The organism is Paenibacillus praedii (genome assembly GCF_049725345.1).
In the GTDB taxonomy this organism is placed as follows: Bacteria; Bacillota; Bacilli; order Paenibacillales; family Paenibacillaceae; genus Pristimantibacillus.
Genome location: NZ_JBMWAM010000008.1, coordinates 1 through 57,671, shown reverse-complemented (window position 1 = coordinate 57,671; position 57,671 = coordinate 1). Strand labels below are relative to the sequence as shown.

Genomic DNA, 57,671 nt, shown 5'->3' with positions numbered 1-57,671 from the left:
CCCATTCAGTACGTAACGAATCGCCGTATCGCAACCGCTAAGCAGCTGCTGGCGGATACGGAGCTGTCAGTGTCGGCCGTTGCTAAGAAGGTAGGGCTGCAAAATCACTATTTATCGCGACTCTTCAAACGATATACAGGCGTAACCCCAGTTCAGTATCGCAGATTCACAAAAGTTGGTGTGGCTCGGATGAAGGATTTTGCCGCATTGAGCGAGGAGGAGAACAGGCAGTGAAAGAGCAAGCGGAGAGGGTAGAGCAGTCATTGGCTCCGCCGGATGTTAAGTTGTTTTTCAGTACGGAGCTGTTAGCGTGGTATCGGCTTATTAAGCGTGATTTGCCATGGCGCATAAATCAGGATCCCTACCGCGTGTGGGTGTCGGAAATCATGCTTCAGCAGACTAGAGTCGATACGGTTATCCCTTATTACAACAGCTTTATGAGCAAGTTTCCCACGGTGCAGGCGCTCGCGAATGCGCCCGAGACCGAGGTACTGAAGAGCTGGGAGGGTCTTGGCTATTATTCGCGGGCCCGTAATTTACAAGCGGGAGCGAGAGAGGTAGTCGAGCGGTATGGGGGAATAATTCCGGATGACAAAACATCTGTCGCCGGGCTCAAAGGAGTCGGTCCCTATACAACTGGCGCGATTATGAGCATTGCCTTTAACAGACCGGAGCCTGCGGTAGATGGGAATGTGATGCGCGTGCTCTCGCGCTATTTTGGATTGGAGGAAGATATTGCCAAGTCTTCTGCGAGAGTCGGTATTGAGAAGCTTGCGGCATCCCTTATTCCGGAAGGAGCGGCCGGGGACTTCAATCAGGCGCTTATGGAGCTAGGCGCACTTGTCTGCACGCCAAAATCTCCAGGCTGTCTGCCTTGCCCGGTGATGGAGCATTGTACCGCAAGGCTTGAAGGAAGAGAGCATGAGCTCCCGATCAAGACGAAGGCGAAGCCGCCGCGTACGGAGCACAGAGCGGCTGTTATCGTAACTGGAAACGGTGACCATTCAGGCAAGGTTCTCGTCAGACAGCGACCAGATACAGGACTGCTTGCGCAAATGTGGGAGCTGCCGCATCTGCTGCTTCCCGCAGACAAGACAGGCTGGCTGCACGATCAGGCGGCTAAAGAGAATGGCGAGCTCGCTGGAATGATCGGGCAGATGCTGGCGGAGGAGACGGGGCTGCTGGTCCGACCCCGCAGCTGGTTCATGGATGCGGATCATATTTTTAGTCATATTCACTGGAAAATGCGGTTTTACTTAGCCGACTTAGGTGAGGAGCCGGGCTGGCAAGCGGAAGCGGCAGCAGCCTCTGGAGCAGGTCATAGCCTAATGGCAGCAGAGGCTGCTTCTGCGTATGCCATATCGAGCGAGGCTGAGGGCCTTTATCGCTGGATCGGCAAAGAGGATATGGCCGCTTTGCCGTTTCCAAATTTATTTTTGCGGATATTAAAGCAGTATTGGGACCAGACGAACGTTTAGATTGGGGGAAACGAATATGAGCGAGATGCTGAAGCTGTTGATGGAGCACAAGATCGTTGCAATATTAAGGGGAATTGAAGACCGGCATGCGGATGCAGCAGCTCAGGCCCTCATTGACGGCGGCATTCGTATGATGGAGATTACGATGAACACAGCTGGCGCGGCGGTAATGATCGATCGGTGGCGCAGCAGGTTTAACGGCAAGGCGGCGATAGGTGCTGGAACGGTGACCGATGTTACGCTTGCGGAGCAGGCGGTTGCGGCTGGCGCACAGTTTCTTATCTCACCGAATTTGGATGAGGAGGTAATCGCATACGGTCGTGAACGAGGCTTGTCCGTATGGCCTGGCGTAATGACGCCTACGGAAATCGTGAAGGCATGGAAGGCTGGCGCAGACGCGGTTAAAATTTTCCCGATGGGCACGCTCGGCACCTCTTATCTGCGTGAGATTCGCGGACCGCTGAATGAGATACCGATGATCGCAACCGGCGGCGTCGATCTGCACAATATTGCTGAATATTTTCAGTCAGGAGCAAATGCGGTTGGCATGGGCGGCAAGCTGGTGAACCTGGAATGGGTTCGCGAAGGCAAGCTGGAGCTCGTCACAGAAAGAGCCAAGCAGTTCACGGCAGCCGTGGAGGCGTTGTAGAGGCGAGGGGAGGAGTGGCTTATGAGCTTAGTGGTCAGGCTAGTGATTATCATCGTCTTCATCATTGTCGTATTATTGGTTTTGGCATGGAAAATCGGCGCGCGCAGTCAGAAGCCGCGTTACATCCCGAATGCGTCTAAGCCTGATGTTGAGACGTTGTGGGAAGAGATTTCGTTCGAAAACAATGGTTCCCGGATGAAGGGATGGCTGCTTCAGCCAATCCAAGGCACTGAAGTGAAGGATGGCTTGCTCCCGCTAGTAGTCGTAGCACATGGATGGGGCTCCAATCGGACAAGAGTGCTCCGCTATACGCACCCTCTGTATAAGGCTGGATTTGCAGTGTTCGTGCACGATGCTCGGAGTCATGGGGACAGCGATGCGATCCAAGCTCCCTCGGCGTTTATGTTTCGCGATGATGTAAGGTCCGCCGTAGAGACGGCACGCCGCCTTCCTGGCATTGATCCGAACCGGATCGCGGTGCTGGGGCATTCGCTTGGAGGCTTCGGCACTCTGCTTGCTCTCGACAAAGGGCTGAAGGTTAACTCCGTCATTACGGATTCGATGCCAGTCCGCTTTGAGACGATGCTGCAGGCGGAACTGAAACGGAAGAAAATACCTTCCTTCCCGCTGGCTTATCTTATTCCGTCAATCTGGCTGATTCGCTCAGGGTATTCGCGGGCGGAGTACCGCGCGGCTAACATTTCTGATGTTCTGAAGAAGCATGCAGGGCAAGATAAGCGCGAGCGAACGCCGGTGCTAATGATTCATTCCGGCGGTGATGACTTTATAAGCGCTGACGATTTAAGGCAGCTGGAGAGACAGCTGCCTGAAGGTGCAGTTGATACGCTGTTCGTCTCTACGCACGGCCACAGCTCCTCTGAGCAGGATCCGGCATTCTGGGAGCGGGCACTGCCATTTCTCCAAAAAACGCTGCTTCTTCCATAATGACAAAAAAAGGGCCTGCGGCATATTGCCGCAGGCTTTCAAGAGAGAATATATAATAAAGGGGGGTCATGGGTTTAGTATACAAACCTAAGATGAAGCCAAGCTGAGTGTAATATTACAGTTTCATTACATAATGATTTTAATTAACGGGCGCTAAATTCATAGAAATAAAAAAGCTTCTAAAATTATTATTGAAACGTTTCCAAAGTGTTGCTATAATCAATTTATTGAAATGAAACGTTTCCAAATTTTTTTTAATTCAAAAATGAAACGTTTCCAAAACCGGGATAGGATTTTTGGAGGTCTTATATGTCTAGCATAAAAAAGGTAGCTGATTTAGCTGGTGTAGCGGTGGGGACAGTTTCACGGGTGATTAACAATCATCCTGCCGTCCGGGAAGAAACGCGCGAGAAGGTTTTGGCCGCGATCCAGAATTTAGAATATGTTCCGAACGAAGTGGCAAGAAATTTCAAAATGCAGAAATCAAAAATGGTGGCTTTATTAATTCCAACGATTTGGCACCCTTTTTTCTCGGAGCTGACTTATTATATCGAGGATGAGCTGGATCGGAATGATTATAAATTAATCCTTTGTAACAGCAAGGGTAAACCTGAGAAGGAGCTGTATTATTATGATATGTTAAATCAAAACAAGGTTGCGGGCATCATAGGGATAACGTACAACGATATTAAACACAGGATCATGAAGGAAATACCGATGATTTCCATAGACCGACATTTCAGAGAGGAAGTCGCTTGTGTAACCTCTGATAACTATACGGGTGGCCGTATGGCGCTAAGTCAATTAATTTTAGCAGGTGCCAAGAAACCAGCGTTCTTGGGTTATAACACTAATAACGCATTGTCCATTCACAGTGAAGTGGATTTAAGGAAACAAGGTTTTATCGATGAAGCGAGGGAGCGGGGAGTTTCTTATACGATTTTTGAAATACCCGACAATGACGATCATTTGGATTCACATTTAAAAATGCTTTTCACTTCGGAAGATCTTAAATTATTAGATGGTGTCTTTGTGAATGGGGACTTACTTGCAGCCCAATTTATCAAGCAGGCCCGCGCGCATCAAATTCGTGTTCCAGAAGATGTTAAGGTCGTGGGCTATGACGGGATTCAGCATAATGAATGCTTTCATCCTTTTTTATCTACCATCAGGCAACCGGTTGAAGAAATGGCAAGAACTTCGGTGCAGCTTCTTATTCGTGGGATCGAGGGTGAGGATATTCAGCAGCAAACCTATCGTCTTCCCGTTGAATTCAGAAAGGGTGATACAACTTAGCAGGTTAGTCTATAGAAAACGTTTTATATTACGATTTCTATAACATTTAATGAATACGCTTTAATTACTAAATATGGGTCTGGGAGGGTTTTCCTATCGTGGAAGCTAACCTCAAGAATGAGAATGTAGACGTAAAGCGCGGTCAGTTCCTGTTAAACCCTGCATTAAAGGTAAGGAAGAGTCCTGATGTAAAGCATTATTGGATTATGTTAATTCCGGCTTTAATCTGGTTGATTATGTTCCAAATCGTCCCGATGTTTGGAATTGTTATTGCATTCCAGGATTTTAATCCAGGTCAAGGGTTTCTGAAATCAGAATTTATTGGTCTGGAAAATTTTCAATACATGCTGCAACTAAGCGATGTACGCACTGTCTTATGGAATACAATTGTGATTGCTTTTGGAAAAATTATTGGCAATTTGTTCGTGCCGCTTGTGTTCGCTTTACTGCTTAATGAGCTAAGACAAAAATATTTTGTGAAAACAATCCAGACAAGTGTATATTTGCCACACTTCTTGTCTTGGGTTATTATTTCCGGCATTGTTCTTCAAATTTTCGGATTAAATGGTCCGGTTAATCATCTACTGGAATTTTTGGGATTTAAGTCTATCTTATTTTTCCAACAAGCAGATTTATTCAGAGGGTTCCTGATCGGATCGGATGTTTGGAAGAACTTCGGCTTTAATTCCATCATTTATTTGGCTGCATTAACCGGCATTGACCAGACGCTCTATGAAGCGGCGGATATCGATGGAGCGGGGCGTTGGAAAAAGTTGTGGCACGTGACCTTGCCTGGAATTCGCACCACCATCGCCTTATTGGCTATTTTATCGCTTGGCGGTATTTTGGACGCGGGCTTCGATCAGGTGTTCAATCTTTATAATCCACTAGTATACAGCACGGGAGATATCATCGATACCTATGTTTATCGAGCCGGTTTACAGGAACTGGATTTCAGCTTCGGTACAGCGGTGGGGTTATTAAAGTCGGTCGTCAGCTTTATTCTCATCACTATAGGTTACTGGTTGGCCAAGAAGCTCGTGGGCTACCGAATTTTCTGAGATTGGAGGAATTCATATGGTTGAACATCGATCATGGGGATCAAGAGTTTTTGATGTATGCAATTTAGTCATTCTGATCATCTTGACATTGCTGTGTTTGCTGCCGCTCTGGTACTGCTTAATGATTGCGTTAAGTGAAAAAGCTGCCGTGCAAGCCGGAATTGTAACCGTATATCCGATCGGCTTTAACTTACTTTCGTTTCAGGCAATTTTGTCAGATATTAAATTTTTTGGGGCCCTTTGGGTGTCGATAGAGCGAGTTATCCTGGGAGCCGCATTTACCATGCTGGTACTAGTGCTAGCTGCTTATCCATTATCAAAGACAGGCAAGCAATTGCCGGGACGTAATTTCCTAATGTGGGTTTTCGTCTTCTGTATGTTATTTAACGGCGGCTTGATTCCTTGGTATATCACCTTAACGAATTACAACCTGCTGGACAGCGTATGGGGCTTGGTTTTAAGCGGTGGAGTACCCATCTTCAATTTGATTCTGATTACGAACTTCGTTAAAAATTTGCCGGAGGAACTTGAAGAGGCGGCGAAAATGGATGGAGCGAGTCCGTGGCGATACATGTTCAGCATATTGCTTCCGCTGTTAAAGCCCGTACTAGCAACCGTTCTGTTGTTCACGATCGTAGGGCATTGGAATGATTTCTTCCAGGGGATGGTACTATCCACACGGGAGGAGAATTATCCATTACAAACCTATATCCAACAGATGGTAGTTTCGACAAACCTGCAAAATCTAGCAACCATGTCTGTTGAACAGCTAAATAGTATGTCCAAATTAAATAATGAATCGTTGAATGCAGCCAAAATTTTCATCGCAATGATTCCTGTGCTGCTTGTATATCCATTCTTGCAGAGGTATTTCGTAAAAGGGATTACTCTTGGATCTGTAAAGGGCTAACCTGCTTTCTAAGGTCGTGGTTTGGTGGTTGAGGAGAATATCCTTACACATATATTTTATTAATAGGGGGAGTAGTACATGATGAAGCCAAGCATGAAAAAAGTCACTTACGCAGCCTTGTCGATGGTTCTGGTTGTCGTACTGGCGGGGTGCAGTGGAAAAGGCGGGAATGACCTGCCTTCTAATGAAAGTACGCCTGCAACCACTCCAGTGGTGAATGCGGAACCATTGGGTAAACAATCCGAACTGACGACTATTACAAGAGGGGTCCCACTTGATCCGAACCAGAAATACCCTGAGGGTCAATCATTGGAAGACAATGCGTACACAAGAATGCTAAAGGAAAAGTTTAACATTGAAGTAAAAAATGAATTTTCTGCATCTAATGCAGGTACGGATTATCGTCAGAAGGTAGATCTTGCTATTGCAAGCGGTAAAATTCCAGATTACTTAACTGGCCTCACGTATTCACAATACAAAAAGATTGTAAAATCAGGCTATGCCATGGACATCTCCGACGTTTGGGATAAATATGCAAGCCCAGCCACGAAGGAAGTTTATAACTCTAACAAGGACCTATTCGATAGTTTAGTTAAAGAGGATGGAAAAATGTTTGGCATTCCTTCCTCGAACCCATTACCGGATTTCCTATCCGTCTTATGGATTCGTCAAGACTGGCTGGATAGATTAGAATTGAAAGCGCCTACAAATGTAGAAGAGCTTGAAGCCATCGCAAAAGCTTTTATTGAAAAAGATCCAGATGGCAACGGTGCGGCGGATACCGTTGGTCTTGTTGGTCCTAATAAAGACGGAAAGCTTTATCAGGATATGACTAACACGAACTTTGGCCTTCATTTTGACCCTATCTTTGCATCTTATAATGCCTTCCCTGGAATTTGGGTGAAGGATAGCGAGGGTAAAGCCGTCTATGGCTCCACGTTACCCGAAACAAAGGAAGCTCTTCAAAAATTGGCTGATATGTATAAAGAAGGTCTAATTTCGCCGGGGATGTTAACGACCAAAACAGAAGAGTTGATCGCAAACAACAAGGCAGGTCTGTTTGTCGGACCTTGGTGGAACCCATTTGCTGATATCGGAAATAGCTGGAAAAACGATAACAACGCAAACTGGCAACCATACCTTCTGCCATCCGGCTCCGACGGAATCTATCTGGCTAAAGGCGGAAACGCAGCGCAAACCTATACTGTAATCAGCAAAGACAGTAAAAATCCTGAAGCTGTCATTAAAATGCTCAACATATTCAAAGCGGGTCTTAAAAACTATGTAGATGAAAAAGACCAAACGATTCTGGGAGATGGGGCATTTCCGATGTACCAAACCTTCTCTCTTGCAGATGGTCCTTCCATGGTTCTACAAGAAGTAAACAACTATTTCGAAGGCAAGAAGACGGCTGATGAGGTGCACACTTACTTCAATAACTATGATGCCTATCAAAACCAAGCATTTGATAAGATCATTGCTTCCAAAACACAGCCTTTCGACAATACAAATATTTCAGGCTGGGATTTCGCCGGGGATAAAGCGAATGAATTTGGTTGGGTTTGGTCCTTTGGTGTTGGCTTGAAGCCATATGTGGAAGGCAAATTTAAATTCGTAAACACCTTGACTTACGAACAAACCAAAACCATGGAAAAACGTTGGGCTAACCTGAGTACGCTTGAGTACGCAACTTTCTCCAAAATCATCGTAGGCCAAGAGCCGATCAGCTCCTTCGATACATTCGTAAAAAAATGGAACGATGAAGGCGGTTCCCAAATCACGGAAGAAATTCAAAGCTCGTTAAATTAATAAAAGCAAACAATGAGTTCTGCCAAAAACAGAACTCATTGTTTATTCCTAGCCTGTAATACAGTACGTGTGGAATCACGGATAAGGAGGAGAGAGAAATGTCAACTGAGATTCAAATGGAGAAGTACCGCCCCAAGTTTCATTTTACCCCTCCGGCGAACTGGATGAATGACCCGAATGGTCTAGTTTATTTTGATGGAGAATATCATCTTTTCTACCAGTACTACCCATATGGAACCACATGGGGGCCAATGCATTGGGGACATGCAGTAAGTAGAGACCTCTTGAATTGGGAGCATCTCCCCATTGCGCTTGCTCCAGATGAGCAGGGCATGATTTTTTCGGGCAGCGCTGTGGTGGATTGGAACGATACGACAGGTTTTTTTAATGGGAAGCCTGGACTTGTAGCTATATTTACGCATCATGCTCATCAAGCAGAGTCAACATCGAAGGAATGTCAAAGTATTGCCTATAGTAAAGATTCGGGAAGAACGTGGATCAAATATAAGGGAAATCCCGTTCTAACCTCGGCCCAATATAACGATTATCGGGATCCGAAGGTGTTCTGGCATAAGGAAACGAAGCAATGGATTATGATTCTGGCCTGCGGTCAGACGGTTTGCCTCTATCATTCCTCGAACTTAAAGGATTGGAGCTTCGGCAGTGAGTTTGGCGAAGGAATCGGTTCCCATGATGGCGTATGGGAATGTCCGGATTTGTTTGCGCTGCCCTTGGATGGGGAGGGAACGAAGCTTACATGGGTCATGTTTGTTAGCATTGCAAACGAGTCTGGGATTAAGGAAGGCTCCAGAACGCAATATTTTACCGGACAATTCGATGGGCGTGTCTTCGTGCCGGATCATGCTTCTCGGACGATTCGCTGGCTCGATCATGGAAGAGATAACTACGCAGGCGTGAGTTGGTCGGATATCCCAGAGGAAGATGGACGCCGCATTTATATTGGGTGGATGAGTAATTGGAAATATGCGAATGTAACTCCGACCGAAGGCTGGAGAAGCGCAATGACGATTCCAAGAGAGCTAACATTGGAATCCAGGAATGGCGATATCGCATTGATTCAACGTCCTGTGAGGGAATTAGACGCGTTTAAAGTTCTACTTATAGAGGTAGATGGCAACGCTTTGAGTGAGCTCCATTCGTTATGTAAGGATCTTCAATTAGAAACCTACGAAATTGTAGCCGAATTCGAGCTTAAGAAAGATGTGGAATCCTTCGGTTTTAAAATAAGAACCTCTGAACAGGAAGAAACGGTCGTCGGCTACTCCGTGAAAGACGGGGCCATATTCGTAGACCGGAGTCGTTCAGGAGTCATTGATTTTCATGAAGACTTTTCAGGCAGGCATCAAGCGACCTTACAGCCGGATCATCAGCGTGTGAAGCTTCATCTTTTGATAGACCGGTCATCCGTAGAGGTTTTTTCAGACGATGGTCGTACAGTGATCACAGAATTGATCTATCCATCCCCAAGCGCATTGGGATTATCCTTTTATTGTCACGGTGAGATCGAACTCGCCTACAAAGTAAAAATATATAAACTGTTTTAGCTGTGTAGCCCTATAAAGGTACTTGTGATTAATTTGTTCAAGGGTGGATTCCCTTTGCTGGAATACACATGGAAGCTATTCACCGATTTGTATTAAAAAGTTAACAACGAAGAGAGACCTTTACCTTGAAAGGTCTCTCTTCGTTTGTTTAGGTTCCTGCATTCAGAATATTCTTGTCAAGGATGAATGGTTCCCAAGCTTTTATATTCCGTGAGAGTCATCTGATATTGCTGTTATTCTTTGCATGATCTAGTTCTTGATATAAGCTGAAGTAACCAATGCCTTCTCCTTTTCGTTCCTCAGGAATTAGGCCTAATGAAATGGCGTTTGTTGAAGTTGTCGCGATCGCGAAGCTGCCTCAACAAGGCTATACTGTGAGTAGAGGTGATCCAAATGAAGCTTATCCAAGAACAGCTGAATACCCCTTATTTTATAACCCTGTTCAAAAAGAAAACCGGGCTTACGCCTAAACAATATCGCAGGCGAAATCGGGATCAACCGACTGAGGAGGTGCTGCATAGTGAAAGCAAAAAATAACTCGGTGATATATTGGACGTTATTGGTGCATAATGATTGGCGCCTGTACATGGCTGCAACGTCAACGGGACTTTGTTACGTAGGCTCTCAGAATAAGTCTTTCCAGCAACTATTCGACTGGGCGTCGAAACGTTTTCCAGGAAACGTGTTGGTTCAGGATGATCAACTTTTGCAGCCGTATGCGGACGAACTGCTTGAATATTTGCACGGGAAACGTAGAGCCTTTACAATCCCCCTGGATTTTCGAGGAACAGCGTTTCAGCTTGCCGTATGGAATGCGCTCTGCGAGATTCCGTATGGACAAACGAAGTCCTATTCGGACATTGCGAGTCATATCCGGAAGCCGGCTGCCGTGAGGGCAGTTGGAGCGGCAATCGGCGCAAACCCCGTTCTTATAACGGTACCGTGCCATCGCGTGATCGGCAAAAATGGCACATTAACAGGTTACCGCGGCGGTCTGGAGATGAAAACGCAGCTCTTGCAGCTGGAGCGGCAAGAATCGTCTCTTGGAGCAAGGATGTGAAATCATATGAATACAGAACTTTTCGATAAGTACTGAAAGGCGCTAATACGTGTTTCCCGAAGAGCAGGTATATGTGAGCAAGCAGGGGGTCACTCCTTAAAGGCCAGCGGCATGAAACAGCTTTATGGCACATATATTCAAACGATAAACGAGTCAGGATGGATCCCGTTCAGCCCAGTAAACTTTCGTTAAATGTTTGGAGCAGGTTGAAAAACGTTTATAATGGTACTAGGTGGTACTACGTGCTGCGCTTCAAAATGTACAGGAGGTCTTTATGAATAGAGTCGTTTCAAAGCTGCTGCTGATGACCGTCATCATTATTGCTGCTCTCAGTATGGATTTGAAGCTGGACCTGTTTCCCGCCGCAGTGGAAGCGGAGGAGGAGGTCGAAGTGACAAGCGCGAATCCGCTTGAGCAGCTAGAGCTGGATATTGCCGGGCAATTTCGCATTCGTTCTGAAAGGTTCTCTGTCTCCTATACAGGAGACAAGCAGGAGCTGTCGGACAAAATGACGGATGTTATCCGGGCTGCGCTGAGACATGATGACTATTCCGCCTATATTCTTGAATCCTATATTTATACCATTCGAAGCTGGGGCAATAAATCGACGATATCGATCGAGGCTAGATACCGCGAGACAAAGGAGCAAACCGCTGTCGTGGATCGCGAGGTAGCGGCGGATCTTGCGAAATTGATTGAACCGGGGATGAATGATCACGAGAAGGTTAAAGTGATCCATGATTGGATCGTGACCCATGTGGAATATGACCAGACGTTATCCCATTACACCGCTTATGAAGCGATCACATTAGGGGAAGCGGTATGTCAGGGTTATTCGCTATTAGGCTATAAAATGCTGCAGAAAGCGGGCATCGAGGTGCTCATTGCCGAAGGAACGGTGAACACGGGAGAGCACGCGTGGAATATGGTGAAGCTGGACGGAAAATGGTACCATCTTGATCTGACCTGGGATGATCCGATCAGCGCCTCCGCATCTGTCCGGGAACAGCCCGCGCAGGCAGTAAAATCAAATGATGGCGCTATACGCTATAACTATTATCTCAAGACGGATGAGGAGCTGCGCAAGGATCATGGGTGGACGAGAACCTATCCTGCGGCAGATACGAAATACGCGGATACGATCCGCCAGCTGGAGCAGCAGGGTGCGGCGGCGGATCGTGAGCGGTTCAGCAAGCTGAAGCTGGCGCTTGGCCTGCACTGGCTTGAGCAGGAGTATACCGTATCCAGTCCAGAGCAGCTGCGCCATATCATTCAATCTGCGCTTAATTCCAGGACTGCTAGCTTAGAGTTTAGATATGAGATGGGCGATAAGTTCCCTGAGGCATTGAAGGCTGCGTTCCAGGACGTGAATGTAGCAGTTGGCTACAAAGCAAGTTACGAGCCATTTGGCGGCGATGCTTCGCTGCTGGTTCGAATCCAGCTGGAATATGGTTGACAGAGTGTGTAAATGCAAATAGTGAGGAAAACTTACTCGCCATGAGGCTGGCTGCCTCCATGGGGAATGGGTTTCCCTCACTATTTTTTCGTGCAGTCTTTATAGCAGAATTAGTCAGCCTTAGGAGACTTCATTCTCGCTCTTGCGGGAGGCGGTCATCTGCTGCCACACCGAACCGGCGGCTTCCTCGCCGCGTTCAATTCTTTCCAGCGCCATCTTTGCTTGGAGCTGAATTTCGAACTCGCTGTCGTTTTCGGCTTCACGAAGCGCCTCGACGGCGGACTCGTCACCGGCTTCGTAGAGGAAGCGGGCCGCGCGCCAGCGGACAAGCTTGTTTTTGTCGCGCAGCGACGCAATCATGGGGCTGACAGCGGCAGGATCGCCGAGGTCAGAGAGCGTATCCCCAGCCGTCCGCCGTACAGAGGTCGAGGAATCGTGCAGAGCGGTGAACAAATACGGCAATACTTCCGGCGAGCGAAGATCGCCTAAATAAACGACCGCAAGCCGTCTAATTGAAGTGTTCTCGTCTTTAATCGCCGCAGCAAGCAGCCTGATGCCTTCAAGGGATGGAACATAACGCTCCAATGCGGCGTAACGCGTCTGCCAATCCTCGGAAGCAAATTGCTCCTCAGCCTCCTCAAGCGATAATGGAGCTGGTCTTAGAGCAGGCTGAGCGACTGTCTCGCCCCCATCATTTCCTTGCTCAATCGCGGCCTGCACCAGTGCATTAAGCCGCTCCTTCGTATAAGAGGCCTCCAGCTCTCGCACAATTTCTGCTGCAATTTCTTCAGGCTCGCCATACCGGACGCCGAATTCCTCCAGCTTGCGCTCGCGTATCATGCCAGCGCCGGCAGCCTCCTTCACCGCTTCGCCGAATTGCGGCGGAAGCGCGGACCTCGCCTCGGTATCTCCCATGCGTACTCGGACCTGCATAGGAATTCCGCGATACATTTGCACCAGTACCAGCGCTTCACCAAAGCTCGCAGCGGGTCCCTTATCTCCTTCCGCCTGATCGCCTTCCGTATGATCCTTCTGCAGAATTTGCCCGGCTTCAGCCAGAATATCAGCCCAGTCCGCTCCCGGCATCCGGTCAAGCGCAATAAAGTCAGCGGTTCGAAATAGACTTCGGACGCCTTTGATGTGCAAGAGCTGCTGCAGCAGCTCAGGCGCGTCATTGCCCTCGCTAGCCTTAAAAGTAAGTCTGCGGCCGCGCGGTAGCATTTCATCAACATTAAGCTTCATGGAATTAGGACTCGGCGTCGGTTCAATCGATAGTAATTTCATGAGGAACCCTCCTTCAATATAGGAATACGAAAAGACATCATCTTGCAGCAGAGCGGAACATTAACTGCTTCACAAGCGTAATCTTATGTGTAAGTTATCTATAGCTAAGTTTACCTGATTTTCTCCCGCTATGCTAACGGCGCGACAGTATGGCCTATCCGCGTTGCCGAAAATAATAGATTTGCAAATAGGACCTTGAGCTTGGTATCTTAGTAAAATAAGGGCTGATAGCGAGGGAGGAACGAACAGTTGAGGCCAAAACGATTTGGAAACATAGATCCGATTAAGCAGCATACATCTCTAAAGCAATTCAACAGATGGCGGCAGGAGAGAATTCGAAGACTGAGAATGAAGGATTATTCATTCACTGTTCCGAGCGCTCAGCCTGACATTGATTATTTGGAAAACAACCGAAAATGGCCTACCGTTACTTGGATCGGACATTCTACATTTCTCATACAGCTGGGCGGACTAAATGTGATAACCGATCCTGTCTGGTCAAGTCAGATGGCCTTTCATAAAAGGCTTTCTCCGCCAGGGCTTCCGATCGAGGATGTACCTCCGATTGATGTCGTTCTCATTTCACATTCCCATTATGATCATTTGAATATAAATTCGATTCGCAGACTCATTGGTACAAGGCAGATGCTTGTGCCTGCAGGTCTCGGCTCCAAGCTGCGGAAGAAGGGCTTCTTCCGGATAAAGGAGCTGCATTGGTGGGAATCGGTTAACATTAACGGAGTCAAGTTCACCTTTGTTCCTGCACAGCACTCGACGAGGCGGAATCCATGGGATACGAACAGCTCACATTGGGGTGGCTGGGTGGTTGAGCAATCGAGCTCCCGCAGCGGCAAGCTGGTCGGGCATACCGGCGGCAAAATCAAGCTGCAAGGAAATGAACCGGTGTTAATCGAATCGGAATCATGGGTAACTTCGAGGCAGCAGCCGGCACCGGCTGAGCCTGACCCGTTGGAGGAGAATGCAACCGAACAACCTTACGTCTCCGAATCGCCTACGATTTATTTTGCAGGGGACAGCGGATACTTTCAGGGCTTCAAGGAAATTGGCCGGCGCTTCCCCATTGATGTCGCGCTTCTTCCGATTGGAGCCTATAAGCCGGAATGGTTCATGGGACCGCAGCACATTACGCCTGAGCAGGCGCTTCAAGCGTTCGAAGACACACGGGCCAAATGGTTCGTGCCGATGCACTACGGCACATTCAAGCTGGCCGATGACACGCCTCAAGAAGCGCTGGAGCGGTTGGAGGCGGACCGAACGAAGCGGGGAGTCGAGGCTGAGCGTGTCGTTGTGCTCCCGCTGGGCCAAACTTGGCGATTGTCTGGGAAATGACAAACGAGGACAAGAGAGCGCCAAAAACGCACAATGACGGCAGGGTGCCACAAACGGTATACTGGGCTAGACAAATGACCAATTAGCTAGCTAACCGTTAAGGGGGAAGTGCAAAATGAGTCAGACTAATATACGTCTTGGCATTATAGGAGCAGGTGCGATCGGCAATGTGCACATGGAGACCTTCAATAAAGTAGAAGGCATCGATGTGGCTGCTGTTGCCGATGTATTCCTGCCGCTTGCCGAGCAGCGCGCACAGGAGCATGGAATTGAGACTGTTCATGCGAATCCGCAGGCGCTGCTCGATGATCCGACCATCGATGCGGTCGTCATCGGCGTGCCTAACCAATTTCATGCCGCGCTTGCGATCGCAGCTCTGAAGCAGGACAAGCATGTGCTGCTGGAGAAGCCGATGGCAATCGATTCTGAAACAGCGCGGACGATTGTAGAGGAAGCAGAGAAATCGGGCAAAATATTGATGATGTCGCATCAAATGCGCTGGACTGGATTAAGCCGCGCACTGAAGCAGCATATCGATAACGGCAGCGTTGGCAAAATATATAATGCCAAAGCAGGCTGGTTCCGCAAGAAGGGCATACCTGGCTGGGGCTCATGGTTTACGCGCAAGGATCAAGCAGGAGGTGGGCCGCTTATTGATATCGGCGTTCATATGCTTGATCTTTCACTATATTTGATGGGCAACCCGAAGCCGATTTCGGTTTACGGCTCAACCTATGCGGAGTTCGGTCCGCAGCGGCAAGGCATCGGCACCTGGGGAACGCCGAACTGGGATGGCTATTTTGACGTAGAAGATCTCGCTTCCGCCTTGATTAAGCTGGATAACGGCGCAACTTTATCGCTTGAAGTAAGCTGGGCGGCGCATTCCGCGTTTATGCCAGAGGACCCGTTCATTCATTTGATGGGGACACACGGCGGTCTTGCGATTGTGGGCAATAACGGCAAGTATGTGACGCATACGGATGATGCGGTCGTTGAGACCGATATTGCGCCGCTTGAGGGTGAAGAGGAGCGGATTCTGATGAGCAGTCATTTCGTGGAGTGCATCCGCGAAGGCAAGCAGCCGATCACCTCGGCGCTGTCAGGCTACACAAATAACCGGATCCTTGATGCGATCTACGAATCCTCCCGCACCGGCAACGAAGTGAAGCTGAACTGGGATTAAGGACTTTAATTCAATTATAATTAACGAGCCGCCTTTTATGCGCATGCGATGACTTAACATCGATCACGCACGAGGTGGCTTTTTATTTGGGGCTGTTCGAATCAAAAGAAGGTTCGGTTTCGGCGCATACTATGGTATAATAGTCGAGATTATGCGATTTTGTAGTGAAGGACGGGATATAACGAATGATTAGTACGAGCGGTATAACGCTCCGTTACGGAAAACGGGCGCTATTTGAAGATGTAAACATTAAATTTACGCCAGGCAACTGCTATGGTTTGATCGGCGCGAACGGCGCAGGCAAATCTACCTTTTTGAAAATATTGTCCGGCGAGGTTGAGCAATCGCAGGGTGATGTTCATATCACGCCAGGCGAGCGTCTCGCGGTATTGAAGCAGAACCATTACGAATACGATGAATTTAATGTGCTTGAGACGGTTATGATGGGTCACAAGAAGCTTTATGAAGTCATGAAGGAGAAGGATGCGCTCTACGCAAAGGCCGACTTTACTGATGAAGACGGTATGCGCGCGGGTGAGCTTGAGGCGGAATTCGCAGACATGAACGGCTGGGAAGCCGAATCCGAAGCGGCTGAGATGCTGAACGGCCTGGGCATAACGCCGGATAAGCATGACAAGAAAATGGCAGAGCTTGATGGCAATGAGAAGGTTCGCGTCCTGCTTGCGCAAGCGTTGTTCGGCTCGCCGAACATTCTTCTGCTCGATGAGCCTACCAACCATTTGGACATTGAATCGATTCGCTGGCTGGAGGATTTTCTTGCGGGCTATCAGGGAACAGTTATCGTGGTCAGCCATGACCGTCACTTCCTGAACACCGTATGTACGCACATTGCGGATATCGACTTTGGTAAAATCCGAATGTATGTCGGCAACTATGATTTCTGGTACGAGTCGAGTCAGCTGGCTTTGCAGCTGCAGCGCGGCGAGAACAAGAAGAAGGAAGATAAGATGAAGGAGCTTCAAGCGTTTATTCAACGCTTCAGCGCCAATAAATCGAAGGCGAAGCAGGCGACCTCGCGACAGAAGCTTCTTGATAAAATCACGCTTGACGACATTCGTCCGTCTAACCGCAAATATCCGTTTATCCTGTTTAAGGGTGAGCGTGAGGCGGGCAAGCAGCTGCTGCTTATTGATGGCTTGACGAAAACAATCGACGGCGAGAAGATCATCGACAACCTGACAATCGCGATTAACAAAGGTGATAAGGTTGCTTTCGTAGGTCCGAACGGCTTGCCAAAAACAGTGTTTTTCCAACTGATTGCCGGAGAGCTTGAGCCGGATGCGGGCAGCTACTCATGGGGCGTTACGACTACCCGCGCATACTTCCCGAAAGACAACTCGGCTTATTTCGATGGCGTTGAGTTGAACCTTGTAGAATGGCTGCGTCAATATTCGAAGGATCCGGACGAAACCTTTATTCGCGGATTCCTGGGCCGTATGCTCTTCTCGGGTGACGATGCCATGAAAAAGGCTAGCGTATTGTCCGGTGGCGAGAAGGTACGATGCATGCTTTCGAAGATGATGCTTGAAGGCGCGAACGTGTTCATCCTGGATGAACCGACGAACCACTTGGACCTGGAGTCTATCACGGCATTGAACAATGGTCTAACGGATACCGACTGCACGATTTTATTCACTTCGCATGACCATCAGTTTGTCCAGACCGTTGCTAATCGCATCATTGAAATTACGCCGAACGGCGTCATTGACCGGATGATGACATATGACGAATACCTTGAAAGCGATGAAGTAAAAGCGCTTCGCGAGCGTATGTACGCTGTTTAATCTGCATATTGTAAGAGCATCTGTCTGCGGGGTTTTGCTTGCTGACAGGTGCTCTTTTTACATCTAAAAATCATTTTGGAATTATGTTAAAAATGGGTTGCGCAACGAAAAGAAAGGCGTTATACTATCGTTGAAAAGGTTTTCTGAAAAGCTTTTCAGAAGTTTCGATTTCAAGCAGAAGAAAGGCGTGCTACCATGAAAGCCACTATACGTGATGTCGCCAAATATGCTAACGTATCGATCAGCACCGTATCCCGGGTCATGAATGCGCCTGAGACAGTTGCCCAGGAGAAGCGTATCAAGGTGCTGGAGGCGATTGATGCGCTGCAATACCAGCCGAATGGTTTTGCGAGAGGCTTGATCTACAAGAAGTCAGGTACGCTTGGCGTGATGATTCCGGACATCGAGAATCCTTATTATGCCGGTCTGATTCGCGGCATGCAGGATGCTGTCGTTGGACTGGATTACAGTCTCATGATTTGCAATACCGATCGCGATAAGGAACGGACGATTGCTTATGTACAAAGCTTTTTTGAGAAGCAGGTTGACGGCATCATATTCACGAGCGATTCCTTGCATACAGAATATTACGAGGAAATGCAGCGATATCGGCTTCCCTTTGTCCTCGCATCGACCAATGCGCCGGAATATAATATTCCTTCCGTTGATATCGATGATGAGCTTGCGGCTTATGAAGCTGTAAAGTACTTAATTGAAGCTGGTCATCGCCAAATCGGTATGATAAGCTTTCCTATAGGCGACACGATATCAGGTAAACCGCGCTTTGATGGCTTTAGCCGTGCGCTTCGAGAGTTCGGTCTAGATGCGACATTGACATGTGTGGAATATGCTGAGCATCGATTCGAGCATGCTTATCATGCGGCTGCTTTGCTGTTAGCCCGCTGTCCAGACCTTACAGCTGTGTTTGCAGCCTCTGACGAATTTGCAATGGGGACCATTTCTTATTTGCGAGAGCATGGCAGGTTGGTTCCTGAGCATATATCCGTCATTGGCTTTGATAATATTCGAATGGCCCATATGTTTATCCCTAAGCTTACAACCATCGATCAGCCCACCTACGATATTGGATATCGCTCGGTTCAGAAGCTTTATGAGCTGATAACGACTGGCAAGGTGGAAGTGATGAGAGAGAAGCTGCCGCATCAGCTAATCGTGAGAGAGTCTACAAAGCCTTATTAATACCAGGAAGGTGCGTGTCTCTTAACAGAAAAACTGAAAAGCTTTTCATGACAATGAAAACGGTTACTTCGAATGACCAATTACGATTCATGAGTTGAGGCATAAAAAGTTCCAACATTGGCATTTTAAAGGTGGTGGTGTCTACAAATTAATAGCATTGAAAAGACGAGCAACACGTACAAAGGGTAGGTTAGGACGACGACAGCAGCTTCTATATTTTAAAATCGAAAGGATGAGGTCTGTGCATACCAAAAAAACAAAGAAAGTATTGTCTGCCTTTATTTTAATGCTCACCTTTGTCATGGTCATTACTGCATGCGGAGGCAACAATAATAAAAATGCGCCAACGAATGAACCTTCGCCGGATGTGAGTCAACCAGCAGAGGGTGGAAATAATGCAGGAGGCGATGCGGCTTCCGCGCTGGCACAAGCTATGAATGGTGATTTCAAAGGTACAAAAGTTACAATGTTCGGTCCGTTCACGGATGCGGACGAGGTGAAATTTAACGAGAGTATTAAGGCTTTCGAGGAACAATCGGGAATCGATATTGCGTATGAGGGCTCTAAGGAGTTCGAAGCGACAATTTCGGTCCGTGTTAACGGCGGCAATGCGCCGGACATCGCTGACTTTCCTCAGCCTGGCCTACTTAAAGGCTTCGTGCAGGGCGGCAAAGTTATTGATGTAAAATCGTTCTTGAGCGATGAATATTTGAAAAAGCAATATAACCAAAGCTGGCTGGACATGGGTACGATGCCGGGTCCTAACGGCGATGTTATGGCAGGCGTATGGGCGCGAAGCAGTGTGAAGAGCTTGGTTTGGTATAACAAAAAGGAATTTGAAACGGCAGGCTATACCGTGCCAAAAACTTGGACGGAGCTTATGGCTTTGACGGATCAAATTGCTCAGGACGGCGATCCGGCTTGGAGCATCGGCATTGAGAGCGGAACAGCTACCGGCTGGCCTGCAACCGACTGGATGGAAGATATTATGCTTCGTACGACATCGCCTGAAAACTACGATAAATGGGTATCCGGCGAGCTTCCTTTCACAGATCCAATCGTAAAAAATGCAGCGGAGAAAATGTCCGAGATATGGTTCAATGAGGATTACGTTTACGGCGGACGCAAATCGATTGCGACAACCTCATTCGGAGATGCGGTTAAGCCGCTGTTCGACAGCCCTCCGAAAGCTTGGCTGCACCGTCAAGCCGGCTTTATTACAAGCTTTTTCCCAGAGGGACTGACATCAGAAGACTATGACTGGTTCCCATTGCCTCCAATTGACGAGCAGTACGGTCAGCCAGCACTTATTTCTGGCGATATTTACGCGATGTTCAATGATCGCCCAGAGGTCCGCGCGGTTATGGAATTTTTCACGACAGGCGAATCGCTGAAATCGTGGATCCAAACAGGCGGCGTTACGGCGCCGATGAATGATGCAGATCCATCCTGGTACCCTAATGATCAAGAGCGCCGTATGGCGGAATTTGTTCAAACCGCAGATACGATTCGTTTTGACGGCTCCGATCTGATGCCAGGCTCCGTTGGAGCTGGAACATTCTGGAAGGGTATGACGGATTACATCAGCGGCACAGTTGATTTGGATACAGCATTGAAAGAAATTCAAGCCGGTTGGAAATAACAAGGTAAGAACTGAAAGCAAACAGGAGGGACTGGCGGCCGCAAGGCTGCCGTCCCTCTGAGTTTCAGAAAAAAGGTATCTGTTTACGAAGTAGGTTTGCTGCGCAAACCTAAGTGAATGCTTACGAAGTAGGTTTGCTGCGCAAACCTTTAGGGAGGAACTGTGATGGAACTACAAGCGAGGAAAGGCAATGCTCTGCGTCTACTGTTGATATCGGTGCTGGTGCCGGCCTTGAATATTGCCGTTCACTGGGGCATATTTTTATTTTTCCGCGATGCGGATATGCATCCTATTGTGAAGGCAGTGCTGGCGGTTTTGTGGGGCGCATTAGGCATTTACTCGATTTATTACACGCTAAACTGGGTAGTCGAGCAATATCCAGATCAATGGAAGCGGAGAATATTGCCTTTTGTATTTGTCGGGCCGGCGGTGCTGCTGCTTGGCTGGCTGCTCGTCATGCCAACTCTTCGGACACTGTATTTAAGCTTTTTCGATGCCAGCTCTGTAAATTTCGTTGGTTTAGCCAACTACATGGCTGTATTTACTGACCGGCTGCTCGTCATGGCGCTGCGGAATAACCTGCTGTGGGTATTTTTCGGAACGCTTGCCTGCGTAAGTCTTGGTCTTCTTATTGCCATTCTGGCCGATCGCAGCAGCTTTGAGAAGCTGGCCAAGGGGCTCATCTTCATGCCGATGGCAATTTCATTTGTCGCTGCAGGCGTCATCTGGAAATTTATTTATTACTACCAGCCGGGAACTGAGCAAATCGGTCTGCTGAATGCGATCGTCGTATCGCTTGGAGGAGAGCCTCAGGCATGGCTCAGTATGATACAGCCATGGAATAATCTATTCCTAATTGTAATACTCATTTGGATGCAGACTGGCTTTGCAATGGTTATTTTCTCAGCAGCGATTAAGAGCATTCCGGAGGATATCCTAGAGGCCGCTCGGGTAGACGGAGCCGGCGAGGTGCGTATTTTCTTTAAAATTATGATTCCTTACATTATGGGAACGCTGCTTTCGGTTACGACTACGATTATCGTGTTTACACTGAAAATTTTCGACGTCGTCATGATTATGACTGGCGGGCAGTACGAAACGGATGTTGTAGCAACACAATTCTACAGACAGCTCTTTATGTATCAAAATACAGGCTATGGCTCGACTTTGGCGATAGTGCTGCTCATTGCGGTCATCCCGGTCATCATCATCAACCTGCGTCAATTCCGCAAACAGGGGGGATTCTAAATGCGTAGTAAAAAAGGTATTCGCAAGTCAAAATGGATTGTTAACACTGTGCTTGCGATCATCTGTCTCATTTGGACGATCCCGACGCTTGGTTTGCTAGTGTCCTCGTTCCGTCCGGCGGCAGATATTTTATCAACTGGCTGGTGGAAAATCATTCCTCATCGCGATTGGCAGACGACAGAGCAGCTTCAGCTTCCTAATGATACGGATCTAAGGCAGCCGATTGTCGTGAATGGCGTAACGCTAACGGATGATCAGCTGCGCGAGGGCGTTGAACTAGACGGGGAACGTCTCATCTGGGAAAACCGACGCGCCCGGCTTGTGAATGTCCAAGAGAAAGATTGGACGTTCAATTCAAGCTTCACTACTCAGAACTACGAGGCCGTACTTGGCGGGAAAACTTATTCGATCACCATGCCTGACGGCACAACGAAGACGGAGAAGGGCAGCGGCATGTCGCAGTCGTTTTGGAATACCATTGCGGTGACGGTCCCTGCTACAGTGATTCCAATTTTTATTGCTTCCTTCGCAGCTTACGCTTTTGCATGGCTTCGTTTTCCGGGGCGAAAGACATTGTTTGTCATTGTAATTGCCTTGCTTGTTGTTCCGCTTCAGGTCGCGCTTATTCCGATTTTGCGTGACTACACGTCTTTAGGCTTGAATGGCACCTATTTCGGGATATGGCTGGCCCATACCGCATTCGGCTTGCCGCTCATTACTTATTTCATGTATACCTCGATCAGTCAGCTTCCGAAGGATCTGTTCGAGTCGGCATTTATCGATGGTGCGACCAACTTTACGATTTTCAGCAGGCTGATCCTGCCGTTGTCTGTGCCGGCGCTCGCGTCGATTAGTATTTTTCAATTTCTGTGGGTATGGAATGACTATCTGGTCTCGCTCATTTTCCTCGGCAGTCAGCCGGAGGTCCAGGTTCTGTCCATGAATATCGCGAATCTGGTCGGCTCACGCGGGAATGACTGGCATTTGCTCACCGCAGCAGCATTTGTGTCGATGCTCATGCCGCTGACCGTATTTTTCGCGCTACAAAGATATTTCGTTCGCGGCATGCTTGGCGGCTCGGTTAAGGGGTAACGCGGAAGAAGTGATTTATCAGATGGCGCGGCGGTTGGGCAACATGTCCGACCGCGCGCCATTTGTGTTTATTGCAGTATTTTAAAAAAAGCTAGAGGAGTGAGAAGTATGCTGGTTAAACCGGCTTGGTGGAAGGAATCGGTTGTGTATCAGGTGTATTGGCGCAGCTTCAAGGATACAAATGGAGATGGAATCGGGGATTTGCAAGGCGTTATCGATAAGCTGGATTACATTCAGTCCCTCGGCGTAACGATGGTGTGGATCAACCCGTTTAATGAATCCCCGGATAAGGATAACGGTTATGATGTAGCTGATTATTATGCTGTGATGAAGAAGGCGGGCACAATGGCAGATTTTGACCGGCTGCTCGCTGAGACGCATGCCAGGGGCATGAAGCTGATGATGGATGTTGTCGTTAACCATACCTCCAATCAGCATCCATGGTTTGTCGAGTCGCGTTCTTCGCGAAGCAATCCAAAGCGGGATTGGTATATTTGGCAGGACGGCAAAGACGATGGGAGCGGAAAGTTGAAGCCTCCTACGAATTGGCGTTCCTATTTCAACCCTTCCTGTTGGGAGCTTGATGAGGCGACTGGTCAATATTATATGCATTCCTTCGCCATTGAGCAGCCTGATCTGAATTGGGCAAATGCTGAGATGCGCGAGGAAATTTATAAAATGCTGCGCTTTTGGCTCGACAAGGGGGTAGACGGGCTTAGATTGGACGCGCTAGCGCTGCTGGCGAAGCCGGACAAGTACATCGATGCGCCTGATCCTCATGATATTCGTTATTTGACGCATAATCCGGGGCTGCATGATTATTTGCAGGAAATGAATCGAGAGGTTTTCCGTCATTATGATCTGATGACGGTCGGTGAAATTGCGTTTGCCACGCCGGAAACCGGCGTTTTATTCGTAGACGAACAGCGCGGGGAGCTGAATACGTTGTTCCACTTCGAGGTAGCGGATGAAATGCCGGAGTGGGACATGCTGAGATTCAAGCGAATTCAACGCCAGTGGGCGGAAGCGCTTGAAGGCCGCGGCTTTAACTCACAATTTCTGAACAATCACGATCATACAAGACAGGTATCCCGTTACGGCAACGACAAGGAATATCGGGAACAATCTGCAAAACTGCTGGCTGTTATGATCCATACACTGCCGGGCATTCCGTATATTTACCAAGGCGAAGAGATCGGGATGACTGGCGTTAACTATGAAACGATTGGCGATTATCAGGATATTGCGATGCTGAATAAATATGCGGAGGAGGTAGGCAAAGGCAAGGATCCTGCCGCTGTGTTCCGTACTCTGAAGCCGCTTAGCCGTGATAATTCAAGATCGCCGATGCATTGGAATGACGGGCTGAATGCAGGTTTTGGCAGCGCGGATCCATGGATTAAGGTGAATCCGAATTATCGGGATATTAATGTGGAGCAGGCGGAGAAGGACCCGCATTCGGTGCTGGCGTTCTACCGAAAGCTCATTAAGCTGCGTAAGCTTCATCCGGTGATGGTCTATGGTAACTTCACTGACATTAGCGGGGATGATGAGCATTTTTACGTCTATGTGCGAGAATATGAGGGAATAGAATGGATCGTAATGCTCAATCATGGGGAGAATGCGAAGACATTTACTTTTCCCGAAAGCTGCTTTGGCAGCGGGCAGTTGAAGCTGCGACTTGTTCTAGGAAACGATACCGATGCTGCTGAGCTTTGGGACGGCGGACGAACGATGGAGTTAAAGCCCTATGAGGCGCGTATTTATGAGGTCAAGTAACCTCATTTAAGGATGAAGAATAAAGAGACCGACTTCCATCAGAAGTCGGCTTTTTTGTTCATCGTTGATTTACTGCCGTTAGCGGGAGCTTGCGGCCTTTGCCATACGGAATGCACATTGGGGTACCGAATATGGGATCGACAGTCATTTGGCATTCCATGTCGAACACATCGTGAATGAGCTCTTTGGTCATCATCGTTTCCGGTGTGCCTTGCGCGTAAATATGACCATCCTTAACCGCTACAATATGATGCGCATAGCGGCAGGCGAGATTAATATCATGGAGTACCATCACAATGGTGCGCTTCTCCTGCTCGTTTAAGTCGAACAGCAAGTCGAGAATCTCAATCTGATGCGTCATATCCAGGTATGTTGTAGGCTCATCCAGCAAAATCGTCGGGGTGTTCTGAGCGAGCGTCATGGCAATCCATGCACGTTGCCGCTGCCCGCCGGAAAGCGAGTCAATCGTACGGGATGAGAGCTCGTCCATATGTGTCACTTGCAATGCCTTCTGCACCATCTTCTCATCTTCGTGCGACCATTGCTGGAGCCAGCTTTGGTAAGGATAGCGGCCTTGCTTGACCAGCTGATGCACGGTCAACCCTTCCGGAGCGACCGGACCTTGCGGCAAAATGGCAAGCCGTCTGGCTATTTCCTTGCTCGAAAGCTTGGCAATTTCACTGCCATCCAATAAAATCGTTCCAACCTGAGGCTTTAACAGGCGGGCTAGCGAGCGCAGAAGCGTCGATTTGCCGCAGCCGTTACTGCCGATAAATACAGTGATTTTTCGCGGAGGCACAAGGATATCGAGGTTCGAGAAAATTGCCTTCTGTCCGTATGATAAAGTAAGATTTTGAGCTTGAATGGAGGTCACGCGGACCACTCCCTTTTTAAAATATTGAATGCTTAGTCAGTTGTCGGGAGTCGGTTAAGACCCGTTGCGATGGCGGTAAAGCAAGTAGATAAAGAAAGGCGCTCCGATTGCGGCGGTAAATACGCCTGCTGGTATATCAAGCGGCACAAACGCTACTCTAGCAACGAGGTCCGAGAGCAGCAGCACGAGCGAGCCGATTAATGCGGAGACGGGAATTACACCTCCATACGCGGGACCGACAAGCTTACGTGCAATGTGCGGGGCCATTAAACCAATAAAGTTAATTGCGCCGCCAATGGCTACTGCCGCTCCAGCAAGGGCTACGCTGATTAGTAGCAATATCGTTCGCTTAACTTGAACAGCGCTGCCGACGCTAGTTGCAATCTCATCTCCCAGCTCCTGCACGTTCAAATGTCTGGCATAGATAAAGGCAACCGGCATTAGCACTAAGATCCAAGGCAATAAAGTCAACACGTCCCGATCCCAGGAGACGCCGTAAATGCTGCCTGTCATGAAGGTGAACGCTTTGACCGCAACCGCAGTCGGTGTAAATGAAGCCGAAAGGATAAGCATGTAGGTAACGGCTGTTAATGCTGTAGCTATGCCGATGCCGACAAGCACAAGGCGGAGAGGCGTTATGCCGCGCCGGTATGCGAATAAATAAATAAAAAAAGCGGCGCCAAATGCTCCAGCGATAGCGCTAAGCGGCATAAAGCGGATGCTCACGTGCGAGAAATACAAGATGAACACGACCGTACCGAGGGAAGCTCCGCCCGATATACCGATAATGTCCGGTGATGTCAATGGATTGCGCACAATACCTTGCAGCAATGCGCCAGAGACAGCGAGCGCTGAGCCTATCATAATCGCAATGACAACACGCGGCATCCGAAGCGAAAATATTATAATGGCGTCTGCCGAGTCGCCGGTTCCAAAAAAAGTGCGTATGACAGCGAATGGGCTCATCATTTTACTGCCTAGGCCAACGCAAATGACGGCTGCGGCCGCATTCGCGATGAGCAAAAGGATGATCATCAGTATGGTTCGGCGGTTTAATTGAAACGAAAGCCTGCGGCTTCGGAGTGTAATCCAGTTATTCATCTTAATCATGCCCCCCTCTTCTAGCGATGTATACGAAGAAAGGGACGCCGATGATCGCCGTCATAACCCCGACTGGAATTTCTTTTGGAAATGAAATATATCGTGAACCGATATCGGCAGCCAGAAGGAGGATACTGCCATATAACGCACAATAGGGGATGAGCCAACGATAATCTATACCGATCAAATAACGGATCAGATGAGGTACGATTATCCCTACGAAAGCGATAGGGCCAGCCATGGAGACGGATCCGCCCGCAAGTAAAACGATGATGATTCCGGCTGCTAGTTTCAGATATACCGTTTTCTGACCAAGTCCAACGGCCACATCTTCGCCGAGCGCCAGCACATTCATATGTCTTCCCAGCACGATTGCGGCTGCTAGACCGATCCCCATGTAAGGTGCGGCAGCCTTAAATATGCTTATATCCCGTCCTGCAACCGAGCCGACGAACCAATACAATACTTGATCGAACGTTTGGCCCCCTGTGAGCAGAATGCCTAAAGATAGAGAGGAGAAAAAGGCTGTTAAAGCAGCTCCGGCGAGTGTAATCTTTAGTGGAGTAAGGCCGTCATTGCCGATTGAGCCCAGCACATATACAAGCGTTGCGGTGAATGCCGCACCGACAAAGGCGAGTGTTGCAAACGTTGAAAGGCCGCTTGCTCCGAAGAAGGCAGAGCCCGCGACAATGAAGAAAGCGGCGCCTGCATTGATGCCGAAGATGCTCGGTGAAGCGATTTGGTTACGGGTGATCCCCTGCATCAGTGCGCCAGCAACAGCTAAGCTAGCTCCGACTGCGGAAGCGATCAGCGCACGCGGCATTCTTGCCGTTTGAATGATAAGATGCTCCTGTGTCCCATTGAATGCGGTGTACGATTCAACGATGGTCTTCCAGCTGATATTCGTCACCCCGAATACGATGCTGCAAATGATTCCGATAACAACCAGACTAATTCCGATAAGCAATCCTGTAACTTTCTGGGCACGTGTTGTTAATAAAGCCTCCATAAAATCCTCTTTCCGCAGCAGGCGTAAACAGCGTACGCTCTCAGCTCTGTAGCTTCTGATCTTTGAAGCCTATCTTGCTACTAAAATATTTTAGGCGATCGTACCTATGGTGTCAATGATCTTGAAAATCATTATCACTAAGTGATTGACTTTGATTTATGCTCCTGTTATAGTTTCTTTTGTAGTGATAATGATAATTGTTTTCAATGAAAAGGGGAGTTATGCACAATGCTACATGTATTCAAACAAAAATTTACTTGGACGGCTTCTGCAGTTCTGCTTGCGCTTGCCGTAATCGTATCGGGATGCGGCGAAGCTGGTTCAAACAATAGCAGCACAAATGCCAATACGACGAATTCCGGTGAATCAGGCGGGACCAAGACGGAGGAAGCGCGTAAGATTACACATGCAATGGGAGAGACTGAGATTGCAGGGAATCCGGAGCGTATAGTCGTACTGACGAATGAAGGAACGGAAGCGCTGCTTGCGTTAGGAATTAAACCGGTAGGCGCTGTGAAATCGTGGACAGGCGATCCTTGGTACGAGCATATTCAATCGGATATGGAAGGCGTTACAGTAGTTGGCGATGAGAGTCAGCCGAATATGGAGCTGATCGCAAGCCTGAAGCCGGATCTTATTATTGGTAATAAATTGCGCCAGGAAAAAGTGTACGAGCAGCTCAAAGCGATTGCACCGACTGTATTTTCTGAGACGCTTCGAGGAGAATGGCAGTCTAACTTTAAGCTGTATGCGGATGCGGTCGGCAAAAAAGCCGAGGGAGACAAAATCATTTCGGATTACGACAGCCGTACGGCGGACTTTAAAGCTAAAGCGGGAGATAAGTTGAATCAAAAGGTTTCAGTCGTTCGTTTTATGGCTGGCAAAACTCGCATTTACTTAGAGGACACCTTCACAGGAATCGCATTTTCGAAGATGGGCATTACACGTCCCGATAACCAAAAGTATACGGATACTTTCGTTGAAGAAATTACAAAGGAGCGTTTGCCGGAGGTAGACGCAGATATGCTCTTCTACTTCACATATGAGACTGGCGATGGCAAGGGAACTGAGATGGAAAAAGAAATGCTCAATGACCCGCTATGGCAAAGTCTTAACGTTGTAAAAAACAATAAAGCGATAAGAGTAGATGATGCGATCTGGAATACGGCCGGCGGTGTACTTGCTGCTAACCTGATGCTGGATGAGCTTTACGCGATCTACGAAATTAAATAAGCTGCTGGTTGTAAAACGCTTGTATGTGCTTCATACAGGCGTTTTTTTGCTGTGATGAACAAGAATGATTCGACTGCAATTAACGTAAAATAGTAAGATACCCTCACAAAAACAGGCTTTCGATTCATATCGATTGTTGCATGAGTGCATAAATGTACGCACTTGATCAACACTGTTTCTCTAGACCCACACAGGCTCGGTCGAGTATGATACCGTTAGGTTATTTTAAGGAATAGAAAAAGAAGAGCATTAGGTTTAGGAGGGCATTGAAACTGAATCAATATGATGACATTAAACAGGGTGAAAAGGGCGCCTGGGTAAGCATCGTGGCCTATCTGGCATTATCGGCGTTAAAGCTGGCAGCAGGCTACTGGTTTGTGTCAGGGGCGCTTATCGCGGACGGCTTTAATAATTTGACGGATATTGTGGCCTCCGTCGCTGTGTTGATCGGTCTGCGCATTTCCCAGAAGCCGCCGGATAAGGATCATCCGTACGGCCATTTTCGCGCGGAGACGATTGCAGCGCTTATCGCTTCCTTCATTATGGCGACAGTGGGTATTCAGGTGCTTATAAGCGCCGGTAAATCGTTGTTTGCAGGTGATCATCCTGTCCCGAATTTAACGTCCGCATGGATTGCGTTATTCGCTGCTGCCTGTATGGCCGGCGTTTATATGTACAACCGCAGACTTGCGATCCGCATTAACAATCAAGCACTGCTTGCCGCTTCAAAGGATAATTTATCAGATGCTCTTGTGAGTACGGGAGCAGCGATTGGAATTATAGGGGCGCAATTTGGCCTTCCTTGGCTTGATCCTGTGGCTGCGCTTGCCGTTGGGGTAATTATTTGCAAAACGGCCTGGGACATCTTTTATAGCTCCACCCATGCATTGACGGACGGCTTTGACGAGAATGAGCTGTCAACGCTGCGTTCGACAATTGCGAAGACTAGGGGCGTCAAAACGATCAAGGATATTAAAGCACGCGTGCATGGCAGTCATGTGCTCGTTGATGTGATTATACAGGTGGATCCTGAGCTGACGCTAATCGAAAGTCACGAAATCTGCGACGCCATTGAGAATCGCATGGGCCGCAAGCATAATATTATGAGCGTGCACGTTCATGTCGAGCCTGAGGAGTCTTTGGAAAGCAGCTCATCGATTGCCTTGGAGAAGCGCTAGCAGCGGCGTGATCATCAGCAGCAGATGCATGGGCAAGCACGGGAGTATGGCTTCTTATCCAGCGGCTACGGGTATAAATAATAAAAGCCGATCTGGATTCCAGATCGGCTTTTATTATTTATTATGTTATGAATTTATTTGCAGCGTATCCTCTTGCTGCTGCAGCTTTGCCAGCTGGGCAGCTAATTCCTTTTTCTTGCGGTATCTCTTGCGCAGCAGCAGGTATACGACAATGATGGGAACTGCACCGATGAATATGTAAAGGGACACATCCTTCACCATGCTCTCTGCCGCTCGGCCGTAGTAATAAAACAAAAGGCCGACCACATAAAACTTTACAGCGCGCCCCAAAGCAGCATATCCAATTAATCGCCATAAGGGAAAGTTTAGGACACCGGATAAAATCGTAAATACTTTAAAGGGGATAGGGGTGAATGAGCCGATGAGAATAGCGGTTTCGCCATTTTTCTGAAATTTATCTGTCGCAGCGTCAATCCATTCCTTCTTCAGAAATTTGTAGAGAACGGATTTTCCCATAATCTTGCCTAAATAGTATCCGACGGGCGTCCCTATAAGACACCCGATATAACCAACCGTAGCCAGCCATAATGCTGTTGAAGGATTAAGTATGCTTAACGATACTTGAAGGAAGAAAGCCGGCACCGGGAATATGACAGCATCGAGAAAAGAATGAATAAATAGCCCCAGCGGTCCGAAGTCTTTTAAAAAATCTACAACATCTTGAAACATTACCAGGCTCCTTTTCCATCAGCTAACCTGCACATAAAGCCTGCTTAATGTGCTAAATCAAGCGACAATCTACATGCTATCCTGCTCTGTTCCGCACTGAACACGCTATGATGATTCGTGTTTTATTATATCACATTTCATACGGCGGAGAAGCTGATAGGTGTCATGTCTTTTTTGGAAAAGCGAAGCGATCTGGCGAATGTTATATGAATGTGGTGCCTACTCCCGTATTTGGCGCCGAGATACGCCGCTCTTCTGCGCGGCTTGGATGACGCGTCGGCGAACCTCCTCCACGATGCGCCCGTTGAAGACGCTCGGAACGATGTACATGCGGTCAAGCTCGTCATCGCTGATGACCGATGCGATTGCTTCCGCGGCCGCGAGCTTCATCTCCTCGTTAATCGTCGTCGCGCGGCTGTCGAGAGCGCCGCGGAATATGCCCGGAAAGCACAGTACATTATTAATTTGATTCGGGTAGTCTGATCGGCCCGTGGCGAACACAGCTACAATGTCCTCTGCGAGCTCCGGTCTGATCTCCGGCTCGGGATTGGCCATCGCGAACACGATTGGATCCTTCGCCATAGCCTCAATATGAGCACGGGTAAGAATCCCACCTGCGGAGACGCCGATGAATACGTCCGCACCGACAAGCGCATCAGCAAGGCTGCCGCTGCGGCGCTGTGGATTCGTATGCTCCGCATACCATTGCCATATCGAATTGTCATAGCTGCGGTCAGCTGTTAATATACCATCGCGATCTACGCCAATAATATGCTTCGCCCCGCCAGCAAGCAGCATTTTGGTGCAGGCCGTTCCCGCTGCGCCAATCCCGCAAATGACGATGTTCGCCTCTTGCAGGCTTCGACCGGTCAACTTAAGCGCATTGAGAAGACCAGCGTACAGCACGACGGCTGTTCCGTGCTGATCATCATGGAAGACTGGAATATCAAGCTCGGCACGAAGCCGCTCTTCAATTTCAAAGCAGCGCGGCGATGAAATATCCTCAAGATTGATGCCGCCGAAGGCGGGCGCCAAATGTTTAATAGAAGCAATGATTTGCTCGGTATCCTGTGTATCGAGACATATCGGGAATGCATCCACATCCGCGAATTGCTTGAACAGCATCGCCTTGCCTTCCATAACCGGCATAGCGGCATAGGGTCCGATATTGCCAAGTCCCAAAACGGCACTGCCGTCCGAGATGACGGCGACCATATTTCTTTTGATCGTAAGGGTATAAGCCTTGGAGGGGTCCTCGTGAATGGCTTGGCATACCCTTGCTACCTCTGGCGTATATACGCGGGAAAGATCATCTCGGTTCTGAATGGGCGTTTTCGGTTGAATTGAGATTTTGCCACCGAGATGAAGCAGGAAGGTCCGATCGGAAATATGAAGAAGACGGATGCCGGGCAGCGATTTGAGCGCATTTGTGAGACGATCGGCTGCCCCTTGCTCGGAAATTTTGACAGTGAGATCGCGAATACTTTTATTTTTGTCCGTATGTATAACATCCATGGCGATAATATCGCCCTTTGCTTGCTCGATCGCTGTTGCCGCCCGTCCGAATTGAGCGAGCTGTGTATCTATCTCCAGCCTTATAATAATCGTTTTTCCGTCGGCTAAATTTGAACTCATCATAAACAGCTCCCTTCATCTTTATTACTATGCGGATAAGAGTATACAATTTATGCTTCATTCTATGCTTCATTCGTCTTTTCGATTAAAAAAACCGTCACTGCATTAATCGCAGGACGGCATTAGGACAATTCATCGGGTCATAGTGCTGGTTGCGCTTGGTCAGCAGATGATCCCGGAAATGACCTGAGGCATCGGGCTCGTGAATAAGCGAAAACCAACGATCTACGGTATCGTTCGAATCGAGCATTTCGCCAAAGCCGTTGCTTATAAAGTATTCGCAATTCTCTTCCTCTTGACCAGGAATCGGCTCGTAGAACAGCATCGGAATTCCTTTGCTCATTCCTTCCGTGCAGGTCATTCCGCCGGGCTTTGTCACCAATAAATCGGAGACGTCCATAAGCTTGTTCACCTCGCGGGTGAAGCTGAGAATCCGGATGTTCGGGTGCTGGAAGAGCGGATCGTCCAGCATTTTCTCTTTCATCTTCTCATTGGAGCCGACACAGTAGATGAGCTGTGTGCTCTCACGCCACTTTGTCATATATTCAAGTGCATTATCCTCATACATAATGCCCCAGCCGCCGCCCATGATCAGCACGGTAGGCATATCCTTTAGTTCAAATTGCTGCCTGATTTCTTCTTTATCATATGTATGCCAGAAGTTTGGATGTACAGGGATTCCTGTTACCTCGATCCGATCTGCAGTCACACCCTTTTCCATCAGTCGGCTTTTCACCAGCTCGGTAGATACTAAATATTTATTAACCTCTTTGTTGACCCATGAACCATGCGCGTCATAATCGGTAATGAGCGTATAGAGCTGCATGTCGAGCCCAAGACGCTTGAGACGGGCTACAACAGCGTTCGGAACGGGATGGGTACATACGATGACCTCAGGTTTAAGCTGGGAAATAACCTGTGAGGTTTGCGTATAAAACATGCGGTGAAGCGCAAGCTGCATGAAGCGGTTTAGTGATTTTTTATAATTGCTGCGGTACATCATTCCAACCATCTTTGGTTGCTTGCTTACCGTTTTGCGGTATGCGGATACGATCCATGGACCAAGTACCGGGTTTAGAAATTTACCAAGCTCGATGACGCGGGTCTGAATATCCGGACAAAGCTGCTTAAGTCCGACAGCAAGCGCATAGGCAGCCTGTGTATGACCGGAACCGAAGCCTTCAGAGAGCAGAAGCACTCTTTTCTTACGCATTTCTCCACCTACTTTTCTAATACCATATTACGATGCAAACAGAGCGAATACAAGCTTTATCGGACAGGGTTGCCAATCCTACTGCGGTTCCATTATTCTTGAATCGTGATATATTTATAATCAGGACTGGAATCCCTAGAGTCAACTATATTTACATGAATTTTACATGGAAAATAAATTTAAAGTGAGGATGAAGCGTAATGCAGCAAAATAATAGTGCTAATCAGCAGTTTCAGCCAGGAGAATACGTTAGAGCGGAGGTTCGCTCCGGTCAATATGTAGGTGAGCTTGTAGAAATAAACGGTCCACGCGCACTTGTGAAAGTGCTTGCTGTGCTGAAGCATCCGGAGCAGGGCGATTTGCACAATCCCTACAATCCGGATGTTCCGATGTTCCATGAGCGGCGCGCGCTCAGCTATACCGAGAAAACAACCGTTCTGCTTCGTGATGTGACAAGGTTTACGGGCAGTATTCCCGATTATAAAGAATCGCTCATAGCTGCTGCAGAAGCGGAAATCATCGCGCTGGACCGACTGCAGCGCTGGGCCGCTATGGGACTCGAACAGCTGCAGCAGCTTAAGCAGGAATACAAAAAATAGAAAAAATAATTAATTAATGAAGACGGTTTTTATTGTAGAACGATAAACGACCTGGAACTGGAGACCTTCCGACAAAGCGGCAAGCGGGACATACAGCGTACTTGTTTTGCCGCTCGGGTGAAGAAAGGCAGGTTCTCCGTTCATCGCCGCCGATACGCCATTTACGCGAATAGAGGAAACGCCCACCGTTATATGGACGGTACGTCCCTGGACTTCGATAGCCGCAGTTCGTGTGGCTGCGTTCCAATTGGTTGTGACGCCTAGTGCATTGACGATATCGCGAAGCGGCACATAGGTGCGATTCTGAACAAGAAGCGGTTTGTTAGCGCTAATAAGCTCCTTTCCCTTCACGACTACTGAAACAGGAACGCCATTCCCTCTTGGACTAACGGTCCGATATTCGCCCCAGATCGTTCTCGTAAATGCTTTCCCCATCGCGGCATAGCCTGCGCTGCTCGGATGGATATCTCCATCGGCGATGGAGGTGTAGCTCAGCTCATTTCCTGTGAATGATCGAGCTACATTAGCTATCCCTATATTGAAGCCTTCCTTCGTAAAACGTGCGGTAATCTCATCAAGCCGTTGGCGAAGCTGCTTCAGACTCTCGATTAGGAACAAGCGGTTAGTCTCGGGATATAATGGAATAGTTAATGCTCCTACTTTAATCGGAGGGGGAATAGGCAAGTACTGATCCGCAACAACAATACGCGCATTTGGCTGAAGCTCAAGCAGCGTCCCGAGTGCCGCTTCAAAGTCCTTCTCATAGCTATCGAGCGTCTGTTCGAGCACCTCAGCCGCTTCCTCCTGCGTGCCGCCCCCGTCTAATTTCGCAAGCACGGCGTACATATCGTTCCCGCCAATCGTCATCACAACCAAGTCTGCCTTGGTTAGCGCGCTGCGCAGCTGTCCGGTCTTCGCAAAAATCTGCTCTGCCCTAGGATCAGGAAGGCTGCTTTGAATATCAGGTCCAGTTACGGCGACTTGATTCTGAACTGCTTCGAGCAGACGCTTCAAGCCGTTTGTCCGTAAGCCGAGCACACCATAATTTGTATATTCCGCCCGAAGTCCGCGGAAGAGTGCCTGCTCGTAAACATGCTCAACAAACCCATAGGGGACAGATTGCTCGGTAAAGCCATACTCATAGCCCGCTGTTACAGAATCACCAACGGCTACGATGCTGTAGCCGCTGCGCGTCGGAGTTTTCTCATCTGCGCCAGCAGCATATGCGGTCGAGCTAATCAAGCATATGGCGGCCACGGCAACCGCAGCTGTGCGATGCAGCACTTTCCTAAACTTACTATGCAACAGTCTCACTTCCTTCTGATAATATGTAAGGAAATACAAGCAGCGTATGCTTTGCTCATATTTTTCCGAAATACGGAAGCTGAGCTATCTTTAGGCGGCTCAGACGTTAACGGCAGTAGTCAAAAAGTACAAACAATTATGAAAATATTAAATTGATTCCAATTTGGCCTGGTGTTAGAATGATATAATAATCGCATTGTCGCGGTATAGGCCCGGTTCATGGTCACTTAAACGAAAGCGCTCCGCTGAGGGGCTGCTTGCCGTTTCGCTTATGAATGGAAAGGGGCAGGCCGATGCGCCTCGCTGACTACTATTCTATGATAAAAAAAGCCAAAAATGAAGCGTAACGCGTTTTCATCGGTGCTTATTTCAACAACGTTCACGCTTACCCAAAAATCTTCTCGTAGAAAGGTTGCGCACAATGAAAGAACATATTTTGGGATTGCCGCCTAAGCAGGGGCTTTATGATCCGCAATTCGAGAAAGACGCTTGCGGCATGGGCTTTGTGGCCAACATCAAAGGTATCAAATCACATAAGGTCATTCGCCAAGCGTTGATGCTGCTTGAGAACATGGAGCATCGCGGAGGTCAAGGCAGCGAGCCGAATACGGGGGATGGAGCGGGTATTTTGCTTCAGATTCCGCATGCGTTTTTTGCATCAGAATTGAAGAAGCAGGAGATTCAGCTTCCAGCAGAAGGCGATTATGCTGTCGGCATGATTTTTATGCCGCAGGATGAGGCCGCACGCAGCGCTATTGAGCGCGAGGTAGAGACGATTGTTGAGGAAGAGAACCAATCGGTATTAGGATGGCGTACAGTACCAACGGATGACCGCAAGCTTGGTGAATCCGCATTGGCCGTAAAACCTTATGTTCGTCAATTGTTCATCGGCAAGAACGATGCCCTGAAGGACAATATGGCATTTGAACGCAAATTATATGTTATTCGTAAGCGCGCAGAGCTTGCGATTCGTTATGCCGGCAAGGAAGGCGGCAATATGTTCTATTTCTCGAGCCTATCCTCGAGAAAGATCGTCTACAAAGGGATGCTTACGACAGAGCAGGTCCGTTCGTTCTACACCGAGCTTAATGAGGAGTCGGTTGTATCGGCGATGGCGCTCGTACACTCCCGTTTCAGTACGAATACGTTCCCAAGCTGGGAACGCGCGCATCCTTTCCACTATATGATTCACAACGGCGAGATCAACACGCTGCGCGGTAACGTGAACTGGATGCATGCTCGTCAAACGTTGTTCGCAACGGAATTGTTCGGCAATGATCTGGAGAAAATCAAACCGATCATTAATCCGGACGGCTCAGACACAGCGATGTTTGATAATACGCTGGAGTTTCTGTTCTTGTCCGGACGCTCGATGGCGCATGCTGCCATGATGATGGTGCCGGAGCCTTGGTCGAACCATGAGAGCATGAGCGACGAGCGCAAAGCATTCTACGAGTACCACAGCACGTTGATGGAGCCTTGGGACGGTCCTGCTGCACTAGGCTTTACAGACGGCGTTAAAATCGGCGCTGTTCTTGACCGTAATGGTCTGCGTCCTGCGCGTTATTACGTCACAAAGGACGATCATATTATTCTAGGCTCCGAGGCAGGGACGGTAGAGCTTCCGCCGGAAGAAATTCTATACAAGGACCGCTTGCGTCCAGGCCGTATGCTGCTTGTTGATACGGAGAAGGGCCGCATCATTTCCGATGAGGAAGTGAAGGCGGAGATTGAGAAGGAGCATCCTTATCGTGAGTGGCTGAACGAGCATCTCGTAGGTCTTGAAGAGCTGCCAGAAGCTCCTGAGCTGCCGGAGCCGAACCATGAGACGGTCCAATTGAGACAGCAAGCATTCGGCTATACATTCGAAGATATTCGTAAGGTGCTTGAGCCAATGGCTGGCAGTGGCGCCGAGCCAATCGGTTCGATGGGCTATGATGCTCCGCTTGCTGTATTGTCAGAGCGTCCGCAGCGTCTATATAACTACTTTAAGCAATTGTTCGCTCAAGTAACGAATCCGCCGATTGACGCGATTCGTGAAGAGATTATTACGGCGACGGGCACGACGATCGGACCTGAGCGCAACCTGCTCAATCCTGAACCAGAAAGCTGCCGTCATATTAAATTGGAGACACCGATTCTGTCCAACGAGCAGTTCGCCAAGCTGCGCCATGTGCGACGTCCAGGCTTCCGCGCGATTACGCTTCCTATTTTCTTCCCAGCGAGCGAAGGCGAAGCGGGTCTGCGCGCAGCGCTTAAGCAAATGTGCGAAGCGGCTGATCGCGTAATTGACAAAGGGCATAACCTGATTATTCTATCTGATCGCGGCGTGGATAAGGACAATGCGGCGATTCCAGCGCTGCTGGCCGTATCCGCCTTGCATCACCATCTGATTCGTCAAGGCACGCGGACGAAGGTCGCTTTGCTGCTTGAATCAGGCGAACCGCGTGAAGTGCACCATTTTGCGCTGCTGCTCGGCTACGGCGTGAGCGCCGTTAACCCGTACCTTGCGTTCGAGACGCTTGACGATATGATTCGCCAAGGCATGCTTCGCGGCTTATCGCATGAGAAGGCAGTCAAAAACTTTATTAAAGCAGCCACTAAGGGTGTTATTAAAATATTGTCCAAAATGGGTATTTCGACGATTCAATCGTATCGTGGCGCACAAATCTTCGAAGCGCTCGGCATGAAAGAGGATGTCATTAACGAATACTTCACCGGGACTCCGTCCCGTATCGGCGGCATCGGCCTTGATGTCATTGCGGACGAAACGCTGAAGCATCACAACCGTGCATTCGCTGAACAAGAGGGCGGAGAGAAGGAGCTTGACTCTGGCGGCGACTACCAATGGCGCAAGGACGGCGAGGATCACTTGTTCACGCCGCAGACCATTCATACTCTGCAAATGGCTGCTCGTGCGAATGACTATAAGCTGTACAAGAAGTTCTCGACGCTTGTTCAGGGCGAGGACAAGAAGCATCTGACGCTTCGTTCGCTGCTCAAGTTCAAGCAAGGTCGTCAAGCGGTGCCTCTTGAAGAGGTCGAATCGATCGAGTCGATCGTGAAACGCTTCAAGACGGGCGCGATGTCTTTCGGTTCGATCAGTAAAGAAGCGCATGAGAGCCTGGCTATCGCGATGAACCGTCTCGGCGGCAAATCGAATACCGGTGAGGGCGGAGAGGATCCGGCTCGCTTCATTCCAGATGCGAACGGCGATTCCAGACGCAGCGCGATCAAGCAGGTTGCTTCCGGACGTTTCGGCGTAACGAGCAACTACCTTGTCAATGCTGACGAGATTCAAATCAAGATGGCCCAAGGCGCGAAGCCTGGTGAAGGCGGTCAACTGCCTGGCCTTAAAGTATATCCGTGGGTTGCTGAGGTTCGGGGCTCTACGCCTGGCGTAGGCTTGATCTCGCCGCCTCCGCATCATGATATCTATTCGATTGAGGATTTGGCTGAGCTTGTACACGATTTGAAAAATGCCAACCCGCGCGCTCGCATTAACGTGAAGCTCGTATCCGGCGTTGGCGTTGGAACGATCGCGACAGGTGTTGCGAAAGGCCGTGCTGACGTTATTATGGTCAGCGGCTATGACGGGGGGACAGGCGCTTCCCCAATGGGCTCGATCCGTCATGCGGGTCTGCCATGGGAGCTTGGACTTGCTGAGACACACCAGACGCTTATGCTTAACAAGCTGCGCGACCGTGTCGTGCTTGAGACTGACGGCAAAATGATGAACGGCCGTGACGTAGCGATTGCTGTACTGCTCGGAGCTGAAGAATATGGCTTCTCAACTGCTCCGCTCATCGTTCTAGGCTGCATCATGATGCGCGTGTGTCAGCTGGATACTTGTCCGGTTGGCGTTGCGACACAGAATCCTGAGCTTCGCAAGAAGTTTATGGGCGATCCGGGACATGTTGTTAATTACCTGCGCTTCATTGCAGAAGAGCTGCGCGAGATTATGGCTGAGCTCGGCTTCCGTTCCATTCAAGAGATGGTTGGACGCGTCGATCTGCTTGAGACGAAGGAGCTTCAAGAGCATTACAAAGCGAAGGGCATCGATTTAACCGGTCTGCTTTATGAAGCGGACTTGCCGAAGGATGCTGTTCGATATAATATTCAAGAGCAAAATCACGGACTCGAGCTGTCGCTTGATATGCAGCAGCTGGTACCAATGGCACAGCCTGCGATTGAGCGCGGCGAGCGCGTTCGCGGTACGTTCCCGATCCTCAACACGAATCGTGTTGTCGGAACGATTCTTGGTAGTGAAGTAACGCGACGGTACGGCGCTGCCGGTCTGCCTGACGATACGATTTCATTCCACTTCGTAGGAACGGCGGGTCAAAGCTTTGGCGCATTCGTGCCTAAAGGCATTACGCTTTCTATCGAAGGCGATTCGAATGACTACGTCGGCAAAGGCTTGTCAGGCGGTAAAATTATCGTTGCACCTTCACCGAAAGCAACCTTCGTTGCTGAGGAGAATGTGATTATCGGCAACACGGCGCTTTATGGCGCGACTAGCGGTCAGGCTTATATTCGCGGAGCTGCCGGTGAACGCTTTGCGGTTCGTAACAGCGGGGCTAATGTCGTTGTTGAAGGTGTGGGCGATCATGGCTGCGAATACATGACAGGAGGTCGCGTCGTTATTCTCGGCGGCACAGGACGCAATTTCGGTGCAGGTATGTCAGGCGGCGTCGCTTATATCTACGATGAGAAGGGCGAATTCTACAACCATTGCAATCTGGAAATGGTGCTGCTTGAGCGTCTTGAGATTTCGGAGGACATTGCAGAGCTTCGCGGTATGATCGAGGCGCATGTTCAATACACGGATAGTGCTGTTGGATCCCGCGTATTGAACGATTGGGAGGCTTCGCTCGATAAATTCGTGAAGGTTATTCCGAAGGACTACAAACGGATGCTTGAGCAAATCCGTAAAGTAGAAGATACGGGCTTGACTGGCGAAGCGGCTTTGCTGGCAGCCTTCGAAGCGAATAAGAGAGAGCTTGCACGTGCAGGCGGTAAGTAAGATATAAACTATAGAACCTGAAATGAATAAAAATGGTTGAGCAACGTAATTACTGCTCAGCCATTTTTTTTTGCCCATTGAAGACTTTTGGATTAGTGTCAAAGGATGCGACAACGTATCCGCTTGTTCGACAAAATCAGTCTAAAATAGAAAAATGACGCACCCACTAACCGACAAGTTACAGCTGTCGACTCGGGTATAATGTTGTTAATATTCCTTTCATCACTCAGCGCTTACAAACAACTTTCAGCTGCAAAAGTATATAAACCAGCTAGTTAATGGTCTGTTGGAGGAATGAAGCATGGGTATCAATAGGAGTGACAGCTCAAGAGCTCACCTCAGACTTCGCTTCAAGGAAGGAATTATAGCCGAGCTTAGACTGGTCAGCAGGAAGGGACAGCTTCTTACAAGCTCGTCTTCTACAGTGCGAATCCTTAATTTAAGTCAAAATGGATTATGCTTTTTAACGGGCCTGCAGCTTCCTGTTCAGCACAATTATTTGGCCGAATTCAAAATGACCATTTCGAATGTGCAGCTTGTGGTGCGCGGACGTATCGTGTGGCGTGCAACGAATGGCAATGAGCACGCCCATGGCGTCGTATTCGAATGCTCGGATGCCATGCGCTCCTTAATTATCGGGGTCATGAATCAGGAGCTGCTGGAAAGTCAGCCGCAGCAACAGAAAATCCATTATATATATAGTCGGTTATTGCATAAGCAGCGTACGCATTATAGCAGCTAGTTAGACTGTCTAATTTTCAGTATATGACTAACTGGAGGCGACATCTCTTGAAAATCATTTTATTGTCAGGCGGCTCGGGAAAAAGAATGTGGCCCCTGACCAACAATATTCGCGCGAAGCAATATTTATCTGTTTTAGAGGCTCCGAACGGGGACATGGAATCGATGCTGCAACGGATGTGGAGACAGCTTGATGAGACGGATCTGCAGGAACATACCCGGATCTCGACCTGCCGCCTGCAGGCAGAAATCGTCCAAAAGCAGGTGGGTGCGGCGGCTCCGCTTATCATTGAACCAGAGCAAAAGGATACCTTTCCAGCAGCAGCGCTTGCAGCTGCTTATTTGTATTCGATCGCTAGCGTCTCGTTAAACGAGACAGTCATTATGATGCCTGTTGATGCATATGTTAATAATGACTTCTACTCTTGCATAAGAGGCTTGCCCAAGCTGCTGAGGGAAAGCAAGTCAGAGCTGTTGATGGTTGGCATAAAGCCGACCTTCGCGAGTGAGCAATACGGCTACATCCTTCCAGAGAACAGCCAGCTGCTTCAAGATGAGGGCATGTATGATCATAAGGTGCAAACCTTCAAGGAAAAACCTAATGAAGCGGAGGCGAAGCAGCTAATCAAGGAAGGCGCTCTATGGAACAGCGGCATATATGCTTTTAGGCTGGATTTTATCATAACGCTGCTAATGGAGCGTGAACTGCCGATTCATTATGATGAGCTGTACAAGCATTATGATAAGCTTCCTAAAGCCAGCTTTGAAGCAGAGCTCGCGCTCAAAGACGATTCTAAATCAGTTGTGTGTTATGAAGGAAAGTGGAAGGATCTAGGCTCTTGGAAGACCTTGTCCGAGGAAATATCATTCCAACGACTGGGAGCAGGCGAGATCACGAATGAGCGTGAGCAGTCGCAGAGGGGCAGACCGATCAGGAAATACGGAAGGACAATGTGATCAGGCTTGACGTAGCATGGGACGACATTACTAGTCAGTTGAATATGGCCTAAAGGGGGCGGTCTATCGGATGACGAGTACAGAGGATCGTTTTTATTGCGTTAGTTGCCGAGAAATGATTTCTAGTCTTGCTGCGGATATTATGTTTCGAACAGGTTTTTTCCGAGTGGTACATCCTATGGGCTATTGCTTAGCATGCAGTATGGAGCATGAGAAGTATGAGTCGCCAGCTGAATCGCCGGGTAAGACCAGTAACTATGACTATAAAATGTTTCTTCGTGCGGATGCGAAGGTTGCCGAGCAAGCAGTACAGCGTTATCGAACGAATGATAATGAAAGCCTCTTACCTACAGGACAGATGTAGAGAAGAGGCTTGTTTTTTGTTTACAACTTCCAATTGTTTCCTCCATCGTTTATAATGAAAAGAATTTGGACGCAAGGAGGAGGAGCATGGAAATGGAGCAGCCTATAGTCAAATTGCAAAATGTAACGAAGCGAATTGGCAAAAGAACGATAATTGATCGCCTGACACTTGAATTGCCGCTTGGAGAGGTGTTTGGTTTCCTCGGTCCTAACGGCTCCGGCAAAACAACGACGATTCGAATGATGGTTGGCTTAATGTCTTTATCTGAAGGCGAAATTTTGATTAATGGACATAGCATTACGAAGGATTATGAGAAGGCTATCCGTCATGTTGGAGCTATCGTAGAAAATCCGGAAATGTATAAATATTTGAGCGGCTATGATAACTTACTCCATTATGCAAGGATGATTCCTGGAGTTACCAAGCACCGCGTACAGGAGGTCGTTAAGCTGGTAGGCCTTGAAGGACGCATTAAGGAAAAAGTAAAAACTTATTCGCTTGGCATGCGGCAGCGATTGGGCGTTGCTCAAGCGATTCTGCATAAGCCGCAGCTGCTTATTCTTGATGAGCCTACGAATGGTCTTGACCCTGCAGGCATTCGCGAGCTGCGCGACTATTTGCGAATGCTGTCCAAGGAGGAAGGGATTGCCGTATTCGTATCCAGTCATCTGCTGTCTGAGATGGAGCTGATGTGCGACCGCGTGGCGATTATCCAAAATGGCAAGCTGATTGACGTCAGAACGATCCGGGGAGCGCAGGCGCCAACCGTCGCGACGCGTGTTCTCATCGAGGTTGACCGGCCTCAAGGTGCTATTGATGCGCTCTTTGCAACGGGAGTGCATGCCGTGCCGGACGCTGAGCAAGTGATAGCCGTAGAGACGGATCGAGATGGCACGGCGGCGGTTAATGCTGCGCTGGTGGCCGCGGGCATTAAAGTCTACAGTATTCGTACGCACATAAAATCGTTAGAGGATCAATTTTTGGAGGTCACAGGAGGGGAACAGATTGGTTAATTTTTTGGAGCTTGTGAAGAATGAAAATATGAAAATATACCGTCGTCCCCGCAGCTGGGTGATGTCCGGTATTTTAGTCGCGCTAGTTCTGCTGATTTCAATTCTATGGTTATTCTTCGGCGGCAGAGACACATCAATGTGGGAGGTTGCCATTATGGAATCTTCCGTATTGTTCTTGCTCGTAACGATATTTACTGTCGTTATTGCTGCTGGAGGAGTTGCGGAGGAATTTACGTCAGGAACAATCAAGCTGCTGCTTATTCGTCCGTGGTCGAGATCGAAGATTCTGTTGTCCAAATATATCGCGATCATCCTGTTTGCGCTTCTGCTCGCTGTTGTCCTGTTCATCAGCGCTTTATTCGTGAACTGGGTTATCTTTGGCATTAACCAGTCCGAAGAGGTAAAGCAAGCCTTCCAGCTTCCTGGCGAAGAAAATCCACTTATGTACATGCTGCAGTATTATGGGCTTACTTTTATAACTTTATTGGTTACCGTGACGCTTGCTTTTATGCTGTCGACCATATTCCGAAGCGGCGGGTTAGCAATCGGCTTCTCGTTGTTTCTTGTTCTTGGCGTGAACGGCTTCATTGGGTTGATCGCGATGCTGGATTACAAATGGATTGACTATGTGTTATTTATTCATCTGAATCTTACTCAATATTTGAACGATTTCCCGATGCGCGAGGGGATGACGTTAGGCTATTCACTCGGAGTGCTGGCGGTTTACTACGCCATCTTTATCGCTCTAACCTGGTATGTGTTCAACAAACGGGATGTTGCTTCCTAGAGTCAAATAGATGTAAAACAAGCCGTTTCCAGCAGCTTCTTCTTCGAGAGAAGGCTGCGGGAGACGGCTTTTCATTTAACCCGCTTGGCGTGATTTTTCTTTGGTTTCCTTTACATTAGAATCCTTTTCACGCCGCGGCGCCGGCTCGGGGCCATTTTGCGGGCGATTTGTCGAATCGGCGGTTTGTACCATTTGACAGCTGCCGTAAAGCTTGCCGCCTTCCTGAATGATGAGAGCATTAGCGGTTATATTGCCCGTCAGTTGTCCGGAAGAGGTAAGGATGAGCCGCCCATTCGCGACGATGTCACCAAATGCGTTGCCGGCTATTGTAATGTCCTTAGCTGTAATATTGGATCTTGCGATACCGCATTCTCCGATGACAACATCTCCCTTGCATTCTATATCGCCGCGATATTCTCCTTCGATTCGAAGGCTTGCCTCGCACTTGATTATGCCTTCGCCAAGCGTTCCCTGGCCGATTAACGTGTCAGTAGCCGCGAGTCGCTTATGATCCTTGAACATGGCGTGTTCCCTCCTTAATTTTATGCTGTATGCAGTAAGGCCACTTTCTCAAGCATTAGCTTTCCATCACGAGAAATTTCAGAGGATTGGCAGGCTTGTTCTTTTGCATAATTTGAAAATGCAAATGAGGCCCCGTGCTTCTGCCGCTCGTGCCTAATAAACCGATTTTTTCACCGCGGACGACAATATCACCCTTCTTGGCTTCGATTTGGGAAAGATGCATGTATTCACTTTGCAGGTCGCCTAGGTGATCAATGATTACATACCACCCAAGTTCACTGTCATAGCCGGTTTCGGCTACGGTGCCGTCAGCTGCGCTAAAGATCGGATCGCCAAGCTTGCCTGCAATGTCAATGCCAGCATGAAACGTGGTTCGTCCCGTGAACGGATCGCTCCGATAACCAAAGCCGGACGTCAGCTGTTTGGAGCTTGTCGGCCAACTGGAGGGATAAGCGTCTACGGTCGTTCTTTTATCATGTGCAAGCCTTAGCGTCTGCGCCATTGTATATTCCATCGTATCTACCATGGCAGTAAGAGTCTCCAGCTCGAGACCGGTGCTCTGCGCGAGTAGAGCAAATTGCTTTGAGGTGTGATGGTTCTCTGCATCGATTGCAGCATCGGTTTTCATAGCTGACAGTATTTGGACAGACGGTTTGTTGTCATCAGCAGGAGTAGATCTTGTGGATGAGGGGGAGATAGCGTTGCCATACTTCGCAATGAATTGCTGGAGCTTCTGCTCGAGCTCCTGCAGCTCCCCGACTTTTGTTTCCAGCTCCTGCGCTTGGTGCGACAGCTGAACAATTTCCTGCTGCAGGGAAACGATCGCTTCGTCCTTAACGGATACCGTTTGCGCGAAGTAGGCATCCTGCTCTGCTAACTGCGCTTCCAAATGCCGCAGCTCGTAGGCTGATTTGAATTGCAGCCCCGCAATGCAGCCTGATACCGCAAGTATAATTGCAGTCGGAGCAGCGAAGACCGATCGCTTCGATACGTGAAACTGCTTAACGGTTTTGTCGGCACCGCGCATCACCACGAAGGACCATTTTGGCTTCCGCGCTTGTTTCAATAGGCTCCTCCTTTCTGAAAGGGTATGGCAAAGCACAGTACGTTCTCTATTGCTATTTATTCTTGTAAGCTTTAAAAAATGCCATAAACTCGTAATAAAAAAAGAGACTGCCGGGGCCGCATAAGGTGCGGTCAGGCAGTCTGTTCTGAATTGGCAGCTTAATGATTAGCGGAGAGCTCAAGCCCGGCAATCGCTTCCTCCATTGCAGGCGTGAATGTGAAGGAGCGGCCTTGCTGCTGCTCGGGCGGAAGGTCCGCAAGCTGTGAAATCCTACGCTCAACTTCGCTGGATAAAGCGAGAATTCGATCCTGGTACTGCGCGGCCTCGGCTGTATTTTGATCGGTAAGTGCGGTTTGGCGGGCCTTCGCATAGGACGTCATTGCTGCTTCATAAATGTTGATGTCCCAAGGGAACTTTACGACCCCATCGTCGATGGTTGCTAGAGACTCCTTGAATAGTCCTTTTGTTTGAAGTAAATTGAACTGCTTCAAGATAATAGAACGATTGTAAGGATCATACTTCTTCGCTTGATCCAGCGTACTTATTGCAGCATCCAGATGCTGAGCATCCTTTGTCTGATTAAAAGCCTGCTCCAGCCAATCTGCCTTCGTTAGAGAGAAGCTGGAGTGCTTAGGCGAGGCATCAACAGCGTCGTCTATTGCAACTAGAAGCTCATCGAAAGAAGTCTGCTGCTTTGACACTAAATCAAATGCATGATTATATTTTTGAATCGCGCTGTTCTCACGAATGGCAGCAACAAGCAGGACGATAGACAACAAAGCCAATGCGCTTGGATAAGCGATTGATGTCCAAGGCTTTTTCGAAAGACCGCTTAAACGCCTGATCACAAGTTTGCTGCTGTATGGTGCCAGCATAGCGCCTAGAGAGAGGAAGACGATCGAACTGATGAAGACATAGCTCATATCGAAATCGATAGCGCTGTGCACCAGGAGCGACAGTGACATTATAAAGAAAATAAAGTGACTGCCGCGCAGCTCCGGATAACGAATGTAGGATCGAATATATAGGAAATAAATAAAGCCCAACAGACCTACTAATGCAATTAAGCCGATCCAGCCTGTCTCGACAAGCACTTGCACAAAGAAGCTGTGTGCCTGTCTGCTCCAATAAGGGTTGTTCTGATACTGCTCAAACATCGCCTGCCATGCGCCGCCGCCGCCGCCAAGCAGCGGATTGTCGCTGGCAACACTTAAACCATCCCTGTAGAAGGTCAAGCGCTCCAGAACAGAGTGCTGCTGGAGATTAATATTCTCGAAGCGGACTGCGACCTTGTCCGGCAGCAGGCCGCGAATTGCGCTGCTGCTCAAGAGACTGGCAACCCCAGCAGCCGTCAATACGATGAACGCGACAGGCATAGCCGCAAAGGACCATTTGCGGGAAGCCAGCCTCTCCAGTTTTGCTTCAATTGGAGCGGCAGCCTTCGCATGATAAAGCATAATAAGCCCTGCTGTAATGACTATCCCTAATAAGAGAAGTCCCCAGCTCTGCAGCGGAAGCGAGCTGAACATCGAGATCGTGCTTTGAGCCTTCTCTGCCGTAGGCTGAACGATCGCGGCGATCTGATCCGCATTGATAGTCAGCCTGCCGAGGATGGCCATCGATACCAGCACGGAGACGACCATAAATGCGATGTATGCGATTTGTTTCGTTAATCGCAGGAACGGCATCAGAATAAGCACCATGACGGGAATCACTACAATAGCGCCGCGTGAGTAGGTGAGCATGAAAGAAACCCAAATGGGAACGAGCATTGCCGCATGAATAAGACGTGCGGAGGGACGAATACAATGCACGGCATAATAAAGGCTGACGAGAAAAAGAGCAACCAGGAAGCCCGCATAAGTATTCGAATATTGGAATACGGAAGTCAGTCGATAGCCGTCATGTGCGAGCCACAAAGCATCGCGATAGTAGAGCTGACCGAACAAATTGAAGATTCCGAAGATAACAATAAGATAAGACGTGAGCATTAAAGCGTATTCGATTGTTTTACGTGAAAGCTTCGATTCCGCAAAATACATGCCGCTCATAAATAAAATCGCGAGCAGGAAGAAGACGAGCGTCATAAACTTCGCGTAGTAGCTAGAAACGGCCTGGAAAGAAGCTAGCCAATAAACGACAGGAAGCGCCAAAATCGCTATCGATAAAAGACTTCTATAGCTATTAAACTGCCACTTCCGGAATAGAAATGCTGCAAGGATTAGAAGCATGACATATCCGAAGATAGCCGCACCATAAATGTCCTGCTCAAAGCTCAGTTCATAGCCATTAAACAGCCCTCGATTATACGGAAAAATCATAAGAAATAAAGCAATACCTATCGTTCCGACCCAGCCTAGCAGCGGGAAGTCCGATGATGCAGATTTCGTGGTGCTAAATGATTTCTTTCGTGCGCTCATTCTTAAGTACTCCTCATCCGAAAAAGTATGTATATGAAACTGCAAACCTCACTGTGTATTTTAACAAATGGGGGGCGAGATTACTATATGAGAAGTGAAGGGAATTGTATGCGGCTTACAAATTTGATGGGAGGTTAGGAAGAGTGAATTTAGACGATTTAGGTGAAAATTCTACAAATGTTTCAGTTTTGGAAGTAAAATGAGGTATTAAATTGGAAGGAACTTTGGTAAGATTACGATGGTAGATTCGTTATTGCTTCTATGACCTGAATTTTAAATAAGAAATTGTTCTAATGAAAAATCGATTTTAATTACATATTTGTACATAATAAAAAGGTATTATTCTTTTCCTTTTTTGTACCAAGAGAATAGGGGAAAATAAAATGTTGCGTTCGATGTTTTTAAGCTTCTTTCATAATAGGGCTGTTTTGAAGCAATTTACAAAAAGAGAAGTCGTTGGGAGGTATAAGGGCTCTCATCTGGGCTTACTTTGGACCTTTATAAATCCTATATTAATGCTGGTTGTATACACATTCGTGTTTAGTGAAATATTTAATGCGAGATGGGGTAATACTGAAGCAAATAAAGTCGAATTTGCATTGATAATCTTTACAGGTCTTACTGTTTTCAATATCTTTTCTGAAGTAATTTCGAGGGCTCCAGGTCTAATTGTGGGAAATTCAAATCTTGTTACAAAAGTAGTTTTTCCACTGGAAATATTACCTATTTCAATTTTAGGATCATCATTGATACATGCTTGTATTAACTTGAGTATCTTGCTTACTTGTTTGATAACGATGTTAGGGGTTCTTCAGTGGACTCTTTTTCTTCTGCCTCTCGTTCTTCTTCCTTTATTATTAATGACAATTGGATTATCTTGGATTTTAGCTTCCTTGGGTGTTTATTTAAGGGATTTGAGCCAATTTGTTGGAATCGTTATTCAGGCGATCATGTTACTAAGTCCAATCTTCTATTCTGTTAATGCAGTTCCTGAAAATTTAAAATTTATATACTATATAAATCCTATTAGCTATGTAGTCGAAGATACAAGAAGAGTAGTAATCTGGGGGCAAATGCCTCAATGGAGTTGGCTAGGTATAGGGACTCTAATAGGTGCGGTGGTTTTTATTCTGGGATATATATGGTTTAACAAAACTAAATCAGGATTTTCAGATGTATTATAACTCGAATAGGATATCGGAGGATAAAGTGAAAAGGGATATAAGTATTAGCGTACAAAATATAAGCAAATCTTTTAAGGTCTATCAGCAACCACAAGATCGATTAAAACAAAGCTTAATGAGAGGAAAAAAAAATTACTATCAAGAGTTTTGGGCACTGAGAGATTCATCATTTGAGGTCTATAAAGGTGAAACAGTGGGGATTATTGGGAGAAATGGATCTGGGAAAAGTACGTTGCTTCAGATTATTGCAGGTACCTTAAACCCAACCTCTGGAGACATTCACGTAAATGGTAGAGTTGCAGCTTTATTGGAGTTGGGTAGTGGTTTTAATCCGGAGTTTACTGGTCGAGAAAATGTTTATATGAATGGTACTATACTAGGGTTAAATCGCTCGGAAATTGATATGTTATATGAAGATATTATTAAATTCGCTGATATAGGTGATTTTATTGATAGACCTGTTAAAACATATTCTAGCGGTATGGCTTTGCGTTTAGCATTTGCTGTTCAAGCTATGGTACCCAAAGAAGTGCTAATTATTGACGAAGCCTTGGCTGTTGGGGATGAATTGTTTCAAAGAAAATGTTTTTTGATGATCGAAGAATTCAAAAAACAAGGAGGAACAATATTATTCGTCTCTCATTCTGGAGCAGCTATTATCGAATTATGTGATCGTGCGGTTTTACTTGATTCTGGAGAGCAGCTCATGGTTGGATCAAGTAAGAGAGTAGTTAATCTATATCAAAAATTAGTGTTTGCGCCCCCAGATAAAGCAGCAATTATTAAAGAAGAAATTAAGAATATAGCAAATGATTCAAATAAGTCTGAAAAACTTGATGGAAGAAATATACCTAATGGGATTGAGATGACAGAAGAAGCGTATGCTAAAGAAGCAATGTATGATCCACATTTGGTTCCTAAAGAAACAATATTATATGAATCAAGAGGTGCAGAAATCTTCAACCCCGAAATTGTGAATATAGAAGATAGAAAAGTCAATTTACTATTACCAAATCAAAAATATATTTATCGTTATAATGTGCGTTTCAATAAGCGATGCGTTAATGTGAGATTTGGCATGCTAATAAAAACAGGTAGTGGACTTGAATTAGGTGGGGGTCAATCATCTCCAATTGGACAAGGGAAGCCAATGGTAGAAGCAGGGGAAGTTATTAAAGTCGAGTTTTCTTTTATCCCTCGATTAGCCCAAGGAATATATTTTTTAAATGCGGGTGTTCTTTGTATAGAGGGCAATGATGAGGTTTTTCTCGATCGAAAGATTGATCTGTTAGCCTTTAAAATTCTTCCTTCAGAAAATAGTCATATGACTTCATTAGTTGACTTTGGAGTTATGCCTGAATTCAATGTAATAGAATGACAATGAGTGGAAAGAGCAGGTTGATAACGATGAATAATACGAAATCCAAAGTAATATGTGTTCTCGGAATGCATAGAAGCGGAACATCCGTAGTTACCAGGGCTATTAGTGCTCTAGGGGCATATGTTGGAGAGGAAGATGAGTTATTACCACCGCAGGAAGACAATCCTGAAGGTTTTTGGGAGTATCAGCAATTTGTTTCTATTAATGATCAAATATTGCAGCAACTAAATCTCGTATGGGATTCTGTCGGTATATTCCCAGAAAACTGGTGGGAACTACCAGAGATAAATATTTACAAAGAGGCAATTAAACAAATCATATTAGAGAAGTTCATGCATCACCCTTTATGGGTGTTTAAGGATCCACGAACTTGTATATTATTGCCCTTATGGAAGCTGATATTTGCAGAACTGAATATTGAATGCAAATTCGTAATTACGATTAGAAACCCGTTGGATATCGCAGCATCTTTATGGAAACGGGATGGATATTCGATGGAAAAATCTATTGGTCTTTGGGCTTATTACACTATTTCGGCTCTTTATTGGACTTCGAACGATGCAAGAGTCATTGTTAACTATGATCGATTGCTGGAAAATAATAAAAATGACATAAATAAAATTATGAGGTTGATGGAAGTTGATTTAGATGAGCAGGAGGTAATTAAGAAGCTCTCTACATTACTAAAACCCAATTTAAGGCATTCAAAGTCAGAGCCTTTACATTTTATTGAAAATGATAAATTCCCATTTAATTATCGGGAATTATTACGTATTAGTATGGATTTGTGTAACTCACAGGAAGACTCCAATGTTTTGCATTATAATCAAAATATCAATTCAATATTTAAAGATTTTAATGCGCACAACAAAATTAGTTTAGAAACTTTTGGGATTCATTTCGACGCAAAGTTGCAAATTTACTATATTAACAATAGCGACGGTAACTTTAACGAAAATAATTCAATTAAATGTAATATTGAATCGAATGGTAAATATAAAGACTATATATTGACGTTACCCGCTGGAATCAAATCTCCATTAAGAATTGATCCGTCAAATACGACTGCCGCGATTAATATTCAATCTATTGAGATTGCTATGTCTGGCACGGAAAATTGGTCTGAAATCCAATTATATGAAAGGGTAACACAAGCAGAGAATATGATTATCTATGGTAATCATGAAGATATGTTTTTGATTTCTTTGAATAATGATCCTTATTTTTATATATCCGATTTTCCTGAGAGCTCAGAGCCATTGAATCTTAAAATTAGGATGGCTCAATTTAATTTGTCACCAGAAGTTGTGCATGCTATTGAACAAGAATATAGAGAGCAAAGAGAAGCAATCATTGGTAAGTATGAATCAGAGCTTTCGATTAATAAAGATAAAAATGAACAGTTAGAACGAGAATTGAGAGACTCTAATAATAAGCTTGAACAGATAATAGACGAAGCTAATAAACTTAAATCATTGAGTGATTCTTTATCCTCAGAAATTGCATTTAAGGATGTACAAGTTAAAGATTTGACTCGTGAAATCTTATTAATTGAACAAAAATTGCATGAACGTCAACTGGAACTTCAAAGTGCTAACCAGGAGATATTATTATTCCGTACAAGCAGGTCGTGGAGATTAACAAAACCATTACGTGAGACGGGGATCTTCATGAGAAAAGCACTCCGTTCTTTAAAAAGAAAAGTTTTGGGAGAGAAGGATGTAACTTTAATTCCGACACATGACTTAGAGTTAACCCCAGATGGGAAATGGGTGTCCATTGGTAATGATCCGAATTTCCATATTTCTTCTCCAATATTTGGAGGGTGGATGGAAATTTCATATACTGGAGAAGCTGAGCAGCTTACACCTTTAACGATCTATTACGATGTAGGAGCTGGGATGTCAGAACAGCAGATTGCGTCGGTTGGGTATTTAGATACAGTTTCTAATCGAATGAAGCGTATTGTGCGTTTGCCCAAATCTGTTCATGCTCTGCGTTTGGATCCCGGTGAACTTGAACAGAAGTTTGCAATTTCAAATGTAACTATAAGGCCGGTCTTAAAGCCGGAATTATTAATTCGCCCGGTTTTTGTTTTTTTTAACAAAAACGGGTTTACGTTTCGATCATTAATGTTGCTTATGAAAAAATCTATTCGATTACTTAAAACTGAAGGGTGGAGAGGACTGGCTAAAAAAAATATATCCTTCCTGCACTCACCATTAGATTCAGGCATCAAGGCAACTGATTATGATCAGTTCATTAAACTTAGTGAGCGTAGCGATCAGGAATGGGAAAAAATGAAAGCTTCCGCACTTTCTTTCCGATATAAGCCGCTTATCTCTATTTTAGTACCAGTATATAACGTAGATGAGCGTTGGTTGAGGGATTGCGTAGACTCTGTAAAAAATCAGGTTTATCCTAATTGGGAGCTGTGTTTAGTAGACGACTGTTCGACAAAAACACATATCCGGCCGCTTCTCAATGAACTTGCATCTTCAGACAATAGAATCAAGGTTAAGTTCAGAACGGAGAATGGGCATATTTCTTTAACATCAAACGATGCATTAGAAATGGCGAATGGAGAATTTGTCGCATTGCTTGATCATGACGATGAGTTAACTCTAGATGCATTATATGAAAATGTCGCATTGTTAAATAAATATCAAGATGCAGACATGATTTATAGCGATGAGGATAAGATATCGGAGGAGGGGGAAATTCATTCACCTTTTTTCAAACCAGATTGGTCGCCAGATACCTTCTTATCCCAAATGTATACATGCCACCTGGGGGTGTATAGAACAAAGCTTGTCAGAGAAATAGGTGGGTTTAGAAAAGGGTTTGAAGGCAGCCAAGATTATGACCTTGTGTTACGTCTGACAGAAAAAACAAATAAAATCTACCATATACCAAAAGTTCTATATCATTGGAGGACGATAGCTGATTCAACTGCTTTTGATTCCAGTGCTAAAAATTATGCTTTCGTCGCTGGGTTAAAAGCGATACAAGAAGCATTGGATCGAAGAGAAGAGGGTGGCTTAGTTAATCCTATTCCCAATTATCCAGGACAATATCTAGTTAAATATCCTGTTGTAGATGAGCCAATGGTATCCATTATCATTCCTACAAGAGATGGGCATGAGATTTTAGCTGGCTGTCTTGAATCAATATTTCAAAAAACAACGTACAATAATTTCGAAGTTATAATCGTTGATAACGGCAGTACAGATGTGAAAACCTTCGAGCTATTTAAAGAATGGAAAACGAAGGTTAACGAAAGATTTAAAGTTTTAGAATTAGATATACCCTTTAATTATCCAAAACTAAATAATGAAGGTGCTCGGATAGCTGATGGTGAGATGTTATTATTTTTAAATAATGATACAGAGGTAATTACTTCAACATGGCTAGAAAGTATGGTTGGTCAAGCACAGCGAGAAAGTATAGGTGCGGTAGGTGCAATGCTATTGTACCCGGATAATACGCTGCAGCATGCAGGTGTTATACTTGGAATTGGAGGCTGGGCTGGACATAGCCACAAAGGCTTTCCAATGAATTCGCCAGGCTATGTGGGGAGATTATTGTTGAACTCTAACTACTCTGCAGTGACCGGTGCTTGTCTAATGCTGAAGAAGAAAGACTTCGAAGCTGTAAATGGATTTGAAGAAACTCTATCTGTTGCATGTAACGATGTTGATCTATGTTTGAAATTATTAAACAATGGAAAGTACAATTTAGTGCTTCCAGATGTGAGGCTATACCACTACGAATCCAAAACTCGCGGCTATGAGGACACACCCGAAAAGCAAGAAAGGTTTAAAAGAGAAGTCCAGTATATGAATGACAATTGGGCGGAATACATGAATAACGATCGGTTCTATAGTCCTAATCTAACTAGAGCAAGAGAAGATTTTTCGATAGGTAGACCTGCGAACCAGTATAAATAGAATCAAGATTGAAAACATAAGGTGGAGAGAAAATCTTGAGGTATATGATTAAAGTAGTTTTGTTTATTTGTTTATTCCTGTCTGTTTCTTTAGTACAGGTTGTAAATGCAGAAGCAGAATTTGAGGGGAAACTGGATTCATTGGAAGAAGGAGCTGTAGTTCAATCTAATCAGCTGCAGCTAAGAGGTTGGGCTTTGCATAAAGACAGGGTTGAGCATATAAACGTTTATTTAGATGATCAATTTGTCGGTGAAGCAACGTACGGTATATCAAGGGAAGATGTTGCTCTTGTTTACCCGACTATTCAAGGCTCAGAAAAAAGTGGATATCAAATGGTTTTGGATTTAAGCAAAAATAAAGATAGGGATTACATCATTACGATTGAGGCTGTTACAAAGTCGGGTTTAAAAGGAATTATAACGAAAACAAAATTTGTGAAATCAGATCCTATCGAAGGTGCAATTGAGGCACCTTTGAAAGAATTAACGTTAGTGAAGGGCAATCATCTTGATGTACAGGGTTGGGTATCTAGTGAGAAGAAGATAAAGTCTATACAGGTTTTGCTGAATGGGCATTTTATTGGAAATGCCCATTCAGGAATAGCGCGTGAAGATATTAAAAAGCTTTATACTCACGTTGAACTAAATAGTGGATTTCAATATACATTGGATGTTTCTAAGGTTTACAAAGGAATACACACTATCCAAGTTATAGCTGAATTCGATGATGGCACTACCTCTGAAGTAGGTGAAAAAGCTTTTAAGAAACAGTTTAATTACCCTATGCTGATATTGCTAATTATATTGGCTACAGGTACATTGTTTATCTACAAATTTAAAAAGAAAAAAGTGAAAAGGCAGCTAGGCTAAGGAGGTTGAAATTATGTCCTTAAGCAATGTTTTTTGGCATAATACTAAGATTTCTAGAGACGATAGATATCGTTTGAATCAACATAAAAGTTGTATTATATGGTTCACTGGTTTATCTGCATCAGGAAAATCCTCTTTGTCAGTTGAATTGGAGAGAGAACTTTATAAATCCAATATTCGATCCTATGTATTAGATGGTGATAACATCCGTCATGGATTGAACAAAAATCTTGGATTTAGTGAGGCTGACAGGAAGGAAAATATTAGAAGAGTCGGTGAGGTAGGGAAACTACTAGTAGATGCAGGGTTGGTAACAATTTCTGCTTTTATTTCACCATATGAAGATGATCGTCAAATGGTTCGAGAAATGTTTGATAATGGCCAATTCATAGAAGTATATGTGAAATGTAGTCTCGAAGAATGTGAGAGACGTGACCCTAAGGGCTTATATAAAAAAGCAAGAGAGGGAAGTATAACAGAGTTCACAGGAATTTCTGCACCTTATGAAGAACCCTTGGAATCAGAGATAACTATTGAAACAGATATTTTAACATTAGAGGAATCAATTAGGAAAATAACTGATTTTTTACGCGAAAAAGGTTATATGGATACGTTTTAGCCTTCCAAATGAGTTTGAATCTAGATCGACCTTTTTAACGGTGAAATTTTGATTATCAATGCAGTGGAGGGGAATTATTATTCAATGAAAAAGATTTAAGTTTAAGTTTAAACAGCAAGAGTTTTAAGAAGCTGGGAAACTGTTCACTGCTCAGATAGCCCATTTGCTTGTCAATAATTTTGTAATAACTCATACATGGTATTCCCCCCGGAAGGGGGAATCACCCTTTTAACGCATATGTTGCCCTATCCAGACAGATTTGTCCTCAGTTTTGGACATGGCCAGTCCCTACATGTACGACGTCCATCGTAGAGAAATACAACATCTTTAGGTTGTCGACACAAGTGTTGAATTTTTTTTGAACACCGCGGGTTTTCAGTTCATTTAAAATTTTGCGGACTCGTTCTCGCTTATCACATGCCCAGAACAATTTTTGCTACCGTCCAAATCAATATCAATAACCATAAACGCAACTTTCTTCACAATTGCCGCACCCTGTCTTCAAATGACATCCAAAAATTATGACCGCGTACACGCTCTGTGACGTCCGACTCTGCATTCTAGGATGAGGGAAACGGTCTATGTTGGTCATATTGGAATTGTGCCTCTGAGACATGTCAAACCCCATAGAAGTTAATCAAGTCATCTTTGATATTTCGAATGCTGACTCTTTTGGCGTTTAGCGCTAATAAACGATTTACAATACCGGTAACATCGATTGATGCTTCTTCAAGACCTAGGATTCAAATTCCCCTTGTCGACCCCTAGGGATGATAGTCCTAATTCCCGATTCGCTGATAAACGTTTTATGACTTTGTTCGTATTGGATATTTATGGTCTGTTAGCTATTCACATCGCACTTATCGTAACCGAAAGACGATTCCATTTCCACTTAAAGCATTTCTTAAATTGTTTCGGTAAATAGACCACTCAGTACATTTTATGTATCTTGTGCCGTTACAAGTGTATTCTCCTTGATAAACTGATGGAATAGTCAAGAAAAGTGCAGTTTGAAAACACCCTCATGTGGAAACCCCTTGCTAGGCTGCGTTTGACAGCAGTC

General features: G+C 46.6%; 45 protein-coding genes (1 of these 45 running past the window's edge). 34 read left to right on the top strand and 11 right to left on the bottom strand.

The window, feature by feature from the left end:
• The 12 genes from ACO9K6_RS09690 to ACO9K6_RS09635 form a co-directional block, all read left to right on the top strand.
• A protein-coding gene (locus ACO9K6_RS09690; protein ID WP_424767357.1) for a helix-turn-helix domain-containing protein crosses the window boundary here: on the top strand, positions 1-234 show its final stretch. The gene continues 648 nt to the left of window position 1, outside the view; 234 of the gene's 882 nt are visible here — the last part of the coding sequence; its start codon lies beyond the left edge, outside the window; its stop codon occupies positions 232-234.
• A complete protein-coding gene (mutY, locus tag ACO9K6_RS09685; protein ID WP_424767356.1) occupies positions 231-1,478 on the top strand; it encodes an A/G-specific adenine glycosylase in 1,248 nt (415 codons plus the stop codon). Before ACO9K6_RS09690 ends, mutY begins: the two co-directional genes overlap by 4 nt.
• Before the next feature lie 16 nt (positions 1,479-1,494).
• Entirely contained in the window at positions 1,495-2,127 is a 633-nt protein-coding gene (locus tag ACO9K6_RS09680) for a bifunctional 4-hydroxy-2-oxoglutarate aldolase/2-dehydro-3-deoxy-phosphogluconate aldolase (protein ID WP_424767355.1), read from the top strand.
• Between the two features lie 21 nt (positions 2,128-2,148).
• Positions 2,149-3,072, top strand: a complete 924-nt coding sequence (locus tag ACO9K6_RS09675; protein WP_424767354.1) for an alpha/beta hydrolase — start codon at positions 2,149-2,151, stop codon at positions 3,070-3,072.
• 309 nt (positions 3,073-3,381) lie between these two features.
• On the top strand, positions 3,382-4,368 hold the full coding sequence (locus ACO9K6_RS09670) for a LacI family DNA-binding transcriptional regulator (RefSeq protein ID WP_424767353.1): 987 nt from the start codon (positions 3,382-3,384) through the stop codon (positions 4,366-4,368).
• A gap of 206 nt (positions 4,369-4,574) precedes the next feature.
• The gene (locus ACO9K6_RS09665) at positions 4,575-5,429 is read left to right on the top strand and encodes an ABC transporter permease (protein ID WP_424767472.1); all 855 of its coding nucleotides are present in this window, start codon (positions 4,575-4,577) and stop codon (positions 5,427-5,429) included.
• 16 nt (positions 5,430-5,445) lie between these two features.
• A complete protein-coding gene (locus tag ACO9K6_RS09660; RefSeq protein ID WP_424767352.1) occupies positions 5,446-6,339 on the top strand; it encodes a carbohydrate ABC transporter permease in 894 nt (297 codons plus the stop codon).
• A gap of 78 nt (positions 6,340-6,417) precedes the next feature.
• Positions 6,418-8,148: a type 2 periplasmic-binding domain-containing protein gene (locus ACO9K6_RS09655; RefSeq protein ID WP_424767351.1), complete on the top strand. Its 1,731-nt coding sequence runs from the start codon at positions 6,418-6,420 to the stop codon at positions 8,146-8,148.
• Between the two features lie 98 nt (positions 8,149-8,246).
• Positions 8,247-9,713 (top strand): glycoside hydrolase family 32 protein, encoded by a 1,467-nt coding sequence (locus tag ACO9K6_RS09650; RefSeq protein WP_424767350.1) that lies wholly within the window; start codon positions 8,247-8,249, stop codon positions 9,711-9,713.
• A gap of 393 nt (positions 9,714-10,106) precedes the next feature.
• Complete coding sequence (locus tag ACO9K6_RS09645; RefSeq protein ID WP_424767349.1) at positions 10,107-10,250, top strand: AraC family transcriptional regulator; 144 nt, start codon at positions 10,107-10,109, stop codon at positions 10,248-10,250.
• Positions 10,234-10,773 (top strand): methylated-DNA--[protein]-cysteine S-methyltransferase, encoded by a 540-nt coding sequence (locus ACO9K6_RS09640; RefSeq protein WP_424767348.1) that lies wholly within the window; start codon positions 10,234-10,236, stop codon positions 10,771-10,773. The genes ACO9K6_RS09645 and ACO9K6_RS09640 overlap by 17 nt, the downstream gene beginning before the upstream one ends.
• Positions 10,774-11,047: 274 nt before the next feature.
• Positions 11,048-12,229: a transglutaminase domain-containing protein gene (locus tag ACO9K6_RS09635; protein WP_424767347.1), complete on the top strand. Its 1,182-nt coding sequence runs from the start codon at positions 11,048-11,050 to the stop codon at positions 12,227-12,229.
• 120 nt (positions 12,230-12,349) lie between these two features.
• On the opposite strand, the gene ACO9K6_RS09630 is transcribed toward ACO9K6_RS09635, so the two are convergent.
• Positions 12,350-13,513 (bottom strand): virulence factor, encoded by a 1,164-nt coding sequence (locus tag ACO9K6_RS09630; protein WP_424767346.1) that lies wholly within the window; start codon positions 13,511-13,513, stop codon positions 12,350-12,352.
• Between the two features lie 249 nt (positions 13,514-13,762).
• Here ACO9K6_RS09630 and ACO9K6_RS09625 point away from each other — a divergent pair, with 249 nt between their 5' ends.
• The 8 genes from ACO9K6_RS09625 (at position 13,763) to ACO9K6_RS09590 (ending at position 24,812) form a co-directional block, all read left to right on the top strand.
• Complete coding sequence (locus tag ACO9K6_RS09625; RefSeq protein ID WP_424767345.1) at positions 13,763-14,863, top strand: MBL fold metallo-hydrolase; 1,101 nt, start codon at positions 13,763-13,765, stop codon at positions 14,861-14,863.
• Positions 14,864-14,978: 115 nt separating this feature from the next.
• Positions 14,979-16,046 carry a Gfo/Idh/MocA family protein gene (locus tag ACO9K6_RS09620; RefSeq protein ID WP_424767344.1) on the top strand — a complete coding sequence of 356 codons (1,068 nt, stop codon included), beginning with the start codon at positions 14,979-14,981 and terminating at the stop codon, positions 16,044-16,046.
• Between the two features lie 185 nt (positions 16,047-16,231).
• Positions 16,232-17,851, top strand: a complete 1,620-nt coding sequence (locus ACO9K6_RS09615; protein WP_424767343.1) for an ABC-F family ATP-binding cassette domain-containing protein — start codon at positions 16,232-16,234, stop codon at positions 17,849-17,851.
• 195 nt (positions 17,852-18,046) lie between these two features.
• Positions 18,047-19,051 carry a LacI family DNA-binding transcriptional regulator gene (locus ACO9K6_RS09610; RefSeq protein ID WP_424767342.1) on the top strand — a complete coding sequence of 335 codons (1,005 nt, stop codon included), beginning with the start codon at positions 18,047-18,049 and terminating at the stop codon, positions 19,049-19,051.
• Between the two features lie 241 nt (positions 19,052-19,292).
• Positions 19,293-20,693, top strand: coding sequence for an ABC transporter substrate-binding protein (locus ACO9K6_RS09605; protein WP_424767341.1), 1,401 nt, complete (start codon positions 19,293-19,295; stop codon positions 20,691-20,693).
• A 165-nt stretch (positions 20,694-20,858) separates the two neighbouring features.
• Positions 20,859-21,941, top strand: a complete 1,083-nt coding sequence (locus tag ACO9K6_RS09600; RefSeq protein WP_424767340.1) for a carbohydrate ABC transporter permease — start codon at positions 20,859-20,861, stop codon at positions 21,939-21,941.
• Positions 21,942-23,033: a carbohydrate ABC transporter permease gene (locus tag ACO9K6_RS09595; RefSeq protein ID WP_424767339.1), complete on the top strand. Its 1,092-nt coding sequence runs from the start codon at positions 21,942-21,944 to the stop codon at positions 23,031-23,033.
• A gap of 108 nt (positions 23,034-23,141) precedes the next feature.
• Positions 23,142-24,812 (top strand): glycoside hydrolase family 13 protein, encoded by a 1,671-nt coding sequence (locus ACO9K6_RS09590; RefSeq protein ID WP_424767338.1) that lies wholly within the window; start codon positions 23,142-23,144, stop codon positions 24,810-24,812.
• A 58-nt stretch (positions 24,813-24,870) separates the two neighbouring features.
• Here ACO9K6_RS09590 and ACO9K6_RS09585 read toward each other — a convergent pair whose 3' ends face one another.
• From ACO9K6_RS09585 to ACO9K6_RS09575, 3 genes are read right to left on the bottom strand one after another with little or no spacing between them, the layout of a single operon-like run.
• Entirely contained in the window at positions 24,871-25,686 is an 816-nt protein-coding gene (locus tag ACO9K6_RS09585) for an ABC transporter ATP-binding protein (RefSeq protein ID WP_424767337.1), read from the bottom strand.
• A gap of 54 nt (positions 25,687-25,740) precedes the next feature.
• Entirely contained in the window at positions 25,741-26,787 is a 1,047-nt protein-coding gene (locus ACO9K6_RS09580; protein ID WP_424767336.1) for a FecCD family ABC transporter permease, read from the bottom strand.
• 1 nt (position 26,788) lies between these two features.
• Positions 26,789-27,796, bottom strand: a complete 1,008-nt coding sequence (locus ACO9K6_RS09575; RefSeq protein ID WP_424767335.1) for a FecCD family ABC transporter permease — start codon at positions 27,794-27,796, stop codon at positions 26,789-26,791.
• A gap of 228 nt (positions 27,797-28,024) precedes the next feature.
• On the opposite strand from ACO9K6_RS09575, the gene ACO9K6_RS09570 reads away from it, so the two are divergent.
• Positions 28,025-29,029, top strand: coding sequence for an ABC transporter substrate-binding protein (locus ACO9K6_RS09570; protein WP_424767334.1), 1,005 nt, complete (start codon positions 28,025-28,027; stop codon positions 29,027-29,029).
• Positions 29,030-29,301: 272 nt separating this feature from the next.
• Positions 29,302-30,207 carry a cation diffusion facilitator family transporter gene (locus ACO9K6_RS09565; protein ID WP_424767471.1) on the top strand — a complete coding sequence of 302 codons (906 nt, stop codon included), beginning with the start codon at positions 29,302-29,304 and terminating at the stop codon, positions 30,205-30,207.
• Positions 30,208-30,333: 126 nt separating this feature from the next.
• Here ACO9K6_RS09565 and ACO9K6_RS09560 read toward each other — a convergent pair whose 3' ends face one another.
• The 3 genes from ACO9K6_RS09560 to ACO9K6_RS09550 all read right to left on the bottom strand — a co-directional run bounded on the left by ACO9K6_RS09560 (position 30,334) and on the right by ACO9K6_RS09550 (position 33,805).
• Positions 30,334-30,957, bottom strand: a complete 624-nt coding sequence (locus tag ACO9K6_RS09560) for a YqaA family protein (RefSeq protein WP_424767333.1) — start codon at positions 30,955-30,957, stop codon at positions 30,334-30,336.
• 219 nt (positions 30,958-31,176) lie between these two features.
• Positions 31,177-32,592, bottom strand: coding sequence for an NAD-dependent malic enzyme (locus ACO9K6_RS09555; RefSeq protein WP_424767332.1), 1,416 nt, complete (start codon positions 32,590-32,592; stop codon positions 31,177-31,179).
• Positions 32,593-32,689: 97 nt separating this feature from the next.
• Positions 32,690-33,805, bottom strand: a complete 1,116-nt coding sequence (locus ACO9K6_RS09550) for an MGDG synthase family glycosyltransferase (RefSeq protein WP_424767331.1) — start codon at positions 33,803-33,805, stop codon at positions 32,690-32,692.
• Positions 33,806-34,005: 200 nt separating this feature from the next.
• Here ACO9K6_RS09550 and kapB point away from each other — a divergent pair, with 200 nt between their 5' ends.
• Positions 34,006-34,404, top strand: a complete 399-nt coding sequence (kapB, locus tag ACO9K6_RS09545) for a kinase-associated lipoprotein KapB (RefSeq protein WP_424767330.1) — start codon at positions 34,006-34,008, stop codon at positions 34,402-34,404.
• Positions 34,405-34,413: 9 nt separating this feature from the next.
• Here the strand turns inward: kapB and ACO9K6_RS09540 are convergent, their stop codons facing one another.
• On the bottom strand, positions 34,414-35,709 hold the full coding sequence (locus ACO9K6_RS09540; protein ID WP_424767329.1) for a stalk domain-containing protein: 1,296 nt from the start codon (positions 35,707-35,709) through the stop codon (positions 34,414-34,416).
• A 421-nt stretch (positions 35,710-36,130) separates the two neighbouring features.
• On the opposite strand from ACO9K6_RS09540, the gene gltB reads away from it, so the two are divergent.
• The 6 genes from gltB (at position 36,131) to ACO9K6_RS09510 (ending at position 44,597) form a co-directional block, all read left to right on the top strand.
• A complete protein-coding gene (gltB, locus tag ACO9K6_RS09535) occupies positions 36,131-40,735 on the top strand; it encodes a glutamate synthase large subunit (RefSeq protein WP_424767328.1) in 4,605 nt (1,534 codons plus the stop codon).
• 301 nt (positions 40,736-41,036) lie between these two features.
• Positions 41,037-41,477 carry a PilZ domain-containing protein gene (locus ACO9K6_RS09530; protein ID WP_424767327.1) on the top strand — a complete coding sequence of 147 codons (441 nt, stop codon included), beginning with the start codon at positions 41,037-41,039 and terminating at the stop codon, positions 41,475-41,477.
• A gap of 47 nt (positions 41,478-41,524) precedes the next feature.
• Complete coding sequence (locus ACO9K6_RS09525) at positions 41,525-42,433, top strand: sugar phosphate nucleotidyltransferase (protein ID WP_424767326.1); 909 nt, start codon at positions 41,525-41,527, stop codon at positions 42,431-42,433.
• 70 nt (positions 42,434-42,503) lie between these two features.
• Positions 42,504-42,797 (top strand): hypothetical protein, encoded by a 294-nt coding sequence (locus ACO9K6_RS09520; protein ID WP_424767325.1) that lies wholly within the window; start codon positions 42,504-42,506, stop codon positions 42,795-42,797.
• Between the two features lie 92 nt (positions 42,798-42,889).
• Positions 42,890-43,810 carry an ABC transporter ATP-binding protein gene (locus tag ACO9K6_RS09515; RefSeq protein ID WP_424767324.1) on the top strand — a complete coding sequence of 307 codons (921 nt, stop codon included), beginning with the start codon at positions 42,890-42,892 and terminating at the stop codon, positions 43,808-43,810.
• Positions 43,803-44,597: an ABC transporter permease gene (locus tag ACO9K6_RS09510; protein WP_424767323.1), complete on the top strand. Its 795-nt coding sequence runs from the start codon at positions 43,803-43,805 to the stop codon at positions 44,595-44,597. The genes ACO9K6_RS09515 and ACO9K6_RS09510 overlap by 8 nt, the downstream gene beginning before the upstream one ends.
• A gap of 75 nt (positions 44,598-44,672) precedes the next feature.
• On the opposite strand, the gene ACO9K6_RS09505 is transcribed toward ACO9K6_RS09510, so the two are convergent.
• The 3 genes from ACO9K6_RS09505 to ACO9K6_RS09495 form a co-directional block, all read right to left on the bottom strand.
• Positions 44,673-45,119, bottom strand: a complete 447-nt coding sequence (locus ACO9K6_RS09505; protein ID WP_424767322.1) for a bactofilin family protein — start codon at positions 45,117-45,119, stop codon at positions 44,673-44,675.
• Positions 45,120-45,174: 55 nt separating this feature from the next.
• Positions 45,175-46,185: a M23 family metallopeptidase gene (locus ACO9K6_RS09500; RefSeq protein ID WP_424767321.1), complete on the bottom strand. Its 1,011-nt coding sequence runs from the start codon at positions 46,183-46,185 to the stop codon at positions 45,175-45,177.
• A 158-nt stretch (positions 46,186-46,343) separates the two neighbouring features.
• A complete protein-coding gene (locus ACO9K6_RS09495; RefSeq protein ID WP_424767320.1) occupies positions 46,344-48,605 on the bottom strand; it encodes an O-antigen ligase family protein in 2,262 nt (753 codons plus the stop codon).
• A gap of 383 nt (positions 48,606-48,988) precedes the next feature.
• Between ACO9K6_RS09495 and ACO9K6_RS09490 the strand changes: the two genes are divergently transcribed.
• From ACO9K6_RS09490 to cysC, 5 genes are read left to right on the top strand one after another with little or no spacing between them, the layout of a single operon-like run.
• Positions 48,989-49,789 (top strand): ABC transporter permease, encoded by an 801-nt coding sequence (locus ACO9K6_RS09490; RefSeq protein ID WP_424767319.1) that lies wholly within the window; start codon positions 48,989-48,991, stop codon positions 49,787-49,789.
• A gap of 25 nt (positions 49,790-49,814) precedes the next feature.
• Complete coding sequence (locus ACO9K6_RS09485; RefSeq protein ID WP_424767318.1) at positions 49,815-51,167, top strand: ABC transporter ATP-binding protein; 1,353 nt, start codon at positions 49,815-49,817, stop codon at positions 51,165-51,167.
• A gap of 29 nt (positions 51,168-51,196) precedes the next feature.
• The gene (locus ACO9K6_RS09480; RefSeq protein WP_424767317.1) at positions 51,197-55,120 is read left to right on the top strand and encodes a glycosyltransferase; all 3,924 of its coding nucleotides are present in this window, start codon (positions 51,197-51,199) and stop codon (positions 55,118-55,120) included.
• A gap of 35 nt (positions 55,121-55,155) precedes the next feature.
• A complete protein-coding gene (locus ACO9K6_RS09475) occupies positions 55,156-55,989 on the top strand; it encodes a hypothetical protein (protein WP_424767316.1) in 834 nt (277 codons plus the stop codon).
• 13 nt (positions 55,990-56,002) lie between these two features.
• Complete coding sequence (cysC, locus tag ACO9K6_RS09470; RefSeq protein ID WP_424767315.1) at positions 56,003-56,608, top strand: adenylyl-sulfate kinase; 606 nt, start codon at positions 56,003-56,005, stop codon at positions 56,606-56,608.
• Positions 56,609-57,671: the final 1,063 nt, after the last annotated feature.

Excerpts from the sequence above, each read along its gene's own strand:
- ACO9K6_RS09515 (WP_424767324.1), top strand. The coding sequence starts at position 42,890 with ATGGAGCAGCCTATAGTCAAATTGCAAAATGTAACGAAGCGAATTGGC.
- ACO9K6_RS09660 (WP_424767352.1), top strand. The coding sequence starts at position 5,446 with ATGGTTGAACATCGATCATGGGGATCAAGAGTTTTTGATGTATGCAAT.
- ACO9K6_RS09550 (WP_424767331.1), bottom strand. The coding sequence starts at position 33,805 with ATGCGTAAGAAAAGAGTGCTTCTGCTCTCTGAAGGCTTCGGTTCCGGT.
- ACO9K6_RS09665 (WP_424767472.1), top strand. The coding sequence starts at position 4,575 with ATGTTAATTCCGGCTTTAATCTGGTTGATTATGTTCCAAATCGTCCCG.
- ACO9K6_RS09675 (WP_424767354.1), top strand. The coding sequence starts at position 2,149 with ATGAGCTTAGTGGTCAGGCTAGTGATTATCATCGTCTTCATCATTGTC.
- ACO9K6_RS09590 (WP_424767338.1), top strand. The coding sequence starts at position 23,142 with ATGCTGGTTAAACCGGCTTGGTGGAAGGAATCGGTTGTGTATCAGGTG.
- ACO9K6_RS09495 (WP_424767320.1), bottom strand. The coding sequence starts at position 48,605 with ATGAGCGCACGAAAGAAATCATTTAGCACCACGAAATCTGCATCATCG.
- ACO9K6_RS09610 (WP_424767342.1), top strand. The coding sequence starts at position 18,047 with ATGAAAGCCACTATACGTGATGTCGCCAAATATGCTAACGTATCGATC.
- ACO9K6_RS09580 (WP_424767336.1), bottom strand. The coding sequence starts at position 26,787 with ATGAATAACTGGATTACACTCCGAAGCCGCAGGCTTTCGTTTCAATTA.
- ACO9K6_RS09630 (WP_424767346.1), bottom strand. The coding sequence starts at position 13,513 with ATGAAATTACTATCGATTGAACCGACGCCGAGTCCTAATTCCATGAAG.
- ACO9K6_RS09615 (WP_424767343.1), top strand. The coding sequence starts at position 16,232 with ATGATTAGTACGAGCGGTATAACGCTCCGTTACGGAAAACGGGCGCTA.
- ACO9K6_RS09480 (WP_424767317.1), top strand. The coding sequence starts at position 51,197 with ATGAATAATACGAAATCCAAAGTAATATGTGTTCTCGGAATGCATAGA.
- ACO9K6_RS09490 (WP_424767319.1), top strand. The coding sequence starts at position 48,989 with ATGTTGCGTTCGATGTTTTTAAGCTTCTTTCATAATAGGGCTGTTTTG.
- ACO9K6_RS09560 (WP_424767333.1), bottom strand. The coding sequence starts at position 30,957 with ATGTTTCAAGATGTTGTAGATTTTTTAAAAGACTTCGGACCGCTGGGG.
- kapB (WP_424767330.1), top strand. The coding sequence starts at position 34,006 with ATGCAGCAAAATAATAGTGCTAATCAGCAGTTTCAGCCAGGAGAATAC.
- ACO9K6_RS09620 (WP_424767344.1), top strand. The coding sequence starts at position 14,979 with ATGAGTCAGACTAATATACGTCTTGGCATTATAGGAGCAGGTGCGATC.
- ACO9K6_RS09530 (WP_424767327.1), top strand. The coding sequence starts at position 41,037 with ATGGGTATCAATAGGAGTGACAGCTCAAGAGCTCACCTCAGACTTCGC.
- ACO9K6_RS09600 (WP_424767340.1), top strand. The coding sequence starts at position 20,859 with ATGGAACTACAAGCGAGGAAAGGCAATGCTCTGCGTCTACTGTTGATA.
- ACO9K6_RS09555 (WP_424767332.1), bottom strand. The coding sequence starts at position 32,592 with ATGAGTTCAAATTTAGCCGACGGAAAAACGATTATTATAAGGCTGGAG.
- ACO9K6_RS09650 (WP_424767350.1), top strand. The coding sequence starts at position 8,247 with ATGTCAACTGAGATTCAAATGGAGAAGTACCGCCCCAAGTTTCATTTT.
- ACO9K6_RS09655 (WP_424767351.1), top strand. The coding sequence starts at position 6,418 with ATGATGAAGCCAAGCATGAAAAAAGTCACTTACGCAGCCTTGTCGATG.
- gltB (WP_424767328.1), top strand. The coding sequence starts at position 36,131 with ATGAAAGAACATATTTTGGGATTGCCGCCTAAGCAGGGGCTTTATGAT.
- ACO9K6_RS09670 (WP_424767353.1), top strand. The coding sequence starts at position 3,382 with ATGTCTAGCATAAAAAAGGTAGCTGATTTAGCTGGTGTAGCGGTGGGG.
- ACO9K6_RS09505 (WP_424767322.1), bottom strand. The coding sequence starts at position 45,119 with ATGTTCAAGGATCATAAGCGACTCGCGGCTACTGACACGTTAATCGGC.
- cysC (WP_424767315.1), top strand. The coding sequence starts at position 56,003 with ATGTCCTTAAGCAATGTTTTTTGGCATAATACTAAGATTTCTAGAGAC.
- ACO9K6_RS09520 (WP_424767325.1), top strand. The coding sequence starts at position 42,504 with ATGACGAGTACAGAGGATCGTTTTTATTGCGTTAGTTGCCGAGAAATG.
- ACO9K6_RS09635 (WP_424767347.1), top strand. The coding sequence starts at position 11,048 with ATGAATAGAGTCGTTTCAAAGCTGCTGCTGATGACCGTCATCATTATT.
- ACO9K6_RS09645 (WP_424767349.1), top strand. The coding sequence starts at position 10,107 with ATGAAGCTTATCCAAGAACAGCTGAATACCCCTTATTTTATAACCCTG.
- ACO9K6_RS09575 (WP_424767335.1), bottom strand. The coding sequence starts at position 27,796 with ATGGAGGCTTTATTAACAACACGTGCCCAGAAAGTTACAGGATTGCTT.
- ACO9K6_RS09570 (WP_424767334.1), top strand. The coding sequence starts at position 28,025 with ATGCTACATGTATTCAAACAAAAATTTACTTGGACGGCTTCTGCAGTT.
- ACO9K6_RS09595 (WP_424767339.1), top strand. The coding sequence starts at position 21,942 with ATGCGTAGTAAAAAAGGTATTCGCAAGTCAAAATGGATTGTTAACACT.
- ACO9K6_RS09680 (WP_424767355.1), top strand. The coding sequence starts at position 1,495 with ATGAGCGAGATGCTGAAGCTGTTGATGGAGCACAAGATCGTTGCAATA.